At 40.3% G+C, this 57,671-nt stretch carries 52 protein-coding genes, 1 tRNA gene and 7 pseudogenes (1 of these 60 running past the window's edge); 15 read left to right on the top strand and 45 right to left on the bottom strand.

What is annotated here, in order from left to right:
* From AXW61_RS16440 to madL, 12 genes are all read right to left on the bottom strand, one after another.
* On the bottom strand, positions 1 to 5 hold the start of the coding sequence (locus tag AXW61_RS16440) for a fimbria/pilus outer membrane usher protein (RefSeq protein WP_062035332.1). Its footprint begins 2,344 nt before the window's first position; only the first 5 of its 2,349 coding nucleotides appear in the window; its start codon is at positions 3 to 5; the stop codon falls past the left edge of the window.
* Between the two features lie 27 nt (positions 6 to 32).
* On the bottom strand, positions 33 to 782 hold the full coding sequence (locus tag AXW61_RS16435) for a fimbria/pilus periplasmic chaperone (RefSeq protein ID WP_062035331.1): 750 nt from the start codon (positions 780 to 782) through the stop codon (positions 33 to 35).
* 43 nt (positions 783 to 825) lie between these two features.
* A complete protein-coding gene (locus AXW61_RS16430) occupies positions 826 to 1,353 on the bottom strand; it encodes a spore coat U domain-containing protein (RefSeq protein ID WP_171254098.1) in 528 nt (175 codons plus the stop codon).
* A 704-nt stretch (positions 1,354 to 2,057) separates the two neighbouring features.
* Positions 2,058 to 2,975, bottom strand: a complete 918-nt coding sequence (locus AXW61_RS16425) for an acyltransferase domain-containing protein (RefSeq protein WP_062035327.1) — start codon at positions 2,973 to 2,975, stop codon at positions 2,058 to 2,060.
* A complete protein-coding gene (gene mdcB / locus AXW61_RS16420) occupies positions 2,953 to 3,831 on the bottom strand; it encodes a triphosphoribosyl-dephospho-CoA synthase MdcB (protein ID WP_062035325.1) in 879 nt (292 codons plus the stop codon). Before mdcB ends, AXW61_RS16425 begins: the two co-directional genes overlap by 23 nt.
* Entirely contained in the window at positions 3,809 to 4,489 is a 681-nt protein-coding gene (gene mdcG / locus AXW61_RS16415) for a malonate decarboxylase holo-[acyl-carrier-protein] synthase (RefSeq protein WP_062035323.1), read from the bottom strand. Before mdcG ends, mdcB begins: the two co-directional genes overlap by 23 nt.
* A gap of 10 nt (positions 4,490 to 4,499) precedes the next feature.
* Positions 4,500 to 5,216, bottom strand: a complete 717-nt coding sequence (locus AXW61_RS16410; RefSeq protein WP_062035321.1) for a biotin-independent malonate decarboxylase subunit gamma — start codon at positions 5,214 to 5,216, stop codon at positions 4,500 to 4,502.
* A gap of 4 nt (positions 5,217 to 5,220) precedes the next feature.
* Positions 5,221 to 6,108 carry a biotin-independent malonate decarboxylase subunit beta gene (locus AXW61_RS16405; RefSeq protein WP_062035319.1) on the bottom strand — a complete coding sequence of 296 codons (888 nt, stop codon included), beginning with the start codon at positions 6,106 to 6,108 and terminating at the stop codon, positions 5,221 to 5,223.
* Positions 6,109 to 6,111: 3 nt separating this feature from the next.
* A complete protein-coding gene (mdcC, locus tag AXW61_RS16400) occupies positions 6,112 to 6,420 on the bottom strand; it encodes a malonate decarboxylase acyl carrier protein (RefSeq protein ID WP_062035317.1) in 309 nt (102 codons plus the stop codon).
* A 5-nt stretch (positions 6,421 to 6,425) separates the two neighbouring features.
* Complete coding sequence (gene mdcA, locus AXW61_RS16395) at positions 6,426 to 8,081, bottom strand: malonate decarboxylase subunit alpha (RefSeq protein ID WP_062035315.1); 1,656 nt, start codon at positions 8,079 to 8,081, stop codon at positions 6,426 to 6,428.
* A 21-nt stretch (positions 8,082 to 8,102) separates the two neighbouring features.
* On the bottom strand, positions 8,103 to 8,864 hold the full coding sequence (gene madM / locus AXW61_RS16390) for a malonate transporter subunit MadM (protein WP_062035313.1): 762 nt from the start codon (positions 8,862 to 8,864) through the stop codon (positions 8,103 to 8,105).
* Between the two features lie 63 nt (positions 8,865 to 8,927).
* A complete protein-coding gene (gene madL / locus AXW61_RS16385; protein ID WP_062035311.1) occupies positions 8,928 to 9,329 on the bottom strand; it encodes a malonate transporter subunit MadL in 402 nt (133 codons plus the stop codon).
* A 136-nt stretch (positions 9,330 to 9,465) separates the two neighbouring features.
* On the opposite strand from madL, the gene AXW61_RS16380 reads away from it, so the two are divergent.
* Together AXW61_RS16380 and AXW61_RS16375 are read left to right on the top strand one after the other, a co-directional pair.
* Entirely contained in the window at positions 9,466 to 10,134 is a 669-nt protein-coding gene (locus tag AXW61_RS16380; RefSeq protein WP_062035309.1) for a GntR family transcriptional regulator, read from the top strand.
* Between the two features lie 308 nt (positions 10,135 to 10,442).
* Complete coding sequence (locus AXW61_RS16375; RefSeq protein WP_062035307.1) at positions 10,443 to 11,399, top strand: NAD(P)-dependent oxidoreductase; 957 nt, start codon at positions 10,443 to 10,445, stop codon at positions 11,397 to 11,399.
* A gap of 107 nt (positions 11,400 to 11,506) precedes the next feature.
* On the opposite strand, the gene AXW61_RS16370 is transcribed toward AXW61_RS16375, so the two are convergent.
* From AXW61_RS16370 to kdgD, 4 genes are all read right to left on the bottom strand, one after another.
* The gene (locus tag AXW61_RS16370; protein ID WP_062035305.1) at positions 11,507 to 12,220 is read right to left on the bottom strand and encodes a FadR/GntR family transcriptional regulator; all 714 of its coding nucleotides are present in this window, start codon (positions 12,218 to 12,220) and stop codon (positions 11,507 to 11,509) included.
* A 216-nt stretch (positions 12,221 to 12,436) separates the two neighbouring features.
* Positions 12,437 to 12,628, bottom strand: a complete 192-nt coding sequence (locus AXW61_RS16365; RefSeq protein WP_062035303.1) for a type II toxin-antitoxin system prevent-host-death family antitoxin — start codon at positions 12,626 to 12,628, stop codon at positions 12,437 to 12,439.
* Between the two features lie 67 nt (positions 12,629 to 12,695).
* Positions 12,696 to 14,282, bottom strand: coding sequence for an aldehyde dehydrogenase (NADP(+)) (locus AXW61_RS16360; RefSeq protein WP_062035301.1), 1,587 nt, complete (start codon positions 14,280 to 14,282; stop codon positions 12,696 to 12,698).
* A gap of 30 nt (positions 14,283 to 14,312) precedes the next feature.
* Positions 14,313 to 15,224: a 5-dehydro-4-deoxyglucarate dehydratase gene (kdgD, locus tag AXW61_RS16355; protein ID WP_004981518.1), complete on the bottom strand. Its 912-nt coding sequence runs from the start codon at positions 15,222 to 15,224 to the stop codon at positions 14,313 to 14,315.
* A gap of 480 nt (positions 15,225 to 15,704) precedes the next feature.
* On the opposite strand from kdgD, the gene AXW61_RS16350 reads away from it, so the two are divergent.
* From AXW61_RS16350 to AXW61_RS16340, 3 genes are all read left to right on the top strand, one after another.
* Entirely contained in the window at positions 15,705 to 17,066 is a 1,362-nt protein-coding gene (locus tag AXW61_RS16350) for an MFS transporter (protein WP_062035299.1), read from the top strand.
* 76 nt (positions 17,067 to 17,142) lie between these two features.
* Positions 17,143 to 18,693: a galactarate dehydratase gene (gene garD / locus AXW61_RS16345; protein ID WP_062035297.1), complete on the top strand. Its 1,551-nt coding sequence runs from the start codon at positions 17,143 to 17,145 to the stop codon at positions 18,691 to 18,693.
* A 72-nt stretch (positions 18,694 to 18,765) separates the two neighbouring features.
* Entirely contained in the window at positions 18,766 to 19,659 is an 894-nt protein-coding gene (locus AXW61_RS16340) for a DMT family transporter (RefSeq protein ID WP_062035295.1), read from the top strand.
* 175 nt (positions 19,660 to 19,834) lie between these two features.
* On the opposite strand, the gene AXW61_RS16335 is transcribed toward AXW61_RS16340, so the two are convergent.
* Positions 19,835 to 21,676 (bottom strand): monovalent cation:proton antiporter-2 (CPA2) family protein, encoded by a 1,842-nt coding sequence (locus AXW61_RS16335; RefSeq protein WP_062035377.1) that lies wholly within the window; start codon positions 21,674 to 21,676, stop codon positions 19,835 to 19,837.
* Between the two features lie 413 nt (positions 21,677 to 22,089).
* Entirely contained in the window at positions 22,090 to 22,950 is an 861-nt protein-coding gene (locus AXW61_RS16330; RefSeq protein ID WP_062035294.1) for a DMT family transporter, read from the bottom strand.
* Positions 22,951 to 23,076: 126 nt separating this feature from the next.
* On the opposite strand from AXW61_RS16330, the gene AXW61_RS16325 reads away from it, so the two are divergent.
* Positions 23,077 to 24,471 carry a PLP-dependent aminotransferase family protein gene (locus tag AXW61_RS16325; protein ID WP_062035292.1) on the top strand — a complete coding sequence of 465 codons (1,395 nt, stop codon included), beginning with the start codon at positions 23,077 to 23,079 and terminating at the stop codon, positions 24,469 to 24,471.
* Positions 24,472 to 24,522: 51 nt separating this feature from the next.
* On the opposite strand, the gene AXW61_RS16320 is transcribed toward AXW61_RS16325, so the two are convergent.
* On the bottom strand, positions 24,523 to 25,299 hold the full coding sequence (locus AXW61_RS16320; RefSeq protein WP_081408321.1) for a class II aldolase/adducin family protein: 777 nt from the start codon (positions 25,297 to 25,299) through the stop codon (positions 24,523 to 24,525).
* A 166-nt stretch (positions 25,300 to 25,465) separates the two neighbouring features.
* Positions 25,466 to 26,290 carry an AraC family transcriptional regulator gene (locus AXW61_RS16315; RefSeq protein ID WP_062035290.1) on the bottom strand — a complete coding sequence of 275 codons (825 nt, stop codon included), beginning with the start codon at positions 26,288 to 26,290 and terminating at the stop codon, positions 25,466 to 25,468.
* Positions 26,291 to 26,357: 67 nt separating this feature from the next.
* Here AXW61_RS16315 and AXW61_RS16310 point away from each other — a divergent pair, with 67 nt between their 5' ends.
* Complete coding sequence (locus AXW61_RS16310) at positions 26,358 to 26,771, top strand: DUF962 domain-containing protein (RefSeq protein ID WP_062035288.1); 414 nt, start codon at positions 26,358 to 26,360, stop codon at positions 26,769 to 26,771.
* Positions 26,772 to 27,226: 455 nt separating this feature from the next.
* Positions 27,227 to 28,468: an outer membrane protein transport protein gene (locus AXW61_RS16305; RefSeq protein ID WP_062035286.1), complete on the top strand. Its 1,242-nt coding sequence runs from the start codon at positions 27,227 to 27,229 to the stop codon at positions 28,466 to 28,468.
* A 43-nt stretch (positions 28,469 to 28,511) separates the two neighbouring features.
* Here AXW61_RS16305 and AXW61_RS16300 read toward each other — a convergent pair whose 3' ends face one another.
* Complete coding sequence (locus AXW61_RS16300; protein ID WP_062035285.1) at positions 28,512 to 29,675, bottom strand: alanine racemase; 1,164 nt, start codon at positions 29,673 to 29,675, stop codon at positions 28,512 to 28,514.
* Positions 29,676 to 29,859: 184 nt separating this feature from the next.
* A complete protein-coding gene (locus tag AXW61_RS16295) occupies positions 29,860 to 31,140 on the bottom strand; it encodes a D-arabinono-1,4-lactone oxidase (protein ID WP_062035283.1) in 1,281 nt (426 codons plus the stop codon).
* A gap of 156 nt (positions 31,141 to 31,296) precedes the next feature.
* On the opposite strand from AXW61_RS16295, the gene AXW61_RS16290 reads away from it, so the two are divergent.
* Positions 31,297 to 32,385 carry an AraC family transcriptional regulator gene (locus tag AXW61_RS16290; RefSeq protein ID WP_062035281.1) on the top strand — a complete coding sequence of 363 codons (1,089 nt, stop codon included), beginning with the start codon at positions 31,297 to 31,299 and terminating at the stop codon, positions 32,383 to 32,385.
* Positions 32,386 to 32,461: 76 nt separating this feature from the next.
* Here AXW61_RS16290 and AXW61_RS16285 read toward each other — a convergent pair whose 3' ends face one another.
* From AXW61_RS16285 to AXW61_RS16260, 6 genes are all read right to left on the bottom strand, one after another.
* A complete protein-coding gene (locus tag AXW61_RS16285) occupies positions 32,462 to 33,079 on the bottom strand; it encodes an ATP-binding cassette domain-containing protein (RefSeq protein WP_062035279.1) in 618 nt (205 codons plus the stop codon).
* Between the two features lie 4 nt (positions 33,080 to 33,083).
* Positions 33,084 to 33,776 (bottom strand): molybdate ABC transporter permease subunit, encoded by a 693-nt coding sequence (gene modB, locus AXW61_RS16280; protein WP_062035277.1) that lies wholly within the window; start codon positions 33,774 to 33,776, stop codon positions 33,084 to 33,086.
* Complete coding sequence (modA, locus tag AXW61_RS16275; protein WP_240487480.1) at positions 33,776 to 34,528, bottom strand: molybdate ABC transporter substrate-binding protein; 753 nt, start codon at positions 34,526 to 34,528, stop codon at positions 33,776 to 33,778. The genes modB and modA overlap by 1 nt, the downstream gene beginning before the upstream one ends.
* A 266-nt stretch (positions 34,529 to 34,794) precedes the next feature.
* A complete protein-coding gene (locus tag AXW61_RS16270; RefSeq protein WP_062035273.1) occupies positions 34,795 to 35,145 on the bottom strand; it encodes a winged helix-turn-helix domain-containing protein in 351 nt (116 codons plus the stop codon).
* Between the two features lie 84 nt (positions 35,146 to 35,229).
* Positions 35,230 to 36,030 carry a formate dehydrogenase accessory sulfurtransferase FdhD gene (gene fdhD, locus AXW61_RS16265; RefSeq protein WP_062035271.1) on the bottom strand — a complete coding sequence of 267 codons (801 nt, stop codon included), beginning with the start codon at positions 36,028 to 36,030 and terminating at the stop codon, positions 35,230 to 35,232.
* A 91-nt stretch (positions 36,031 to 36,121) separates the two neighbouring features.
* Positions 36,122 to 38,533 (bottom strand): FdhF/YdeP family oxidoreductase, encoded by a 2,412-nt coding sequence (locus AXW61_RS16260; RefSeq protein ID WP_062035269.1) that lies wholly within the window; start codon positions 38,531 to 38,533, stop codon positions 36,122 to 36,124.
* A gap of 377 nt (positions 38,534 to 38,910) precedes the next feature.
* On the opposite strand from AXW61_RS16260, the gene moaA reads away from it, so the two are divergent.
* From moaA to AXW61_RS16230, 6 genes and pseudogenes are all read left to right on the top strand, one after another.
* A complete protein-coding gene (gene moaA / locus AXW61_RS16255) occupies positions 38,911 to 39,906 on the top strand; it encodes a GTP 3',8-cyclase MoaA (RefSeq protein WP_062035268.1) in 996 nt (331 codons plus the stop codon).
* Between the two features lie 139 nt (positions 39,907 to 40,045).
* The gene (moaCB, locus tag AXW61_RS16250; RefSeq protein WP_062035266.1) at positions 40,046 to 40,969 is read left to right on the top strand and encodes a bifunctional molybdenum cofactor biosynthesis protein MoaC/MoaB; all 924 of its coding nucleotides are present in this window, start codon (positions 40,046 to 40,048) and stop codon (positions 40,967 to 40,969) included.
* Positions 40,966 to 42,183, top strand: coding sequence for a molybdopterin molybdotransferase MoeA (locus AXW61_RS16245; protein WP_062035264.1), 1,218 nt, complete (start codon positions 40,966 to 40,968; stop codon positions 42,181 to 42,183). Before moaCB ends, AXW61_RS16245 begins: the two co-directional genes overlap by 4 nt.
* A 141-nt stretch (positions 42,184 to 42,324) precedes the next feature.
* Positions 42,325 to 42,930 (top strand): molybdenum cofactor guanylyltransferase, encoded by a 606-nt coding sequence (locus tag AXW61_RS16240; protein WP_062035263.1) that lies wholly within the window; start codon positions 42,325 to 42,327, stop codon positions 42,928 to 42,930.
* Positions 42,931 to 43,125: 195 nt separating this feature from the next.
* Positions 43,126 to 43,377 carry a MoaD/ThiS family protein gene (locus AXW61_RS16235; protein WP_062035261.1) on the top strand — a complete coding sequence of 84 codons (252 nt, stop codon included), beginning with the start codon at positions 43,126 to 43,128 and terminating at the stop codon, positions 43,375 to 43,377.
* A 1-nt stretch (position 43,378) separates the two neighbouring features.
* Positions 43,379 to 43,845: pseudogene (locus AXW61_RS16230) on the top strand (molybdenum cofactor biosynthesis protein MoaE).
* Between the two features lie 159 nt (positions 43,846 to 44,004).
* Here the strand turns inward: AXW61_RS16230 and AXW61_RS16225 are convergent.
* From AXW61_RS16225 to AXW61_RS17395, 17 genes and pseudogenes are all read right to left on the bottom strand, one after another.
* Positions 44,005 to 44,862 (bottom strand): tyrosine-protein phosphatase, encoded by an 858-nt coding sequence (locus AXW61_RS16225; protein WP_171254097.1) that lies wholly within the window; start codon positions 44,860 to 44,862, stop codon positions 44,005 to 44,007.
* Positions 44,863 to 45,729: 867 nt separating this feature from the next.
* A complete protein-coding gene (locus AXW61_RS16220; RefSeq protein WP_171254096.1) occupies positions 45,730 to 46,839 on the bottom strand; it encodes an acyltransferase in 1,110 nt (369 codons plus the stop codon).
* An 807-nt stretch (positions 46,840 to 47,646) separates the two neighbouring features.
* A pseudogene (locus AXW61_RS17860) lies at positions 47,647 to 47,792 on the bottom strand (Fic family protein); the annotation flags it as partial.
* A 149-nt stretch (positions 47,793 to 47,941) separates the two neighbouring features.
* Complete coding sequence (locus tag AXW61_RS17665; protein WP_171254095.1) at positions 47,942 to 48,115, bottom strand: hypothetical protein; 174 nt, start codon at positions 48,113 to 48,115, stop codon at positions 47,942 to 47,944.
* Positions 48,115 to 48,261 (bottom strand): annotated as a pseudogene (locus tag AXW61_RS17575) (HNH endonuclease); the annotation flags it as partial. The pseudogene AXW61_RS17575 and the gene AXW61_RS17665, both read right to left, overlap by 1 nt.
* Positions 48,262 to 48,328: 67 nt before the next feature.
* The gene (locus AXW61_RS16215) at positions 48,329 to 48,538 is read right to left on the bottom strand and encodes a hypothetical protein (RefSeq protein WP_062035256.1); all 210 of its coding nucleotides are present in this window, start codon (positions 48,536 to 48,538) and stop codon (positions 48,329 to 48,331) included.
* 13 nt (positions 48,539 to 48,551) lie between these two features.
* Positions 48,552 to 48,713 carry a hypothetical protein gene (locus AXW61_RS17570; RefSeq protein WP_155858686.1) on the bottom strand — a complete coding sequence of 54 codons (162 nt, stop codon included), beginning with the start codon at positions 48,711 to 48,713 and terminating at the stop codon, positions 48,552 to 48,554.
* Positions 48,714 to 49,126: 413 nt separating this feature from the next.
* On the bottom strand, positions 49,127 to 49,261 hold the full coding sequence (locus tag AXW61_RS17905) for a hypothetical protein (RefSeq protein WP_266095383.1): 135 nt from the start codon (positions 49,259 to 49,261) through the stop codon (positions 49,127 to 49,129).
* A gap of 136 nt (positions 49,262 to 49,397) precedes the next feature.
* Positions 49,398 to 49,463, bottom strand: a tRNA-OTHER gene (locus AXW61_RS16210).
* A gap of 598 nt (positions 49,464 to 50,061) precedes the next feature.
* A pseudogene (locus AXW61_RS17940) lies at positions 50,062 to 50,269 on the bottom strand (acyl-CoA thioesterase).
* Positions 50,270 to 50,324: 55 nt separating this feature from the next.
* Positions 50,325 to 50,594 (bottom strand): hypothetical protein, encoded by a 270-nt coding sequence (locus tag AXW61_RS16200; protein WP_062035254.1) that lies wholly within the window; start codon positions 50,592 to 50,594, stop codon positions 50,325 to 50,327.
* Between the two features lie 107 nt (positions 50,595 to 50,701).
* Positions 50,702 to 50,917 carry a hypothetical protein gene (locus tag AXW61_RS16195; RefSeq protein ID WP_062035252.1) on the bottom strand — a complete coding sequence of 72 codons (216 nt, stop codon included), beginning with the start codon at positions 50,915 to 50,917 and terminating at the stop codon, positions 50,702 to 50,704.
* A 358-nt stretch (positions 50,918 to 51,275) separates the two neighbouring features.
* A pseudogene (locus AXW61_RS17405) lies at positions 51,276 to 52,193 on the bottom strand (IS5 family transposase).
* A gap of 129 nt (positions 52,194 to 52,322) precedes the next feature.
* A complete protein-coding gene (locus AXW61_RS16190; protein WP_058952250.1) occupies positions 52,323 to 52,565 on the bottom strand; it encodes a hypothetical protein in 243 nt (80 codons plus the stop codon).
* Between the two features lie 335 nt (positions 52,566 to 52,900).
* A pseudogene (locus AXW61_RS16185) lies at positions 52,901 to 54,464 on the bottom strand (sensor domain-containing diguanylate cyclase).
* Positions 54,465 to 54,564: 100 nt separating this feature from the next.
* On the bottom strand, positions 54,565 to 57,114 hold the full coding sequence (locus tag AXW61_RS16180; RefSeq protein ID WP_062035250.1) for an EAL domain-containing protein: 2,550 nt from the start codon (positions 57,112 to 57,114) through the stop codon (positions 54,565 to 54,567).
* 192 nt (positions 57,115 to 57,306) lie between these two features.
* Positions 57,307 to 57,578, bottom strand: a pseudogene (locus tag AXW61_RS17395) (integrase core domain-containing protein); the annotation flags it as partial.
* Positions 57,579 to 57,671: the final 93 nt, after the last annotated feature.

The raw sequence follows: 57,671 nt of genomic DNA, 5'->3' as shown, positions 1-57,671 counted from the left end.
CTCAATGATAGAACTCCCAGAAATATTCTATATCAAGGAGATATAGGAAGTTCTTGTTCACGAATATCCATATTCACTACGGCAACAAATTTTCCATTGGGTTTGACATTTATTGGAGTAGGAATAGACCACTGCATCGTTTGACCACTCAACACATAACCCATCAGTCCCATTTGTATCGGTGTTTTATGCCCTTGCGCATCCACGTAAGCAAACTGGCTAAAACGTTTATAGTGCTGTGACTGGTTGCTCACTGTTAAGGTGTTTGTGCTGTATTTAAAAGTCATCCCTTTTAATGAAGTCAAACCTTGTTGAACGGGTTCAGAGGATGAAGCTTTAAAGAAAACAGGAATCGAATATTTAAGTAAAAGTTGAAGTCCACTCTGCTTTTCTAGTTGCGGATTCGGTAATTCATCCACGATTAAACGATAAGCCTGTTCAGATGAATTATTGCCGGCATTGGCACGAATGAGTCTGACAAGTTGTCTCTGACCTGCGGGAATCGTAAGCACCATTGGGCTTGCTATCAGGTCTTTGGATGGTATCAAAATATCTTGATGATTACTTTGCGTCCACGTATTAACTCGAACTTGACCTCGGATAGCTCCATCTCCAGTGTTGGTTAACCAGAGTTCTTTAACTTTTTCTTGAGGCGAAAATTCCAATAAAATAGGCGCAACCTGCAAGCTTGCAGCATACGCCTGTGTCATAAAAATACTCGTTGCCAATACACCCAAGCTACACTTGCGTAGTACACTCGACAAACGTGGTGTATTTTTCATGCCGATACCCTTTTCGTGAAGAATATCTGTACGATAGCAAAAATTAATACGTTACTGTAGCAATAACCGTATCGCTATATTTACCCGCACGAACGTTGGTCGAACCTGATACTTTAGCAATTACGGGAATCGCTTCTACGCTACCAGAACCCAAACCTGAAAAGAGGTTATTGTTGTTGTTCCATTCCTGCGTATCACCAGTTTTTTTGAATAGTTCGTAAGCAATACTAGATGACTTATCTGTTTCATGGGTCATTTTCCCACTACCCGCTAAACCAATGTCGTATGGCGTTGATTTCGTACAAGTCACATTTAAATTACCAGTTTTATCACCTGCCGTTGCCCCACTGTTTACCTGAGCAAAGTCAATATCAGTGGCATTAATGGTACATGTAGAAAGAATTTCAATTTTTACATTAAACTGAGTATCTGTAGTTTTTTTTGCTACAGCAGGAGCTGCAAAAGCTTGACCTACAAAAAGAAGCCCAGAAGTAGTCAATAATGCAGTAGTGATAAAGTTTTTCATAAACGCCCCAAGTATTAAATCAGATAGCCAAAAAGCAATCGTCATGAACAACATTGCTTTTAATCTTTACCCTTTTAATTTGATGAAATTTCATACACATAAAAAAGCAAATGTGAAAATTATCACATTTTTTCTATTTTTCAAGAGATTTTTATTCTTTTTAGTATTTTTTGTCATAAATATCATTATTTCGTAAAATAAGAAGTCGCAAGTAGGCTAATCTGTCTTAAGCTTAGAAATCCAATTTTTACATTTCCAACAAAAGCGATATCAAAACAAATACATTTATAAATTTATGTTAACTGCACACATTTGTGTTTTAGTATATAAATATTATGATCTGTTATATCAGAAAGTTATCGTAAATTGCTGCCAAATACTGATTACGATAATCTTTAAATATTTTTAAAATCAACTATACAAATCAAAAAAAACTTATTCTTTTATAAAAAGGCTTTCTCTTAATTCTTACTAAGATGTAAGCAAAGACCCTTCATCTTTGCTAAAACAAGAATCAATACTAGGATTAGGCTTTGATCATTTAAAAATCATACTGTTCAATTAAACATTTAGGCTTTGGATAATTTCCATATTAATAACCAGCTAATATCACATCATCTCTTTATAGAGTGAACTTTACTCTTAAATAAAAATGTTACTTAAATGCTCTCGATCTAAAATATTGTATTGCATCTATCTTCAAAAATTATTGAATACCTATTCGTCTATTATTTTTTATAATACCATCATTATTCTACATGCAATTTTTCTAACCATACCTGCAATCCAGACCAACTTTTAAAATCATCCACCGCACGTACGATACAATTTGGATTGCGTTCTAATAGCATTTTACTTAAGACGCTGCCTGGCCCAATTTCTAACACGACATCAGGCTGATTTTCTTGTATTGCACTTAAACAGGCATCCCAATTAATCGCATGATTCATTTGGTGAATTAGCGCGTTCACTGCGTCTGTGGTCTTAAAAAATTTATGTCCACCCGAACCACTAATCATGGCCGTGCATAAACGAGCAAAATCTTGCTGCTGTAAAACTTGCCGATACGGCTGAACCACAGCATCCATACATACGGTATGCGATGCAATAGTAACATTCAAGCGTTTAACAAAACGTGTTCCTCGCAATTCGAGTTGCTGAGCAAGCTGCTGTAAATTAGCATCAGCCCCACCCACGACAAAACTACTATCACTCATTTTGATGGAAAGTGCAGTTGAGGTTTCAGTCAACAACGCTTCAAGCGTATTGAGATTGATACCCTGAATAGCCATTAAGCCACTTGCGTGCTGAGTGGTTGAAGACATCAACGAGGCACGCTGCTGGGCTAAATACAGGCCTTGCTCCAAACCAGTTTGTGTTGCACAAATGAGTGCACTTAACTCTCCGAGTGAATAACCTGAGAAGCTCATAAGGTCTTCAATCTCAGGTTTTAACTTTTGCCAACGACACCATTGCAAAGCAAAAATAAAAGGCTGCGCGAACTCATTCTGATACAGATCTGCTTCGGTTAAATCGGAACAAAATAGCTTCGGCAAATGCTGCTTTAAAATATCTGATACATGAAGCTCACCAGCTAAAGTCAGCAGCTCTTGCACATGCGCTAAGCTTTGGAGCCCTTGCCCACTAAATATGATTGCAAAATTCATGTTCCACCTTCAGCATGAATAAAGTCACTCCCAATAAATCGGCACTGCCTCCCGGGCTTAAGCGATGCTGAACGAAATAATCTTCCACTTTAGCCACATCTTGCATCCAATTGTGTTGTAACACACCACCACGGGCCAAAAACTGCTTGGCTAGATCCTGCACAATATACAAGGCAGATAAACCACCGCGCCAAACAATATTAGTATCTTGTACATAGGCCATAAGACTGAATAAAGTCTGAATTGCAGCCTGTTGTGCATTGGCTGTTTTGGCATAAGTATCAATATACGTTGGTATGGCAACATCCATCACCGTTTTAAAACCTGAAGCCACTTCTTCAATCGCCCCTGTGATGCCATATTGACTCCGCATGCGTTGCCCATGACTGTTGGGATTTCGCTCTAAATGATGTAACAGTTCATCCTGCCAAATGCTTTGAATTTTTTGACTGATTGAGCCTGCATTCAACGAACTATCAGTTGCTAGACATTGCCCGACTGCTGCACTGGCAAAACCCAAATTAAAAACTGCCCCTTTATGGGTATTGATCTGCTGAGTTGCAGCCATCATTTTTTGTTCAGCTAAAATGCCACACTGTCGAATCTCTTCAAAATTGACATCACGATAGCCATTCAAACATTGCGCCTGAAAATAGCCCTGTAAAGCATCCACACTACACTGGAACAAGCTAAAGTCCATATCACGATGACTGCCCTGCGAACTTGGACAAACCAAACCGGGCTTATGTTCTAAACTGGCTTCATCCAATAACGCCATACATGCCAAACGGTCTAATGTTTCAGCAGTATTGACAATGTTCGGACATAAAACTTCATGCGGTTGTAGCATTTGCATATTCAAGCTTCCCTTCGAATAATTGTTCTAATCTCAGCATCTCGACACGCTGAATTCCTTTGACAATCACTTGCTGGTTCATTTCAGGAAAAACCGCAATTAACTCATTAAATGATACATGCCAGTCCGGATGGATATGAATCTCGCCATCTAAACGGATAGAACTCTGGGTTTGGACTTGTTGAATGAACTGTAAAATTTCTGGTACATCATGTTGATGCTGTGGATACAACAACAGATCTAAATCTGAAGTCGGCCTGACATAAGTCTCCTGCGTGAGAGACTGGTAGGCATAGGAGCCATAAACATACACTTTGCAACCCAATTGTTCTAAGTTGTCTGCAAAATCACTCAGCACTTTAGCTTGTAGGAGCTGCGAGTCAGCTTCTAACAAAGCCTGTAGAGAAAGCGGTCGAGTAATCTGCTCGATCTCGTGTTTCTCTACTAAGCACGCCACACGATATTTATAACCCTCAAGCAAGCAGTTGATCGCCAGCTTCACTTGTCCCACATCCACATCTTCCTGCCGACAAACGGTCATTGGAATATATTGGCTCAGCAGCTGATACACCTTTTGTTTCACTGTTTCTGGTAAAGAAACATCTAAAAAATGTAGGGTTGCTGAATCACGAAGATAAGCTAAGTCATGACGATCCATATCTGCTTCCTTAACTGTGGACAACTTTCTCAATAATGGTATTACATAGCACACGCCCTTGACGCTGCTGCCCCACCACACGGCGTTGATCTGTCAGATAAACCTCAAGATGTTGTTGTTGATTTAACAATGCTTGGCTGACCCAGTCGGTCTCCAAATCTGGCCAAATGGCATTGATTGTGCCCATTTTGTAAAAGTTTTCTGCCCCTGGTGCAAAGATGGCTGAGCTTTGCGACAGTTCTTTCAGTTTTTCTACAGGAATTTTGGTTACACGTGCCATCGCGTTCAGATCCATGACTTTGACCTGAGAATCACTGAGTGCATAGACTTCGTTTGCCATTAGGCCATAAGAGAGAAAGCCGCCACTGACCGCTTGACCAAAAATAATCGCGAGGTTGGCATGCCCACTTCTACGCAATAGATCAACACAAGATGCCAAATGCGCGAAGGTACGGTTTAAGCAGAGTAACTCATCGGCACGGGAAAGATCTTGGCCTTGCGTATCCACAATAAAGACCACGGGAGTTTGATTGCCTTGTTGTACCAAATTCAAAATTTCTGAGGATAATTGAATAGCAATGTCTTGATTAATAGGTGCTGCATTAACTGTACCCAAAATCCGTACTGGACCTGCGTCCGTCTGAGCATTGCCCTTAATCACATAACCTTCGATCTGATAATCCAGTTGACGCGGAAACAACTGTTGTAAAAGTAATTCTGTATTCATGAGCTCATCCTTGCTTTAACAACACAACTTCATGGGCAGACAACATCGGAATTTTTTCTGGCTGTGAAATTCCCATGTCATGCCAAATCTGTAAACCATCATTTTTACCAAACCAGCGTTGGTACTGCTGCTCAAGCTGTTGCTGCTGTTGCAATAATTGTTCTAAATCTAAAGAAGCAGCCTTGGCGTCTAGTTGCGTTAAAATCGCATCACGAATATCTGCAATATCATCCTCAACCAAAGCCTGTACATGGTTCAGTAAATAACGATGTTTACCACCTGTAACGCGCCACACTAAAGCACGGTCTTTCGAGTCAAACTCTTCGACGCCTTTAACTGTTTCAATCACTTCTGGCCCAGACAATGCCAAACGCCCTTCTTCCGTCATGATGATGGCACTACTCAAACACGCACTGATGCCCATCCCGCCGAAAGCACCACAGGTGCCGCCAATCACGGTAATAATGGGAATCCCCGCATTTCGTACTTGCAACATGGCACGCATAATTTCGGAAATGGCAATGAGACCAGCATTGGCTTCATGCAAACGCACGCCGCCTGAGTCGACAAAAAACAGTACCGCTTGCGCTTGATCTTGAATGGCTTTATGTAAGAGACCGACAATTTTTGCCCCGTGGATTTCACCCACAGCGCCCCCCATAAACTGGCCTTCTTGCGCCATGATATGCACTGGTGTTCCGTTTACACGCGCTGTACCAACAATCACGCCATCATCAAAACTACCCGGAATATCCAAAGCAGACAGGTGTGGGCTGACTTCAACTTCAGTCGGCTTTAAAATTTCATTAAAACTCTGAGCATCAACGACTGCTTGAATACGCGCACGTGCGGTTTTTTCATAAAAACTGTTTTTGAGCATCACTTGATCCATGTTCTATACTCCCTTAAACATAGATATTGCTTGGCTTAAGCGTAGGTTCACCACTGCTGGGGTTGCACCCATATCATTTAACTGAAATTTAAGCCCTGCTACTGCATGACGTTGTGCAAACTCATTCAGCACAGACTGCCAAACATGTTGAAAACCGACGGCTGATGTCGTGACTTCAATCTGACAAATATCCGCCTGATCATGCTGTGAAACTAAGACTTCTAAATTTCCAGAACCAACCACACCACAAATAACAGCCGCTTGTTCAGCGCTCAGCGGTGTTGATTGCAATTCAAATTTTAATTTTTCCATGTCGATCACCAATTTCTGAAACGGCTTGGCGGGTTGTATAAACCACCTGACCATTTAACTAAATCTTTTACTGATTTTGCTGCCAACAAATCACGGCTGACTTGGGTGGGATCAATGCCTAAATCTTCTGGGCGTTGAATAATCCCACGCTTGCGTAACTCATCCACTTTGGCCGTATCGCGTTTCATGCCAACAGGGGTATAACCTGCAACACCACGGATGGCTTGCTCGCGTTCTTCTGGTGTACGACACAACAACAGGTTGGCAATCCCTTCCTCCGTCACAATGTGTGTGACATCTTCACCATAAATCATGATAGGTGGCAGTTCGCTGTCCATTTTTTCTTGCAATTGCCACGCATCAAGTTCTTCGACAAAAACGGGATGCATATGCTCACGATAGGTTTCAACGGTTTGCACCACCAGTTTGCGACCTTTAATGAGTTTGCCATCCACTGCTTCACGGCCTGCTTTGGTATAGGCATAACTGGCATGACGACGCCCGTGCGGATCAGAACCCATATTCGGTGCACCACCAAAACCAGAAATACGGTCTACAGTTGCCGTAGAACTGTTGCCTTGTAAATCAATCTGTAAAGTCGAACCAATGAAGAGATCGCAGGCATATAAACCCGCAGTTTGACTAAAAGCACGATTGGAACGCATGCTGCCGTCACTGCCTGTAAAAAAGACATCTGGACGTTCTTTAATATAGTCTTCCATCCCCACTTCAGAACCGAAGCTATGGATCGAATCGACAAATCCACTTTCAATCGCTGGAATTAAAGTCGGGTGCGGATTCAAAGCCCAATTGGTACAGATCTGTCCCTTTAGTCCTAAGGATGCCCCATAGGTAGGCAGTAACAATTCAATTGCCGCGGTATCAAAACCAATACCATGGTTTAAACGTTGAATTTGATAAGGCGCATAGATGCCTTTAATGACCATCATCGCCATTAAAATTTGCACTTCAGTAATTTGTGCAGGATCACGGGTAAACAACGGTTCTATATAGTTATGCTTGGGACTTTCGATATAAAAATCGACCCAATCCGCAGGTACATCGACACGCGGTAACTTATCGACAATTTCATTAACCTGCACAATCACAATACCGCTTTTAAATGCTGTCGCTTCAATAATCGCGGGCGTATCTTCCGTATTCGCACCTGTATAAAGGTTGCCCTCACGGTCAGCCGCATGTGCCGTAATCAGGCAGACATTTGGCGTCAGATCGATAAAGTAACGCCCATACAGCTCGAGGTAAGTATGGATCGAACCAATACTGATTTTTTGCTGCTGAACCAATTGTGCTAGACGTAAACTTTGTGGGCCTGCAAAGGAAAAATCGACCTTAGAAGCAATGCCTTTTTCAAAGACATCAATATGACTGGGTAAAGCCAATACTGACTGCACGATATGTAAGTCATGAACCACCTCTGGATTACACTGACTTAAACTCTTTGACAAAAAGTCGGCCTGCTTTTGGTTATTACCTTCTAAACAAACGCGATCACCACTGGAAATTACCGTTTCCAAAAGTTCAATCACCCGAGCATGCTCAACTTGTTTTGCAAAGCCTTTTTCTTTGGCAAGATTCAACTTTTCTTGTCTACGGGTGCGCTGCTTATCCCATAAGCGCGTCTTAACCATTTGGTTCATGGGGTCACCTTTATGCTGTGCTTAGCCGAAGATGGCATTAATTGTGAGAAAAAATACAGAGGGTCCAAGTAAACAACCAAGACCGGTATAGAAGGTTGCGACCAATGCACCATAGGGTACTAAACGCACATCAGTTCCCGCCAAACCTGCTGCTGTACCACTAGTCGTTCCCGCCATTCCACCAAAAACCATGGCAGAACGTGGACTTTTGAGATACATAAATTTTGCGAACAACGGCGTACCCACCATGAAAAACACCGCCTTGATCAAACCAATTGCAATCGATAATGCAATCACTTCTGAGCTTGCACCAATGGCTGAACCTGTTACTGGTCCAACGATATAGGTCATCGCACCTGCGCCAATCGTGGTCATCGAAACGGGATCTTTATAGCCCATCAACCACGCCACCATTGCACCAATCAAAAATGGAATCACGCAGCCAAGTGCAAGCGCGATCAAGCCCACCTTTCCTGCTTTTTTCACTTCTTTGACGTCGACTTCAAACGCCGTTGATGCGATGGCCAAATCACGAATCATGGCACCACCGAGTAAAGCAAAACCTGAGAAAATGGCGATATCTGAAATGCCCTTTTCACCTTGAGTATAAATCCCTGCAAAATAAGCCAAGACTAGCCCCATAGTGATGGCGATGGCTGAGCTTTGTAACTTCCCTTTGGTAAGATATTTCGACAAAAGATGCGACACATACATCATCAACCCAGTCACTGCGAGCGCCGCGACGAGGGAATTTTTGGTAAAAACCGTAATTATTTCTTCCATTGCGTTTCTTCCTTGTAACCGTACAACTGATTGTTATTTCGTGTTATGACAACACCCTTGTCCTTAAGCGGCTTTTTCAGTCTGCTCTACAGCCCATTCATAGCTGTCATAATCGCCACTGGATTTATTCAACCAACGAATCACCAAGACGGTACCAATCAAAGATGCAAGCGAAACAATCAGACCTAACATCCCGCCCGACATAGCAGCAACTACGTTTTGACCTGCCGACATGGCAACCACAATCGGGATATACATACCTGACCAGTACAACACACCAAATTGAGTCACTTGTGGTAAGTGCCCACGTTTAGCTAACAGTTCCTTCGATAGAATTAATAAAATCATGGCGATGGCCACACCACCTACATTGGCTTGGACACCAAGGGCAATCCCGAGGGCATTGCCTAGATAAACACCAAGTAAATGGCAGACTGCCAATATGGCTGTTCCGTAAATAATCATTGCTGAATCCTCCCTGGATCATGCAGCGCTTCTAATAATCTGACTTATAATTTGCTATAGTTATAGCTTATCTGTATCCAGTGTACAATGCTTTGTACTCAAATAAACATAAATTGTATACAATTTTTGGTGATGTATGACTTCAATTGCGGAACTTCCTCTTTCTATTCAAATTAGTAAAAAGTTAGAGGATGATATTATTTATGGCTTTTTCCTACCTGGGACTAAGCTAGATGAACAAGAGCTTTGCGACCGCTATGGTGCTTCACGCACCCCGATTCGTGAGGCATTAAAGCTATTGGCCGCTGAAGGTTTAGTTGAAATTCGCCCACGTCGTGGTGCAATTATTCCAGCCATTAATTCACTTACCCTTTGTGAAATGTTCGAGGTGATGGCTGAATTAGAAGCCATGTGTGGACGTTTAGCAGCACGGCGCATTCAACCTGAAGAAAAGCAAGAATTACAGCGCTTACATCAGTTATGCCAAGACTATTTAAATCAGAACGACTCAGAAAATTATTATGAGGCCAACCGTTTATTTCACTTTGCCATTTATCAAGCCAGTCATAATGCCTTTTTAATTGAACAAGCATGTACCTTGCACAAACGTTTGCACCCCTACCGTCGCCTACAACTCCGCGTTAACCATCGAATGAATCATTCATTTTCAGAGCATAGCGCAATCTTAGAGGCCATTTTTTCAGGTCATGAACAAGAAGCTGAGGCCTTGCTGAAAGCGCATGTGGTGATTCAAGGTGAGAAATTTACGGACTTTATTTCAACCTTAGAGCATTTAAATACTTAACTAAAAACTGGACTTGTTTGAGCTGAGTTGTTCATGCTTTTTGATGTTTAGCTTCATGTTTAAGACCATTCATGTAGCGAAGATAAATACCAAGAAATACGTATCGATTTCTTGGTATTTTTTCTTGATGAATGCCTTGATTAGAGCAGTATAAGATGCATCTCCTTCCTAGAAACTCACCGATTTAAAATCAAGAAATGGCTTGAACGATGCGCAACTACCCTGCGTATAATGATGTGATATAGAAATCAGCACTCAGATGACATATGATGTCTTATATCTTCTAATTTTATGTTGAATACTTTCTTATGTCGACTCTCAAAGTAACCTGTGCCGAAAAATATGTCTTAATTGATCAAGCATTTCAATTCGATTTTCCTGTGCACTACAGTGAATTTCAGCAACTCGATCAAGAACAGTTTCAAACACAAGTCCATGATCAAGATGTCATTATCATTAGTGATTTAAATGTTAACGAACAAGTTTTAGCCAATAACCCTAATCTAAAGTTCCTCGCACTCTGCTCGACTGGGTTTAATCACGTGAATTTGTCTCTGCTCAAACAACATGGCGTTCAAGTCTGTAATATCCGTGGCTATGCAGGCGATGCCGTTGCCGAACATGCGTTCACCTTAATGATTAATTTAATTAAAAACTTTCCTCAACAGGTTGAAGGCGTGAAACAAGGTCTCTGGTCAACGGGCAACAGCTCATTCTTTTTAGCTGCTCCAATGGGTGAACTCAAAAATAAAACACTGACCATTATTGGCAAAGGTGAAATTGGTTTATCACTTGCACAAAAAGCCGAAGCGTTTGGCATGAAAGTCATTTTTAGTGAGCGTAAAAATGCTGCGCAATGCCGTGATGGATATGTGCCATTTGAGCAAGCTGTACAACAAGCAGATATTTTGTCTTTACACTGTGAGTTAAATGCTGAAACTCAACATATGATTGATGCGGCTGTACTCAATCTCATGAAAGACAAAAGTATTTTAATTAATGTCGGACGTGGTGGATTAGTGCATGATGCCGACCTGATTGCAGCAATTGAAAGCAAAAAAATTGCAGGTTTTGGTGCTGATGTATTGAATCAGGAACCGCCTGCCGATGACCATCCGCTACTCCAACTGCAACGCCAGCATGCCAATGTCATGATTACTGGACATATTGCTTGGGGTACAGACGAAGCACAGCAACGTTTGTTTGACATTTTACAAAGTAATATCAATCAAAATATGCAAGGTGTAGACCAAAATCTTGTTTAAATACATCATGCTTCAATAGACTTTGCATTAATAAAAAAGCAGCAGGCTCAAATTGAGTCATGCTGCTTTTTTTATATCAGAACTTTAATCGTCGTTAAATCCGAAAACTATTGCTTAAACTTTTTAATGCTTTTTGAGAGATGAGCACGCATCATTTGACGTGCCAAAAGTCCATCTTGATCTACAATCGCATTGAAAATATTGACATGATCATGGTGTACTGTTTTTAAATAATCTTCACGATTCACAGGGCTGTGTTCAATGGATTTTACTCGCGCGCGCGGAATAATTTTTTCACCTAAGTATTTCAGAAAATCAACAAAATATTGATTTTCAGATGCCTCGGCAATTGCAATATGAAAGTCATAATCAGCTTTCACTGTACCGTCATTCACATCAGATGAAATATGCTTTTCAAAGTCATCCAATGCTACTTTCATTTTATCGATATGCACTTGTTTACGGCGTTCCGAAGCAAGAAATACTGCCTCTGACTCCAAACTAATCCGCAATTCCAGTAAGGCCACAATATCATTGATGGTTTCTAAGCTGGCATTTGAAAGTAAAAAATTTTGTTCGATGGAATGTTCTTTGACAAAAGTACCAATGCCATGACGGGTCTCGACATAACCGAGAGAACGTAATTCGGTAATAGCCTCTCGAATAACTGAACGACTCACTTCAAACTGTTCAATCAGTTCAAGTTCTGTCGGAATTTTTTCTCCAACCGTAAAGTCTCCTGATTGAATTTTTTTAATCAATTGCGCGACGATGATTTGGCTTAATTTTTTTGTTGATCTAGATTTAATCGCACTAGACATAATGAAAGAGACTCACCAAATATTGGAAAATTAGAGACTTAGTTTACTATAACCCGACCCAATAGTCCTATAGTAAGTTGTTTGGACTTCAGTTGTTATCGGGAGTGAGGATACATCATATCAGTCTGATCCTGTCATTCAAACTAACACTGTTTATTCAAAAAAGGAAATACACGCCTGACATGCTCGGGCACTATATTTTGAAGCCCAAAGCCTTCAGTAAGATTCGGCCTGTTTTGGAAATTTCGCCTCAAATTCTGCTTTTTTATAAGCCTCATAGGAAGCCTTGCTGATCATGACCGCAGACTCTCGGCCTTTACGGGTAATTTCGACGGGATCACCCGCGACTGCTTTATCCATAATCATGGACAACAGCGCTTTGGCATTACTGCAATTAAAACTTTCCATAGAATACTGTCCTAAATAAAGCCACGCCATGATCAATCATAGCGTGGCTTTGGTTTAATCCATTGAATTAAAGTGCTGCTTTAGTCAATTCACCATTAATCAAACGATTAATTTGTAATGGATTTTCATCTTTAAGCGCTGCTGGCAATAATACTTGTGGTGTGTTTTGATAACACACTGGACGCATAAAGCGTTCAATTGCACCCGTACCTACCGATGTACCACGCGCATCACTTGTTGCAGGGAATGGACCGCCATGCACCATCGCATCAGACACTTCTACCCCTGTCGGGAAGCCGTTAAACAACACACGACCTGCTTTACGCGTGAACAGTGTTAATAATGCTTGTGCCGTCGCCAATTCAGCATCTTCACCAATAATGGTTGCAGTCAATTGACCTGCCAATTGTTCAAGACCTTGTAATAAGGTTGCTTCGTCGTCTACTGCAACAACAATCGACATTGGACCAAACACTTCATGTTGTAGCTTGGCATTACCCGACAACAAGAGGCTTTGGTCGGCTTGGAACAAATACGCCGATGCTTGAGAAACCAGCGTCGCTGCTTGACCCTGAGCAATCTGCTCAAAACCTGTCTCTGCATTGAGTGCAGCCACACCCTGTTGATAGCTTTTCAACGTCCCTGGATTTAACATCACTTGTGGAGCGGCTTGCTCGGTATGAGAAACCAAACCTTCAACAAAACGATCAAATTCAGGACTTTTCACGCCTAAAATCAGACCTGGTTTGGTACAGAACTGACCACAACCCATATTAAATGAAGCCACGGTATCTTGTGCGATTTGCGCACCACGAACTGCCAACGCTTGCGGCATCACCACCAATGGATTCACACTCGACATTTCTGCAAATACAGGAATGGGTTGTGGACGGTTTTGCGCAATATTGTACAGTGCCATCCCGCCTTCAAGAGAGCCAGTAAAACCCACAGCTTGAATCAATGGGTGTGCCACTAAATCTGCACCAATACGTCCACCAAAGATCATATTGAAAGTACCAGCGGGCATGCCACATTTTACGACGGCTTTTTCAATGGCTTCAGCCACCAATTCAGCCGTTGCCATATGCCCTGAGTGTGCTTTAAATACCACCGAACAGCCTGCTGCCAAAGCAGCAACGGTGTCGCCACCCGCGGTTGAAAATGCCAGTGGAAAATTACTCGCACCAAACACGGCAACAGGACCTAAACCAACTTTATACTGACGTAGGTCAACACGAGGCATCGGCTTACGATCTGGCAATGCAGGATCAATACGTGCAGCATAAAAATCACCACGACGTAACAACTGAGCAAATAAACGCAACTGACCTGTAATACGCCCTGTTTCACCTTGCAAACGCGCCAAAGGGAGACCCGTTTCTAAAGAAGCAACCTCTTGTAGCGATGCACCTAAAGCTTCAATTTCAACGGCAATTTCATCTAAGAAACCTGCACGTTGTTCTTGCGAAGTTTGGCTGTACAACACAAAAGCGGCTTCTGCGGCTTGAGCTGCAGCATCAACTTCTTCAATACTCGCTTGACTAAAAAGGTAGCCCGTAGGTTGATAGTCTGTTGCATTAATACTTTCAAGTGCAGGTGCATGTACTGCTACACGCTGACCCTTGATAAATTGCTTACCTATATTCAATGCCATGAATAAACTCCAATGCCTAAATTTCTAAACTTATTGCGGACCTAAAGTTGCAATTAATGCAGCCAAATCTTCGAAGTCTTTTGGCGTTAAGTCACTTAATGGTGGACGAACAGGACCCGCATCATAACCGACAATCTTCGCACCCGCTTTAATCATACTTACGCCATAACCCGCTTTACGGTCACGGATTTGGATTAACGGCAAGAAGAAATCCTTGATTAAACGATCAGTCGTTGCTGTATCATTGGCACGAATTGCGTGGTAGAACTCCATGGCAGTTTTTGGAATGAAGTTAAACACTGCAGATGAATAGACTGGGCAGCCGAGTGCTTTGTATGGTGCTGCAAATACTTCTGCAGTTGGTAAACCACCTAAGTAAGATAAACGGTCACCTACAGTTTGCGTAATGCCTGTCATCATGTCGATTTGACCAGAGCTATCTTTAAAGCCGATCAAGTTCGGGCAAGCAGCGGTTAGCTGTTGTAATGAATCAAGAGTCAGAAGAGATACACTACGGTTATAGAAAATGACACCGAAGTCTACAGAGTTACATACTTGTTTAACGTGTTCGATCAAACCTTCTTGGCTCGCTTCCGTTAAATAGTGTGGCATTAAAAGAATACCTTGAGCACCTAGACGTTCTGCTTCTTGAGCTTGTGCAATCGCTTGACGTGTTGGACCACCTGCACCCGCAATAATTGGCACGCTACCTTTACAGGTATCAACTGCAGTCTTAATCACTTCAGAGTATTCGTTACCCGTTAATGAGAAAAACTCACCTGTACCACCCGCAGCAAAGAGTGCACTTGCACCATATGGCGCTAACCATTCTAAGCGCTTTTGATAAGTCGCTTTATTAAAATCACCATTCTGATCAAAGTCAGTTACTGGAAAAGAAAGTAAACCATCAGAAATAATGCTCTTTAACTCAACTGCTTCCATTGTAACTCTCCATAGTTATCTATAAGTTGTCTGACATCTTATAACATAAATTTTCAATATCCAATCTTTTTTCTCAAAAAGCCCAAAAAATTGCTCGAGAGTTAAATAATAGGCAGAAAATCCTATACTTTTTCAACTAATTGCTGATTTAGTTCCGCTTTTAAAAAGAATAAAATATGATGTTTTATGCGTATAAATAAGTCGCCCTTAGGAAAATGAGCTAGTCATCATATCTCTTAAATTATTTAAACCTTTAATATTCAATATTTTAAATAAAAATTCGCTAAGACTTCAAAAAAACAAATTGCAAACAATTCAGAAATAATCATAAGATGTCATACATCTTTAAAGACTGCTTTGAGCATTTTGGAAGAAATAGGTATTTACTCATGATGAAAAAATACCTATTTCGTTAAATAGACATGAAGTCACTCTAATTTGATTGCGCACAAATTAGGTTACGGATAGAAGAGTTTGTGTATGGAAAACTTACAAACGCAAAGCGCCGCTACAGTTGCAACGGCCAAACATACCAAGACCCGCTACTTAATTTTAGCGATGATCTTTATTGTCACCTCATTAAACTACGGTGATCGTGCCACCCTTTCTATGGCTGCTTCACCAATGACACAAGAGTTGGGAATTGACTCTGTGACCATGGGCTATATTTTTTCTGCATTCGCATGGGCCTATGTGATTGGTCAAATTCCTGGAGGCTGGCTACTCGATAAATACGGTGCGCGAAAAGTTTATTTTGCCAGTATTTTTTTATGGTCGTTCTTCACGATTTTAATTGGTTTTTCGGATATTTTCGGCAGTACTGGCGCTGTTATTAGTGTCCTGTTTTTATTGCGTTTCCTTGTTGGCTTATCTGAAAGCCCTGCTTTTCCAGGCAATAGCCAAATTGTGGCGGCATGGTTCCCCACCAAAGAACGCGGTACAGCAGCAGCCATTTTTAACTCTGCACAGTATTTTGCAACCGTGATCTTTGCACCATTTATGGGTTGGCTGGTTGCTCAAGTGCACTGGCAATCTATTTTCTGGATTATGGGTGGTCTTGGTATTGTTGTATCGTTTATTTGGTTAAAAGTAATTTATAGCCCAGTGAATCACCCAAGTATCAACCCTTCAGAACTTGACTACATCAAACAAGGTGGTGGTTTAGTCCTTATGGGGGAAGATAAAAATAATACTCAGCAAAAGAAAAAGACCTCTTTTGCCGATATTAAACAGCTTCTTTCTTCGCGTATGTTACTGGGGATTTTCATCGCGCAGTATTGTATTAACTGCTTAACCTATTTCTTCTTAACTTGGTTCCCTGTCTACCTTGTAAAAGAACGTCATATGACTATTTTGCAGGCTGGTTTCGCTGCGGTTGCACCTGCACTCTGTGGTTTTATTGGCGGCATTTTAGGTGGTTTGGTTTCAGATCGTCTCATCAAAATGAATCACTCAGTGACTTTCGCACGTAAGCTGCCAATTATTTTGGGTCTGTTCTTATCGACCAGTATTGTGATTTGCAACTATGTGGAATCGCATACTGCCATCATCTTCTTTATGTCATTGGCTTTCTTCGGCAAAGGATTTGGTTCTTTAGGTTGGGCGGTGATGTCAGATGTCGCACCAAAAGAAATGATTGGTCTATCGGGCGGTCTATTCAATACCTTTGGTAATACTGCGGGTATCGTGATTCCAATCGTGATTGGCTACATCATTAGTTCAACAGGTTCATTCAATAATGCTTTAGTCTTTGTGGGTATCCATGCCGTGATTGCACTGCTGTGTTATCTATTCATGGTTGGCAAAATCGAACGCTTCCAACTAAAAACCACTGCACCTTAATTCATCCGCTTCATGCTTTACCAGAGCTGGCTATCTTCTAGCTAGCTCTGTTTGCCACTAAATACAAGGAACGATCATGCAACAAAGACCACTACTCATCAAAATTAATCCGCAAGACAACGTCGCGATCGTGGTGAACGATGGTGGTCTTGCACAAGGAACTTATGTTGAAGCACAAGACATCACTTTGGTTGAAGCTGTCCCTCAAGGGCATAAAGTCTTATTAACAACATTGAAAGAAAATGATCCAATTGTGCGCTACGGTGAAATTATTGGATATGCAAATAAAGCGTTAAACGCAGGCTCATGGGTCAATGAAGCCGTTACACTGATGCCTGAAGCACCGACCTTAGACTCTTTAGAACTCGCAACTCGTCCTGCACCAGTACTTGAACCGCTCACTGGTTACACTTTTAAAGGTTATAAAAACAAAGATGGCTCTGTTGGAACCAAAAACTTATTGGCAATTACCACCAGCGTGAACTGCGTTGAAGGGATTGTCGATCATGTGGTGAAAATCGTAGAGCGTGAATTACTGCATAAATACCCAAATGTTGATGGTATTGTCGGACTCAATCACCTGTATGGCTGTGGTGTCGCGATTGATGCACCTGCTGCGATTGTGCCGATTCGTACCATTCATAACTTAGCGCTGAATCCAAACTTTGGTGGCGAAGTGATGGTGGTCAGCTTAGGCTGCGAAAAAATGCAACCTGAACGCTTGCTGAATATTCCTGCTGAAAACAAACGCATTCCTGTTGAAGATCAAGATATTATTCAGCTGCAAGATGAACGTCATAATGGCTTTCAGAGTATGGTTGACCACATTTTGGCGGTGGCTGAACACCATTTAGAAAAACTCAATCAACGTCAACGTGAAGAAGTGTCTGCATCACATTTGGTGGTGGGCATGCAATGTGGTGGCAGTGATGCCTTTTCAGGTGTGACCTCTAACCCTGCTGTAGGCTTTGCTTCTGACCTCATTGTCCGTTGCGGCGGTACAGTGATGTTCTCAGAAGTAACTGAAGTACGTGACGGCATTCATTTACTGACGCCTCGTGCTGAAAATGAGCAAGTTGCAAAAGACCTCATTCGTGAAATGCAATGGTATGATGACTACCTCGCCGCAGGTAAAGTAGACCGCAGTGCCAATACCACCCCAGGCAACAAAAAAGGTGGTTTAAACAATATTGTGGAAAAAGCCATGGGCTCGATTGCCAAGTCTGGCAGTTCCGCAATTGTTGAAGTCTTGGCACCGGGGCAAAAACCAACCAAGAAAGGGCTGATTTTTGCTGCAACGCCATCTAGCGACTTTATTTGTGGTACACAACAAATGGCGTCTGGTATTACTGTACAAGTCTTTACCACAGGTCGTGGCACACCTTACGGTTTAGCCGCAGTTCCTGTCATTAAAATGGCGAGCCGTAACACCATTGCCAACCGTTGGTATGACCTGATTGATATTAGCGCGGGTGATATCGCGATTGGTAAACGCAGCATTGAACAAGTGGGTTGGGAATTATTTGAACTCATTTTACAAGTTGCAAGCGGTGAAAAGAAAACTTGGTCAGATCACTGGGGAATTCATAATTCACTTGCAGTCTTTAACCCTGCCCCTGTGACCTAAACTTTATAAGGTAGGTAGAGGAATCGGCTGACTTTTCTATTTACCTGTTTATGTACTCGGAAACACAATCTTATGATGCACAACACATCATCGCCCTCAACGGCTGTGAGTAAAGCACTGCTCTGTTTAATGACTTCAGCCTTGCTGTTTTCGATTATGGGCGTGTGCATTCGTTTTGCATCTGAAACGGTAGATAATCCGACAGTGGTCTTTTTTAGGAATGCTGTCGGATTATTTATTTTTATTCCTATGCTGTTTAAGCAGGGTTTAAGTTTTATCAAAACCGATAAATTGTGGATGCATACTTGGCGCAGTGTCGTCGGTTTAGCTGCAATGTATGGTTTTTTCTATGCCATTGCGCATCTAAAACTGTCCAATGCAATGGTGTTTAGCTACTCCTCCCCGATTTTTATTCCACTGATTGCCTACTTCTTTCTCAAAGAAAAAATAAGTCTCGGCATGATTATCGCGGCGATTGTTGGTTTAATCGGGGTGCTATTGGTGGCCAAACCCGATCAAGGGATGTTTAATGCGTTGTCTGTGATTGGTCTAGGTGCTTGTTTCTTATCTGCAATGGCCTTTGTCACTGTCCGTGCACTGACCAGTACTGAGCCACCCGAACGGATCGTTTTCTATTTTTGTATTTTTGGCACGCTCATTTCATCTATTCCAATGTTTTGGCACTGGCGTGCTTTCACGCTCAAAGAATTGGCCTTACTCATTACCGCAGGTCTCTTAGCCAACATCAGCCAGTTGTTTATGTCTTATGCCTACAGTTTAGCCCCTGCTGGGCAAATTGGCCCGATGAATTACATTGCGATTGTATTTGCAGGGATTTGGGGCTTTATTTTTTGGCATGAGATTCCCGACATGTTCAGTATTCTCGGTATCTCTATCATCTTAATTGCAATTTTGGCATGTAATCCTATGATTACGAATAAAGTTAGGCATCTTTTGAAGTTTTAAGTTAGCCAATTAACCAAGATAGTTCATTGATCAATTAAGTTTTATATACGCGTATATGATCATTCAAGGATAAATTTACTGACTTCATTGCGACCTTAGGGCATTTAAATACTTAAACAGAGAAAGAGGCCTGTAGCAGACCTCTTTCTATTCAAAACGATGCAACTCATATTTTTTAAGTTCTATCATCCACCTTACTCGGTTTTTCTAGTTCTGCATCATTTAACAACTGCCCCGTATGTTGCGGCTTAATCAAGGGTGCAGTAGGTCGTGGGTTGCGCTGCGTATATTGTATACCTATGCCCGCCTTGACATCATCAGCTGCAACTTCCGTTTCAAAACGTTGCTGATCTAAAGCTCGAATATCCTCACTTACCTGCTGAATTTCATCCTGACTTGCACCCAGTTGCTGCAAGGCCAGTTGACCTAAAGCCAATGCAGACTCAAAGGTTTCTCGAACCATCAAACTGACATTTTTCTTGGACAAATACAGCGCGTGTTCACGGTCATAGGAACGAACAATCAGCTTAGCCAAAGGAAATTCAGCATTCACCAACTCTACAATTTTATTAATCGTTTCTTTGTGGTCGACACAGACTAAAATTGCTTCTGCGGTATCAGCCCCTGAGGCATGTAAAATATCTAAACGACATCCATCGCCATAATAGACATCAAAACCAAATTTTTCCGCATTTTGGATCATGTTGACATCATTATCAATAATAGTCACATCCACACTACGCGCCAATAACAGCTGACTCGCCACTTGACCAAAGCGACCAAAACCAATCATCAATACTTTACCCGTTAAGCCATCGGCAACCCTGACCTGATCGAGTGAACTTTCATTCTGTTCAAGGGTAAAGCGTTTAAACAACACCCCAATGATTGGCGTCAACACCATAGACAATACGACAATCGCGGTTAAATTCGACTTGATGGTATTGTCAATAATTTGAGCTGTCGTCGCAGCACTAAACAATACAAAGGCAAACTCGCCCCCTTGTGCCATCAGTAAAGCACGATCTAAAGCCTCGGGATGATTACTCTTGGTCAAACGCGCGACCACATAAATCATCAGTGCTTTGGTCAACATCAATGCAATTACACCACTGACAATTAGCGGCCAATTTTGCCTGACCACAGCCAAGTCCAAAGACATCCCGACACCCAAGAAGAATAAGCCGAGTAATAAGCTGCGGAATGGTTCAATATCCGCTTCAATTTGGTGACGGAAAGTCGACTCGGACAGTAACACTCCTGCTAAAAATGCACCCAGTGCCATGGATAAACCACTGAGTTGCATCAGTAATGCCGCACCCAATACCACCAACAATGCAGCAGCAGTCATCACTTCACGTGCTTTAGCAGCAGCTAAAATTTTAAATAATGGATTGAGTAACCAATGCCCTGCAACAATTAATCCAGCGATGGCCAACAGTCCAATACCAATCCCTTGTAAATCGATAGATGAGCTTTCCGCTGCTTGATTGGGTGCCATAAAGGCAACCAATGCCAATAAAGGAACGATCAATAAGTCTTCAAACAATAAGATCGCAACGATCTTTTGACCACGTCGTTGATGCAGCTCTCCGCGATCATTTAACAGTTGCATCACTATCGCAGTCGACGTCAGAACAAAGCCCGCAGCACCAATAAACGCAATTTTCCAGCTAAAGCCAAACAGCATGCCCATACCCGTTAAGGCAATGACTGAAATAAGGATTTGCAAACTGCCCAAGCCAAAAATCTCTTTCCTCAAACTCCATAAATGCGAAGGCTGCATCTCCAATCCGATGATAAAGAGGTACATCACGATGCCGAGTTCAGCAATATGTAAGATAGCTGTGGGATTGTTAAAAAAGGCAAAACCAAACGGCCCAATAATCAATCCAGCAATTAAGTAGCCTAATATCGAACCTAGACCAATACGTTTAAAAATAGGGACGGCAATGACCGCTGCACTCAACAGTACAACAGGCCCAACCAGTCCTAGTGAATCTACTTCTGCACTCATTTTGTTCTCATCTTGGTTGTTGGCAATCCATGCCATTTTCACGCTATTTTAATTTTATTCATTAAGGTCTATGTCAGTACGGATAAAACTTCTCATCGGTGATCTTTTCGTTCTCGATTTCCGAAGACTTATCATCAACACTCAACATGCTGCGAATTTAAGCATCGCTTGACCTGTCTATGTTTAAAACTATATACAGCATTGTTGCTATACAGCAAGATTTTATTCGAGGAATAAAAAACACATCACTACTTATAAACAGAAAACACTCAAGACCAGATTCTTATAAAAGATAGATACTTAACTATAGTGTTTAGTAAGATTCTATCCTCAAAGATGAATTGTATCTATGACGATATAGAGATGACATTCGGAATTTTTACTCCATCAAAATAAAATTGGACGTCATATGTTCAAGCATATTTTCTCGCCCCAGCCACACAGATAATGGCTGCCAAAGTGACGACCAACATCATCCAACTCACGCTTTCATGTACTAATAGAGCGGCAAGTGCAAGACCTATAAAGGGTTGGAATAATTGCAGTTGACCAACAGAGGCAATACCGCCTTGCGCTAATCCTCGATACCAAAATACAAAACCCAACAACATGCTAAAGACAGAAACATAAGCCAAACCCATCCATGCGGCTGTACTGACATGCTGAAATGAAACAGGCATGCTCAATAATGCAATCGGCAACATCACAGGTAATGAGAGTAGTAAAGCCCAACTAATGACTTGCCAACCGCCCAGTGTTCGTGAAAGTTTTGCTCCTTCTGCATAGCCCAGACCACATAGAATAATTGCTGCCAGCATGTATAGGTCGCCTTTCCATGCAGTACTCGTCTCTCCAAGTGCAGCATAGCCTGCTACAAAGATGGCTCCCAGCACTGAAAACAACCAAAAAAGTGGCTTGGGCCGTTCACCCCCGCGTAGAACTGCAAAAATCGCAGTACTGATAGGTAATAATCCTAAGAAAACGATGGAGTGTGCAGAACTTACATGCTGTAGGGCCAAAGCAGTTAAGAGTGGAAATCCAATGACCACGCCCAATGCACTGACCGCAAGTGCAGGTATGTTTGAAGCGGTCGGGCGTGCTTGGCGAAGTAAAATCAGAAAAAATAATCCTAATAGCGCTGCAATTGTGGCCCGTGCACTGGTTAAAAAGATGGGGCTAAAATCGGCAACGGCGACCCGTGTTGCAGGTAAAGAGCCCGCAAAAATAGCGACACCGATTAATCCGTTTACCCAGCCGCTGCTTGCCTGCTTCATTGAATAATTCTCTTATCTTTAATCGCTCAAGTTGAACATAGACCGCATGATAGAATCGAGATACAATCCAGTACAATAAATAAAAACTGTTATGTATAAAAAATCATACAGTTGAGGAGAAATAGAATGCGTAGCCAAACTCGAATTGATGCAGTCATGGATGAAATTAAACTCAAAATTAGCTCACGCACCTATCTCCCCAGTCATCGCCTTCCCTCTGTACGCCAACAAGCACGTACATTGCAGGTCTCTGTTTCAACCGTTGTCGAAGCCTATGAACGCTTAATGGCCGAAGGCATCATTCTGTCTAAACCTGGATCAGGCTTTTATGTGTCTGGCCCCGTCGCGCCACTGGCTTTAGCTCAAATGGGGCCTAAGCTAGATAGAGAGGTCGATCCTTTATGGGTCTCTAGACAAGCCTTAGATACAGATCACAGCACACTTAAACCGGGTTGCGGCTGGTTACCACCCGAATGGTTATATGAGACCGGTGTTCGACGTGCTCTGCGGAGCATGGCAAAAGCAGATAGCTTAGAACTGGTGGAATATGCAACACCGGCAGGACATCCTGAACTACGACAATTAATTTCTCGTCGTTTAACCCACATTGGCGTTGAAGCTTCACCTGAACACATCATGCTCACCGAATCTGGCACGCAAGCAATTGATTTGATCTGTCGTTTTTTATTGGAAGCTGGGGATACTGTTATTGTCGATGACCCCTGCTATTTTAATTTTCATGCGCTGCTCAAAGCCCATCGCATCAATATTGTGAGTGTACCGTATACTCCCCATGGCCCAGATTTGGAGATCTTTCAGTCAGTTTTAGCTGAATACTCACCACGGCTGTATATCACCAACTCAGGCATACACAATCCAACGGGTGCAGTGCTTTCCCCCGTCACGGCGCATCGCTTACTTAAATTGGTCGATCAAACCAATTTAGTGATTGTGGAAGATGATATTTTTGCCGACTTTGAACATACCCCTGCCCCACGACTGGCTGCTTTTGATGGACTCAATCGTGTCATTCAAGTTAGTAGTTTTTCAAAAACGGTTTCAGCCTCTTTGCGCTGTGGTTATATCGTGGCCAAAAATGAATGGATTGAAAATTTAATCGATTTAAAGATCGCCACGTCTTTTGGTGGCGGCCGACTTGCAGCCGATATGGTGCTGATTGCCTTAAAAGACAGTGGCTATCGTAAGCATATGGAAACAGTGCGCTTACGCCTTGCCCATGAAATGCAAAAAGTCATCACTCAGCTCGAAGCTTTAAATATTCACCCGTGGCTAGTCCCACAAGCGGGCATATTCTTGTGGTGTAAACTTCCCGACGGTTTCGATGCTTCGGTCATTGCGCGAGAATGTTTAAAACACGGCGTGGTTTTAGCGCCGGGAAATGCGTTTAGCCAATCCTTAAATGCACAGAATTTCTTACGCTTCAATGTCGCACAGTCGGCAGATCCGCGTATTTTCGAAACGCTCAAAAATGTGTTAGCTCAACAGCAAAACTTAACATAATAAAAGCCTCTACTTAGAAATAGAGGCTTTTATTAACAACTGTTGAATGGCTTATGAACAATATTCGTCGCGTTGATGCTCAATTAAAGACAGCGCGGCATTCCATGCTTTCAGCATCACCATTTCAATCAATTCACTTTCAAACTGTTGAGCCGTATGTTGACGTACAGCTTCAGACGGAAGATGAAGCTCTGCTCCTCCCGCCATCGCTTTAATCTGCGCTTGGCATGCACGTTCAAGGAAATAGATCTCGTGAAAAGCACGTTGAATCGAATCTCCTGTCGATAGCAAACCATGATTACGTAAAATCATGACTCGGTTGCGCCCCAAGTCTTTCACGAGACGCTCACGTTCTTCGGTTAATAACGCCACCCCTTCATACTCGTGATAGCTGACTTTGTTATAAAACTTCAAAGCATGCTGAGACAAAGGCAATAAACCCTGTTTTTGTGCAGACACTGCAATGCCATCTGCGGTATGCGTATGAATCACGCAGTGCACATCTTTACGTGCATCATGGATCGCGGAGTGAATCACAAAACCTGCGGTATTGACCAGTTTGCCCTGATCATAATCCGCAATAATATTGCCTGCATAATCAATTTTAACCAAATGCGAAGCCGTCATTTTTTCAAAGGGAATGCCGTATTGATTAATCAGAAAATGACCGTCTTCGTCGGGGACACGTAGACTAATATGCGTATCAATTAAATCGGTCATGCGGAAATGCGCAATTAGACGGTACAACCCCGCAAGCTGACAACGCGCATCCCATTCTTTTTCTGACACGACATCTTTTAGACTTTTCATCGCATGTAAACTGGTCATTTGTTATCCCTATTATCTCTATCCATTAAAGTTAACATTGAGCTTGAAGGAAAAAGCCAAACCCTGCTTAAGTCCTTCTCTCAACATAAACTGATTCTTCGTAAAATAGCAAAACCTGTCTTGAATGATTCTGCTATTTCCGTGTGCTATCAAACAACTTAACACGCTATGACGTCGATGGTGTTTTAATGCAGTCATTCACGAAGATGGTTTTGCCTTTCAGCATCGAGGGTGCAAAATCCACCATGCTACGTAAAGTTCGGGTGAAATGTGCCTGATCAGCAAAACCCGCTTCCAAGGCAATATCAATCAAACTCCGACCTGCTGCCCAGAGTTTGATGGCATAGCGAATGCACAACCAAAGAATGTAGCGCCGCATGGAAATCTCTAGTTGTTGGCTAAACAAGTGCATCAGCCTCGACTCAGACAGTCCCGTGTGTGCCGCGACTTGAGCTACCGTGGGGATCTGCTGAGGTACAAGTTGTTGAATATAACGACAGGCCTGTAAAACGCGGGCATCCGACGGCAATACCTGCAATGGATTTGGGTTTAACGTCGATAGTAGTGCTAAGACCAATTGTTTAGCCTCATCAGGAGTGAGTTGCCCAGCGATCAACTTTTGAAACTGCGAATGAAACGAAGCGAGGCAAGAGGCAGGTAAAGAACGAATCTGTTCGCCATTCAGCAATGGATACAAGTATCCATAAAGTGCATGATCAGGATCAATCATGAGTGCCAGATAAGGCTGATGTTCTGAATCGGTACTGTGCATCACATTGGGTGCCATCACCACAATATCGTGATAACGACGTACTTGGTCGTCTAAAGTGATTGCAAAAGGTGTGCCCAAGCCAATTTGTAAAAGTGCTGGAAAATGGGCATGGGCATTATTCAACTGCTCATGAGTCACATACAAAATGACGCCATCCCAAGTGTAAATTTTACTTTGGTGCGCCAACCCTAAACTCGCGTCCTTGCTTTGCGATAGCATATTCGTTCAAGACCATCTTTGGTTTGCTGTTTAAAACTACGCCTTGTAAACACTAAAGGAGTAGGACATGTTACAGAATACCCAAACCCAAATTAAAAACAATATGCAAGATTTAGTGAATAACGCCAATCATTCTTCTGCATTGGTTACAAGCCCTGCTGTGCAAATGAAGGGAAGTGATGGCCGTTATAAAACCTTAAAAGAATTCTATCCCTTCTATCTTTCTCAACATGAAGACCCCACTTGCCGACGTTTACAATTTGTAGGAACCACCTGTGTGATCGGGATTACTGCGGCGGCTGCGATGACCAAAAATGCAAAACTACTCTGGGCTTTGCCTGTGGTGGGTTATGGATTTGCTTGGGTCGGTCATTTCTTTTTTGAACATAACAAACCAGCCACATTTACATATCCTTTTTACAGTTTCGTTTGTGACTTTAAAATGTATAAAGACATTTTATTAAAACGCGTCGATTGGTAAATAAAAATGCGACTGTCCTATCTATTTCTAGGACAGTCGTTTGATAAAAATCTGACGATTAGTGCTAAGGTTATGCACCACAAACTCTCTATAAGAGCGACTCTCCTTAAAATATCCAACCTAGCCATCAACTTAGGCTGCATCAACGTCCACTATATACGGCGCCATCATCTGCTCTAATGAAAAGAGATCAACACTCGCCAACAGCTCAATCAAGTCACTCATTTCTCACAGGCTCAATTTATAAAATAAGTCCTTTCTTTTGACCGAAAATCCCCCCTTGAATGCTCATTTACAACCCTACTCTCTAATTCTTTTCAGTGATTAACTTGAGCTTGGACACCATTTTTTTAAATGGCTGAGTGACTTTTATCAAGTTACTCCACACTAAAACATAGTGCCAAGAAGACAAACTATAGCGATTACAAGTCAAAAAACTCTCAAGGACGATTTACATGAAACTCAGCCCATTGGTGATTGGCATATTTGGAATATCCTCTTGCAGCTTGCTCCATGCATCCGCTCTGGATCAATCAGGTCAGTCGATTCTGCCCTTTTTAGAAACAGGACATTATGCTGAAGTCAGCATTGCCAGCATAGATCCAGATATTTCGGGAAAAATTCGCAACCGACCAGATTTAGTCAGTGATGTGACGAATCTCAATACCGGTAATATGGGAAATAGCTTTCAATATTACAACGCCGCCTTAAAACTACAGCTAACCGAACATGTCAGTTTTGGCCTTTTGTATGATCAACCATTCGGTGCCGACATTCACTATCCGCTGCAATCCAATAATACATTTTCAGATAATGAGTTCAGCCAACAAGGCACTTCGGTAAACGTAAATACCCACAATATCAGTATGCTTCTCGGTATCAGTCCATTCACAAACTTTCAACTCTATGGCGGTGCAGTTTATCAATCGGTAGAAGGTGATGTCTCACTCCGAGGCAATGCCTATGGCCCTCTTTTTAATGGATATGATGCGAAATTTAAAGAAGACCATGCAGTGGGTTGGTTAACAGGTTTAAGTTATCAACAGCCGGAGATTGCCTTAAAAGCAGCCATCACCTATCGTTCTAAAATCGATCATAAACTGCAAGTCACGGAAACGGTCTTTGGTGAACCTTTAGAAGCTACACTTCCACAGAAAACAAAAATTTCTACGCCTCAATCCGTCAATCTCGATATTCAATCAGGGATCGCTTCGAATACCCTCGCCTATGCCAATCTGCGCTGGGTTAACTGGAAAGAGTTTAAAATTCGCCCGACCCAGTTTGGTGCTTTGACCGAATACATCTCTTCGATCATCAGTGACGGTACTTATGTCGATGGCTTTGATTTAGACAGCTACCAGCACGATCAGTGGACAACAACACTAGGGATTGGACATCAATTCACCCCAAAATGGAGTGCATCAACAGAAATCAGCTGGGACTCTGGCACAGGTGATCCTGCATCTAATTTAAACCCAACAAAGGGTTCATGGGGACTTGGTTTCGGTGCGCAATTTAACCCTACTCCCCATTACTTTATTGCGGGTGGAATCAAATATTTTTGGCTCGGTGATGTTGTTGCAGAAGATGGAACTTACCACCTACCTATATCTGGTATTCAATCCACAGCAGAGCAAGCAGATTTTAAGAATAACAGCGCCATCGCTTATGGTTTAAAAATGGGTTATCGCTTCTAAATTAAGTCCATAAAATAAAAGCCATTCGATTGAGTGGCTTTTATTATTCCCGAAAAGTTTGCCATGTTTTAAAAGCATGCTGTTTATACAGTTTTAATTCTGAAAACTGAGGAAGAATCGCTTCACTCTGTGTAGGCCTTAAAAAGACAAAATCATCCACTTGAATATCGCAATTTCTAGGAATATTGACCAACTCTTGATTACTGCTCCGTCCATATAATAGATGCGGACGACACTGATTAGGATAAACATAATCCGCCAACCAATAACCACCATAAATAAACAGTGCTTTGGATTTATGCGGTAATTTATTCAATAAAGACATTGCTGGTAATTGCGCAAAAGGCAGAACTTTCAGCACCGGAGCCGCAATCCATAACGCAGGCTGTAAAGGCTTCAATGACTCACTTTCAAAGTCGCTGGGTTTGAGCAGCATCGAACCAAAAGACAGATCATTACAAACGCTCTCTGAGACATGAAAAGTAAAAGTCAGACTACCCCCACCATTAAAACAAAGATCACTGTTCCAAAGGGCTGGAAACTGCATTTGAATGACCTTTTGATAATTTAAATAAATCTGCTGCGACTCTTGATAGGCCTGATCTGGTTTTTTGATGATCGATGGTATTTTTGTGACATGTGCATCGTAGCCCATCAAGCCAGACAGTTTTAAATATTGTGGATATTGCTGGATCACACTTAACATTTCAGCGAGTTGCGTTTCAGACTGCACCCCACCCCGATGTAGGCCCACATCAATTTCAATATTCACTTGCAGACTTATGGCATAGTCTTTGGCTATCTCTAAATATTGCAACAACCGTTCTTTAGTATCGACTAACCATTGGATATTTGCCTTTGTCCAAGCTGAGTTTTGTGCATAAAAAGTGCGAGCTGCTTGGGCAGGCATGGGCTTACCCAACAACAGATCAGCTGCGGTGAAATTTTCTAATATCAACTGGATATGTTGCAGATGAAAGACCATAAAACGCTGTGTGTTCAATTTCTCAGACAGCAGCTGGAGTAAATCGAGGCTGGCCAACGATTTGACCACTAAACGCGGTTTTAACTGTTCCGACTGAACGAGCTTCGTTTGAATATATTGGAGGTTTTGTTGTAATGCAGCCTCATCTACAATCAGTTGGGGTGTCGCAATCCCTTGTGTTTTCAAATCTGAATTGAGTGTTTTAAAATAATGATCCAACATTCTTTTTGTCCTGTTCTGAATAAAAGCGGCCAACTTAAACCAGCTTACTAAGCATATGACGTATCGGCTAAAAGCCAAAGCCATCAACCTGAGCTTTAGTTTAGAGCTCATCGTCAGGCTTATGCTTAGCGAACCATCCATCCCATACAGCCCTACACTTTAGCCATATCCTGCTCACTACCAATCATCCCAAAAACAACTGCTCTAAATAAGGATTCAAAAACTTGCGCTCAGGGTCCAGCTGCTGACGCAACCTAAGAAAATCATCCCACTTTGGATATAAACTTCGAAGCCGCATTGCCGTCATACTGTGCATTTTGCCCCAATGGGGCCGTCCCTTATATTTCTGAAAAATAGGCTCCACAATATCAAAAATTAACCGTGGGTCTTGCTTATGATATTGATGCACCGATATCGAAATAGAGTCTTGCTGATAAAACGGACTGATCCAAATATCATTCCCTTTGACAAAACGGAACTCGAGCGGAAAAAAGGTCGCAACCTTATGGTGTCGCAATGCCGCTAATACCTCTTCTAAGCAATCCAAACCGCCATCAACAGGAATCTGATACTCCATTTCATTAAATTTGGTATTACGTACTGTCGGAAAGATCTTACTCGACCAATCTACCGCTGTTGTTGGTTTAACAAAAGTGCCTAACAGTTTTTGCACATAAGGATTCAAGAATGGAACGTTTTTAATTAATTCCGAGCAGATCGTTAACAACGTATCCTCCGATGGATAGCTTTCTTTACGAGGCTGTAGCTCTTCATCTGTCTCATCTAAGGTTTTTAGCATCAGTTTTTCAGCATGGGAAAAAACAAAACATTCAATATGTCGATGCTGATGTTTCCATTGCTGAATAAACTGCATCATGTCTGCTACTGTACAGAGCTGAATATGTTCCTTCAGTTTAAAGCGCGGACGATTTTGCATGGTAATTTTGGTCAAGATACCCAAACTACCTAATGAAACACGTCCAGCCGCAAAGATTTCTGGATTTTCGGTGCGACTACAGTTGAGAATTTCACCTGCAGCAGTTAATAACTCAAAATCTTCCACATAAGCTGAAATACAATGCAAGTCTGCACCTGTACCATGCGTTCCAGTTGAAACGGCCCCCGCAAGGCTCTGCTGGTCGATATCGCCTTGGTTCATTAAAGCTTGATTGATGGGTTCTAGATACTGATCCAAATTGTACAATCGAGTCCCTGCATAAAGACTGCACCGACTGTGCGCTGTATCAGATGAGGACACACCAGAAATTTGGTTCAATGACACCAAAGTCGCATCGGTACATACTAGGGGGGTAAAGGAATGCCCTGCCCCCACAACCCGTATTTTCGGATGACTTTGTACAATATGCTGTAACTCCAATACATTGTCAGGGTGCAAAATGTGTTGTGGATGAGCCTGTTGAAACCCTGACCAGTTCGACCACGTATATGTATCTTGAGTTTTCATGAACGACTCACTCCGCATTCGCCCAGTAAATACTCATTACTAAACCGACTCATTTGATTTTCTTGCTTTGTCCAATCCTTTGGCTTCATTTGATTTCCCTTTCATCACTCTGTTGAATTGATCTGCGCTTTGGCATATTGAAAGTTAAACAAAATTATGAGATACCAAAAAGGGTTGAATGATCGTTATTCAGGGGGGCAAAACGGACTTATGCCTAAACAGTCGAATTACACCATTCATACACGGCAATATATCCCACCTACAATATTGGCAGGACTGCTGCATTATGCAGAACAGCAGCATTGGGATTACAGCACGTGGTTTCAGCATTCAGGCGTGAATATCAATCAAATCCAGCAAGCCCATGGCTATGTGAATTTTACTCAGTTATGTCATGTGATTCAGAATGCCTTGGCTTCGAGCCAACAACCCAACTTAGGCTTAAAAATTGGCAGTAGTGAAGGCCTGATTTCCATGGGTATTTTAGGTTTTGCCATGCAGTCTTGTAAAACTGTAGCGGATGCCTTAGAGATTGCTCTACGTTACCATCAAGTTTCGGGTAGTGTTTTAAACTTGAACTTTACAATTGCTGGGGAGAGTGTTGAATTAGAGTTCATCGAAAATATTACACCGACAAGCCTCAAAATATTTTTCTGTGATGAACTGCTAAGTAGCATCATGGCCTGCCTCAATGCCATGCTAGGCGATCATCAAGATATTATTCAGTTAGAGCTGAGTTATTCTCCAATCACTCATCTTGCCGAATACCAAAAAATTATCCCCTGTCCGATTCGGTTTAATGCAGACAGAAATGTCATTCGATTTAAACGACGTATGCTAGAGCGTCCACTCAAAACTTATAGCCCTGCCAACTATGCAACTGCTATCCAGATTTGTGAACGTGCACAGCAAGAAATTGATCAGCTCAATAATGCACAATATGCATATTTATTAGAACAGCTTATCGAGCAGTACCTTCCCGTGCGCTTTGATATGCAACTCGCATCAGACTATTTACAAATGAGTGAGCGTCATCTTCGACGCTCCTTATTGCTAGAAGGCATTAGTTTTCAGCAAATTCGACAAACCGTGTTAGAACGAAAAGCGAAACAGATGCTTGAAAATAATCTCTCCATTGGGGACATTAGCCAAGCTTTGGGTTTTAGTGAGGTACGTGAATTTCGTCGGGCATTTAAACGCTGGACAGGCCAAGCGCCGTCTGTTTATAAAAATGGCACCGAATGATCCTAAGCTGATACGAAGGCCCATTTTCTGTTTTTATTCGTTCCCTCTTTAAAAGTTGAAGCTGAAATGTGTTCAATTAAAGCAACCAAACTGCTTCGGTCAGCTGCTTAATTTCATCCATATCATGGCTGACATACAACATCGGGATATGGGTTTCATGTTGGACGGTTTGAAAAAAAGGAAGGATTTCCTGTTTATGTGCAGCGTCTAACGCAGACAATGGTTCATCTAATAATAATAAATTTGGCGAATACAACAGTGCCCGACCCAATGCAACTCGCTGCTTTTCACCACCTGAAAGCTTCGTCGGCATACGACTGAGTAAATGATTAAGTTTAAGCAGTTCAATAATATAATCGGGATCAAAACGTCGGCTTTCAGGCGGAATGCGCTTATAGCCAAACAATAAATTTTGCATCACCGTCATATGTGGAAACAGTTGCGCATCCTGAAAAACCAAACCCACATGACGTTGCTGTACATTTAAATTAATCTTATTTTTCGCATCGAACCATGTCTGATGATTGATTTTAATCCAGCCCTTGACTGGAGTATTAAGTCCTGCAATAGCATGCAAAATACTGGTTTTTCCTGAACCTGAAGCCCCAAATAAACCAACGACAGGATGTTCAGATGAAAATGTCTGATCGAGTTTAAATCTGCCTAAATTTAACTGAATATGACAGTCAATCATCGTCTTAATGCCCTCGTTTGTTTTTCTGATAGCGATGGAACCACTGGGCAAACCATAACGCCAAAAATGCCACAGTTAATGACAGAATAATCAGTCGCCAAACCGCTTGTTCTGTATCGGGTTGCTGCATCAAGCTATACATGGCCAAGGGCAAGGTTCTGGTCTCCCCTGCAATATTACCGACAAAGGTAATGGTTGCGCCAAACTCGCCCAGACTGCGACAAAAACATAAAATAGCCCCCACCAATATGCCACTGCTGGCTAAAGGCAAAGTGACATAAAAAAAAGTGCCCAAGGAGGAAGCACCGAGCGTTTTCGCCGCCATTTCTAGTCGTTGATCCACCAACTCTATGGCCAAACGAATCGATTGAACCAAGAGTGGAAAGCCCATCACGGCTGAAGCCAAAACTGCGCCTTTCCAGTTAAATGCAAAATTGAGTCCAAAGGGCTCAAGATACTTACCCAGTATCCCGTTTCCGCCAAAAATCTGTAACAGCAAATATCCTGGCACCACAGGCGGCAGCACCAGAGGTAGAAAAATAAACGTTTCAAATAAGGATTTGCCAAAAAACTCTTTACGTGCCAAAACCCAACCCACTGCCAACGCAGGGGTCAGACTCAATGCCAAACAGGTTGCAGCCACTTGGCAAGATAACTTGAGTACCTCTATCTCTTCAGCTGATAAAGAAAACATCATCACTTAGTAGCAGATAAAACGGTAAAGCCATATTTTTTAAAGACTGCATATGCTTGTTTACTTTGTACAAACTGATAAAACGCTAGCGCATCTGGATTATTTTTGACAAGACCTAAGGGATAAACAATCGGGGTATGGGTATTGATAGGGAAAACGCCAACGACGGTGACATCTTTACTGATAGCAGCGTCGGTTGCATAGACAATGCCAAGCTGACATTCACCACGTGCGACAAAGTTGAGCGCAGCTCTGACATCTTCAGTTTCAACCAATCTTGGTTCAAGTTTTGACCACCATCCCAATGCGGTCAGCGCCTGTTTCCCATATTTTCCGACTGGGACACTTTTGGTGTCGCCTGTACAAAGCTTGCCTTGAAAAGCGGTAGAAGGATCAAAACTTTTATCCATTTTTATTTTGACGGGCTTAGCTTTTGGCGAAATCAGAACAAGACGATTGCCCAATAAATTCACACGTTTATTCGGTACAATTAACTTTTTATTTTGCAGATAATTCATCCACTGTTCATCTGCCGAAATAAAAACATCCGCAGGTGCACCCGCTTCAATTTGCTTGGCCAAAGTCGACGAGCCTGCATAAGAGGTTTTCACGCGTACTCTTTTTTGTTGTTCAAACATTGCATCGACATCTGCTATAGCATTGGTCAAGCTGGCTGCTGCATAAACGGTAATGGCTTGCTCTGCATGTACCTGTGCCGCAAGAGCCAAACCACAACACAACATCGCATATTGCATGCACTTATTCTTAAAATTGAGCAGCACCATGTTCCCCTTAAGCATTATAAATTGACCGATATGTTTTCAAAAATATATGGATACATAAGCAACGTCAATTCCAGAAACAGATTATTTATCATTCAAGTTAAAGGATTTGTATCCTAATCACGTGACTGATACTGCTCTTGCTATCGAGTGGGTAGATAAGAGGTTTTATCAAATAGAGGAAGCTTATTCGTGTAAGCAATTACTGGGTACGAAAAGGATTAGCTGACCTGACTAGATTATTGTTTAAGGTGTTGAGCTATTTCTGCAAAATCCTGTTCAATCGCAATGCGTGCTTTTATTTCCATTTGTCTAAATTGACTTAAAATACTTTCGCCCAAGTCCGTGAGTTTTGCCCCACCACCATGCGTTCCACCTTTTTGAGTTTCGACCAATCCTGACTGAAAGCTATGATTCATAGTTTCAACCAACAGCCATGCACGGCGGTAGCTCATATTCATACTTTTTGCAGCTTGAGAAATTGAACCTGTACGTCGAATTTCTTCCAATAATTCTGCCTTACCCGGCCCAAATGCAATGTCTTGATTGAGAAGTATTCTAAGCTGTAATTTTAATTTGACGTCCTGCATACATTCACTCAAATAAAGACCTGTCATCGACACAGATGACCTAAAGAAAAACCTTTTACTTTTTATACAGCAAAATTTTGAATATCAAGTATATAAAACAAAACCATTACCGCGGCAAAAACTCGCTAAGGTCAAACCTGACTGCTTTGCCATATTAATCGCCATACTGGTTGGGGCTGAAATACACGCCAGCAAGGCAATATTCAGTTGAGCACACTTACGAATCAACTCATAACTGGCGCGGCTGGTCATCACGACAAAACCTTGATTTACATCACAATGATGTTCTGCAATATAACCCAATAGTTTATCTAAAGCATTGTGTCGGCCCACATCTTCAAACAAAGCCACTATTTCCCCCGCTTGAACCCATGCAGCCGCATGTGCACCGCCCGTCATTTGGGTGATTTTCTGTCGGGTATTGAGTTGAGCAATGGCTTGCGGAATTTGAGCCAACCATCCCTCACAAAGGGCTGTGGTAATTTGAGGTAAATCCAAATGAAGCTGCTGCAAACTTTCAATCCCACAGAGACCACAACCCGTGCGTCCAACCATCATCCGTCGATGTTGTTTGAGCGCCATAAAGGCCCGAGTAGAAATCGTCATTTCGACTTGAATCCCAAATTCAGTTTCATGTATGTCTAAAGAATAAAGCTCTTTCAAACTCGTCAAAATACCTTCAGACAAGCTAAAACCTTTCGCAAAGACTTCAATATCGGCTGGCGTTGCCATCATGACTGCATGGGAAATCCCATTATAAACCAAGGCAATAGGGTGTTCTTGCACTACAAAATCAGATTGTTCAACAGCTCTATTTTCACTTAAACGCTGAATATCAACCGTTTCATAGCCCAGAAAACTCAACTTAGACGCCCGAATATCCATAATAATTTTCCAATCTTCCCTAAACACTAAACCCTTCAATCATGAAAAAAATGACACCTGCAAATCAGGCGTCATTTCAGTATTGAATCAACTAGCCTGCTCGATTCACGATCTGATTGGCATCTTCAGGATCAACCGCTTGTGCCAAATTAAAATGTTCAGGTGCTTGACCTGCATGTAAAATCACAGGCACGCTTTTCGAAGCCGGTATTTTGGCGTATTTATCATGGCTACTGAGCGCAACCAATGGATTGGTCTCCGGATAATAGGCTGCGAGGCTACTCCGTGGAATGTTATACGGTACGATACGGAAGCTTTGAACCACACGTTTAACACCATCCGAATAAATACTTTCGATATCCACCCATTGATCTGCAACAAAACCAGCCGCAGCGATATCTTCTGCATTCATAAACAAAACACGGCGCTGACCAAATACCCCACGATAACGGTCATCGAGTCCATACAAGGTTGTGTTGTATTGGTCATGAGAGCGTGTGGTCATTAGGGTATAGACTTTGGCCCCTGTATATTGTTCAGCGTATTTATTCTCTTTATCTGCATACACTTCAGCCAACGGCGTAATTAAAAACTGTGCCTTGCCTGCAGGCGTATTCCATACGTGCTGATTGGCTGGATGCTCTAAGTGAAAGCCTCCCAGCTGATAGACACGTGCATTAAAATCATGGAATTCATCAAATACGTCTTCAATCGAATCTCGAATACGGTCATAGCTTTCTACATACCATTTCCACTTGATATTACTGTCTGGCAAGACGGCTGCTGCCATACGCGCCACAATGTCAGGCTCTGAAAGTAAATTCTTAGAAGCAGGCTCATTACGCCCTGCTGAAAGATGCACATTACTCATGGAATCTTCAACACTGACTGCCTGTGGCCCATGCTGTTGCATATCAATTTCGGTACGCCCCAAACAGGGTAAAAGTAATGCCTCTTTACCACAAACCAAATGGCTACGATTCAACTTCGTTGCAATCTGTACTGTTAAATCACAACGACGTAAGCCTTCTTGTGTATACGGTGTATCTGGAGTTGCAACAGCAAAGTTACCACCTAAACCAATAAAGACTTTTACATCACCTTCATACATCGCCTTAATGTTATCCACCACGCCAAAACCATGTTCACGTGGCGAGTTAATGCCAAATACTCGGTCCAGACTATCCAGCAATTTTGGGCTTGGTCGTTCATTGATCCCCATGGTTCGATCGCCCTGCACATTACTGTGCCCGCGAATCGGTGCTAAGCCTGCCCCTGGACGACCAATATGCCCTCTTGCCAACATTAAGTTCGCGAGCATATGTACATTCGCAGTCCCGTGTCGATGCTGTGTAATCCCCATACCCCAACAGAAAATGGCCGTTTTGGCATCCAAATACATCTTAGCTAATGACTCTAAATGCTCAGGTGAAAGCCCTGTATGTGCATGAATATCGGACCATGCAGTACAATCAATTTCTTCCATCATTGCATCGAAACCAACCGTGTTCATCTCAATAAATGAACGGTCAAAAACGCTCTTTTTCCCAGCTGCCAGTGCTTGAATGTCCCATTCACGTAAATGTTTCAGCATCCCAAACATGAGCGCATAGTCACCGCCTACGTTGGGTTGGAAATAATAACGACTAATAGGTGTACTGCCATTGGTCATCATCTCAACAGGTGCTTGCGGATCTTGGAAACGTTCTAAACCACGTTCTTTTAAGGGGTTAATGGCAACAATATTGCCTCCACGGCGCGACACTTCACGTAAAGTCCCCAACATCCGCGGATGGTTGGTGCCCGGATTATGCCCAAAACTGAAAATCGCATCGGCGATATCAAAATCTTCTAAAGTCACCGTTCCCTTACCCAAACCAATTGAGTCACGTAGGCCAACACTGGTGGTCTCATGGCACATATTGGAACAGTCTGGGAAGTTATTGGTACCAAAAGCACGGACAAAGAGTTGATATAGAAATGCCGCTTCATTACTTGCACGACCCGAAGTATAAAATGCTGCTTGATCTGGATGATCCAAGGCATGTAAATGTTTTGCGATTAAGGCAAAAGCATCATCCCATGAGATAGGCACATATTTATCGGTCGCGCTGTCATAGCGCATTGGGTCGGTTAAACGACCTGAATCTTCAAGCAAGAAATCACTTTGCTCAGACAGCCAACTGACTGTATGGGTCGCAAAAAATGCAGGCGTAACACGTTTTGAAGTGGCTTCAAAGGCAACGGCTTTCGCACCGTTTTCACAAAAGTTAAAGGCATGTGCATCTTTTTTTTTAGGCCATGCACAGCCCGGACAGTCAAAGCCTGTAGGTTGGTTAATATTGAGGAGCGTAATCGCACCTTTTTTGAAAACTTCCTGTCTCTTTAAATTTCGTGCAACACTTAATAATGCGCCCCAACCACCCGCAGGATTGGTATAAGGCTCTATTCGTGCATAGCTGGTTTCTTCATCGTTATGCTTTTTATCTTCAGTGTTTTCCATCTCACCGCCCTCAATAATTGTCTTCGGTAAAAATTTCTGCAATGATCAATTCACTGTTCGCTTTGCTCATACTTGCAAGCGATTTGGATTTCTCATCCCTTTTTTGTTGTCTATTTCTTATTCATCATGCCCGCGTTTCTTGGCACAACTCCAAAAACACTTTTGATAAAAAATATCACCCTTTTGGCATGTAATTTCAATAGATGAATTATTACAAAAGGCAAAGACTTGATGGATCGTGTTCAGGGAACACTCACTCATTTTTTGAAAATGAACGAACTAAACAGCTTCAAGACTCCGTTTGATCTTTGAAATAAAACATTTCATACTCTCGTTTATAAAAACTAGATCGTATGTAAATACGAAGTGGAGCGACTATGGACGGTTCGACTACTACACCCTTAGAACATACGTCAGCGCAACTGATCGATCAATTTGGCCGGCATAAACATAAACTCCGAATCTCTCTGACAGATCGTTGTAGTTATTGCATGCCCGATACACCTGAATGGTTAGCCAAAAAAGACATATTAAGCTTTGAAGAGCTTTTAACCTTTTGTGAAATGATGGTCAGTTTAGGCATTCGGCACATCCGCTTAACAGGTGGCGAGCCTTTGATGCGTCAAGGCGTGGTCAATTTTATTTATGCTTTGAATCGACTCAAGGCACAGGGCTTAGAACGTATTTCCATGACCAGCAATGCTTCCTATTTAAACAAGTATGCACGAGCGCTAAAAGAAGCAGGACTAGATGATCTCAATATCAGCCTCGATAGCATTCATGCAGACACGTTTATGAACATGACCAAACGTCCGATAGCACCTGTTCTCGAAGGCATTGCGGCAGCACAGCAAGCCAATCTCCCGATAAAATTAAACTGTGTTTTAGTCGCAGGACAAAATGATCATGAAGTGCTTGAACTGACCCAATGGGCTTATCAGCAGAAGATCGCATTACGTTTTATTGAATATATGCCTCTAGATCAACCTGAACACTGGCAGGCAGAAAAAGTTATCACTGAAGATGACATTATCCAAACTCTTAAGCCTCATTTTCAGATTAAGAAACAACCCAGACAACATGATCCTGCAACTATTTATCTGCTTAATGATCAGTACACATTAGGCATTATTTCCACCATTAGCAAACCGTTCTGTCAAAGCTGTGACCGTTTACGTATCACTGCAACGGGAGAGCTTTTTACCTGTTTATTTGCCAATAGGGGAACACCGCTGCGTCATTTACTTCAACAAAAAGATTCCGCTTTATTACAAGCCCAGATTCTGAATGCGGTATGGCATAAAAAAGCAGGGTTTATTGAATATCAACACGCCCCAACACGCAAAATCAGTATGCATGCCATAGGGGGTTAATTAGCGGGTTAATTTTGAGTTTGTCAGTCATTCGACTGTATCCGCATTTATTTTTGTGTTATCTAAATACGTCATAAACTTTTTCTCTTGATCGAACAGTTTCACTTTAGATCAACACTTCAATGTTTCGGAATACTTTATGAAAAACGTTGGCATGAAGCCAGAAAGCTATCGCGTTGCAACTGCAAGCTCCGAACTGCTTGCCCCTGCACATTGTTTACAACTTCTTGCCGACGGCAATACCGAAAAAGGTGATGCTCTCAAAACAGCTCGCATTGCTGGGATTTTAGCCGCAAAACGTACCGATGAACTGATTCCGCTGTGCCACCCACTGCCTATTTACCGCGCCGATGTCGATTTTGAACTGCTTGTCGACCGTGTGGTTATTCATGCAACCGTGGAAACGATTGGGCCGACAGGTGTAGAAATGGAAGCTTTGACTGCTGCCAGTATTGCGGCTCTCACCATTTACGACATGCTCAAACCACATTGCGAACCGCATGAGCTGATCATTCAGCAATGTAAACTCGATCTGAAAAAAGGCGGGAAATCACACTTTAAACGTCATTTGCGTCAGTCTGTTTCTGCGGCAGTATTGGTTCTGTCGGACACCGTTGCCGCAGGTCGTAAACCCGATACTGCTGGCCGCTCCGTCGTCGAGACCTTAACCGAAGCTGGTTTTGATCCGATTCACTATCAAATTTTACCTGACGAAGCCGATCAGTTAAAAACATTGGTCTTAGAGCTCACTCAATCTTATGCCTGCATTATTACTGTGGGTGGAACAGGTATCGGCAAGCGTGACATTACTGTAGATACACTTGAGCCTTTACTTGAACGTGAGCTCAATGGACTGATGGAAGCTGCACGTGCTTTCGGACAAAAACGTACCCCCTATGCTGCGATGTCACGTGGCGTTGCAGGTTTTATCGACCGTTCATTGGTGATTACCCTTCCGGGCAGCCGTGGTGGTGCAAGTGAATCTATGGCAGCCATTTTACCTGCTTTGGTTCATATTTTTGATGTCTGCCGTGATCTACCACATCCGGGAGGTTATGAATGAGTTGCTCTGGCGTTGGTTTAATTACACTCGATCAAGCTCTTAGACACTATAGCGCCGTCCAAACATTGCCTGTCGTTACTTTGCCTTTAGTACAGGCGCATAGACATGTTTTAGCGGCAGATGTTGCATCAACAGTTGCCTTGCCTCTATTTACCCAAAGTGCAGTTGATGGCTATGCGCTGCGCTCTGAAGACTTGCAAGCTGGAATTACCAGCTTTGAATTGGTTGGTGAAATTCGTGCAGGTATTGAAGAACATATTGAGATTCAAGCAGGTCAAACCGTTCGTATTTTTACTGGGGGCAAGCTGCCAAACTCAGCAGATACTGTGGCTCGACAGGAAATTATCACGCGTGGCCATAAACAAGCGACTCTAACTCAAGCTTTGGACAAAGGCGCAGACATTCGTTATCAAGGTGAGGAGTTATCCATCGGGACAATACTTGCGCAACAAGGCCAGCGTTTAGGCAGCGGTTTAATTGCGGCACTCAGTATGGCGGGGGTTCAGCATGTCGAGGTTTATCGCCAACCTAAAATTGCAGTGCTTATTACCGGTGATGAAGTCAGTACGCAACTGGACAATCAATCTAAAGTGTTCGATGCCAATGCGCCAATGATCCGTACTTGGCTCAAAGAACAGGGTTTTGCTGAAGTGTATTTAGAGCATGTGATTGATGATGAGAAGATACTCACACAAGCGCTCTCGAATGCCATGAATCATTATGACGTGGTCATTACTACAGGCGGTGTTTCGGTAGGAGATTATGACTTGATTCGACCTGTTTCAATGGCTTTAGGTGCAACAGAGATTTTTTGGCAAGTTGCGCAAAAACCGGGTAAACCATTGTATTTTGCTGAATATCAGACAGACCATCATCATTCTTATTTGATTGGCTTGCCTGGGAACCCTGCTGCTGTGCTCACCTGTCTTGCTGTACATGTATCGACACTATTGGCAGCTTTACAGGGAGTTACGTCTCCTGCACCCGCTTGGAAAAAAGCTCGTTTCAACGACAGTATTAAACAAGACAGCCGTGAGCAACTGGTTCGCATGGTATTAGATGTCAACGAGTTTGGACAATTAACCGTTTCCAAACTCGGCAAACAACAATCCCACATGCTCAGTAATTTAAATCGAGCCAATAGTATAGTTCGAATCCCTGCTCGATCTGATGCCCCTGTAACATTGGACTATGTCGATTTCATCTCGATCTAAGAACATAGATTGGATAGTGATACAAACCAAGTGCTTTTTTTGCACACGGTCTAAGGCTTGGACAGCTTTGTCTTAGACCGTACATCTCAATATTGAACGATCATTATTGATACCCCTATACACGGATGTTAGGTCAAAATCATGCAAAACTACCCAGCAACAGCACTGGTGATTTTAGCGGGTGGGAAAGCCACACGAATGAATGGGGTCAATAAGCTTTTGCAAAGATTTGACCATGAAATCCAGTTGTTAAAAATATATTCAGCTTTTGATGGAAAAGTTCAGGACATATGGATCAATAGTCATCGCGATTATGCGCAATATAGTAAGCTGATTCCTGATATTCACTGTTTCAAAGATAATAGTGCTGGTTTTTTAGGGCCTTTAATCGGTATGCAAACGGCATGGTCATATGTGCAAGCTGATTATATTTTATTTATCCCGTGTGATATTACCAACATTCCACAAGATATATTGCCGCGCCTCCATCACACATTAGAACAACATCCGCACTCTTCTGTTGTCTACCTGAATATCAATGGACAAGCGCTCTACCCTTTTTGTTTGTTAAAACGCAGTAGCCTAGAAACCTTAAATAAGCATTTACACCAACAACAATTCAGCTTAAAACACTGTTTCAACGATCTGTCGCCACAAACTTTAGATATTCAAAATGCGCATTTGGCTTACCACAGCCTCAATTCATTTGAAGAAGTGCACGCTTACCAAAAGTCATTAGAATCTTAGTCGAGTCATATTATTCGAACCGTACTGTCATATATAGATATAGCCACATCTATAAGAAAAATAGTGTTTTATTTGTCTGTACAAACTGACTTTTCCATTTTGATGATCAAATTAAATAGTGCTAAAGTGAATTAATAAGTATTCAATAAACTGAAGTCAGCAAACTTTTTTTAAACTCGTTTTGACCGAGGCGACATGCAGGACATTCATATCAAAATCGAGGCTTATGGTGCAATTGAAAGGCATCTTCCTGCTGAACTTAGCCTGAGCTGTGTGCCGAACAGTTTAATTGCTGATGTACTCGATCAAATAAAAATACGTTATCCATCTGCTTCTGACCTGCTGGAACGCTGTGCTTGTGCGATTGGTGAAGATATTGTGGTGCGTCAAAGTCGATTAGCACAAGATAGTACCTTGGTGTTACTTTCACCCGTTGCTGGAGGCTAAGATGTTAGAGTTTGCTCGTATTCAAGATGCTGCTCTCAATTTAGAGAATTTTGACAGCATTCAAGCATTTCCTGACTGCGGCGGAACAAGTGTTTTATTGGTACGGTTCGAAACCATCATGAAGGACGCGCGTTTCAGGCACTGAAATATACATCTTATGCACCTGTTGCCGAAAAGATGATAAAAACGATTGAACAAGAGATACAAGAAAAATATGCGCTTCGCTATGTTCGGGTTGTACATCGGATTGGTACATTAGATATTGGTGATAAAGCTATTATTGCCATTGCGTATGCTCCACATCGCCGAGAAGCATTTCAGGCCTGTGAAGAAGCGGTTGAGCGTGTTAAACATGAAGTTCCCGTTTGGAAAGAAGAGTTTTATACCGATAGAAGCAGCCAATATGTTGTAGGCTGCTGTATTCGCCAAGACTATGATGAAAAGCATGAACAACACCATCATCACTAGAAATACTTGCATCCATTGATGCTAAACACCAATGAAACTCTTTAAACGAAAATAACGGGAAGTCATTTACGACCATATTCAAGTTTAGTTTTTCCAATCAGTCCAAAGCCCTCTTCTACTTTGAGCTTTGGACTCGAATGGCGTTATTACGGCTTGATGTTATGAAGCACTTTTTGACTTATAACCGACGAGCATCTTTTCTTTCAACTTTTCAATATCTTCATTCGATAAGCCCAAACCTTCTGTCGCATACTTATCAATACTGCCATACACTTTGATGACTTCATCAAATTGTGCTTTAAAAAATTCTTCACGTACATCAAGAACTGGTCGATATATATTTGCGGCTGCTTCACCTTGGGTACTGACCATATATTGATACGTTGCATTGACACGGTCTGCGGTATACGCATTTGTTAAAAGATAGTCTTGTAAGACATCGTCATACTTCATGCCGACCAATAACTGAATCACCGCGGTAACCCATCCAGTACGATCCTTGCCTGCTGTGCAATGATAAAGCTGAACACCATCAGTATAAATTAAACTATTAATCACTACTCCGAAACGTAATTGAGTGCCTTTATCATGTGCAGCCATATTCGCCATTGAACTATTAAAAAAATTGATCATATCTTCAGCTGTAGCAATCCCTTTCGGTAGATCACTTTCTTTTGAACCAGCAATATTCACCATCATAATATTGGTATCGGGACTCAAAATGTCTGGGCTTTTTTCTCTTTCGGAATTGGTTCGCAGATCATAGACAGTCTTAATTTCCAGTGTTTTAAAGGTTTCTAAGTCTGTTTCATTTAATGGTAAATAGTTCGATCGATAAATCACGCCCCGTCTTAATTTCAAACCATCAACGTTAGCATAGTTCGTTGACATGCTATTTCCTGCAATATCACGAAAGTTGTCTGCTGTTTCAATTTTAGGTGTATCTGCCAAATATAAACTCGGATCATCCGTAGTATTTGCCGGATCATCAACGACGGTGTTATTAGAGTTATTCACATTGCTTGATGAGTTCGAATAACTACTTTCCTCACCACATCCTGTAAGGATAAGCGTTCCTAAGAGTAATGGGACGAATAAACTTTTTTTAAGACAAGAAACTAAAAGGCTTTGTTTGGTACTGACGTCCATGGTCTTTTACACATCTGATTTACGGAAGTCGTATTATTGTTAGAGCACATTACATTTACATGAATAATCAAGAATAAAACATAAGCTAATATATTAATTTTTATAGTATTTATCTCAAAATAAAATCACATTAGTGACATAAATCACAATTTAAAACACATTAACCCGCGTAAGTGACCGGATGGAATACTTTAATCATTTTGTCATTTTTTCATGATAACAAAATTTACTTTCCTTCAATCTAATATAAAAGCATCCATTTTTTCCCAGTAGGGAAAACCTCTATAGAAGGCTCCTTCCTATCAGGCATTGAATATAGTTTTTCTTTTGGTTTAAAACTTTTAACTTGAATGTCTTTAAAGCCAAAAATGAAAAGTGGCTACCACTGAAAAGGCAAAATTAAGCACACACAAAAGGGATATTTTCCAACAAAGCGGAACGTGCCAGTACTGCAAAGATGGTTGAAATTATGCGCCAAACAGCGAAATTCAGCATCTATTTAGTTATTATGGACTACCTACCTGAAATCACTACTGAGTTTCCAATCAAATTACAGGGCTTCTAGCTAAGGTGGATAAGTTGAAATGGGTCGTTGAAAAAGCCACTCATAGCTAGGCTAAAAGTGGCTTCTTAACCAGTCAGCTAGACTTAAAATCCAACATAGGAAAGTGAATAGTTTCATTTAGACATGAGCTTTTATATAAGTCGCTACAATTAAAACCACTTGAACCTAAATTATCTATTTTTTAAAAATGGCTTTTCAACATACTTATATGATGCGAATGACAATAAAACAACCGTTAAAAAAACCAATGGGAAGATCATAAAGTATCCCATCAACCCATTTGTAAAGTCATAAAAATCAAATACTGAAAAGAATAAATAAAGAACTAATCCATGTAAAAGATAAGTACTATAGCTAATGTCTCCCAACACTCTTAAACCTTTATTGTGTAGTATTTTTCCAAAGCTATAACCATTACAAACAAATGCAAAAATTAAAGTAATAAGTAGTTTTTGTGCGTTCGAAAAATGTGTAGTAAAGACAAATGCTAGGACAATAGTTACAACTAAGGTGATATCAACCAATCTACGTTTATTTTCAATAAGGTATTTAATTTTTTCTTCAAAAAAAATTGGAAAAATAGCGAGTAAAAATAGTAGATATAAGCTTCTTTTTGTCTCTAAAAAAATCACAACAAAAACTATAAAGGCTGTGATGAAATAGCGCTTATCAATAATTTTTTTATGATAAATTGCATGAAGAATTGGCAATGAAAAATAGAAGCCCCACTCGTAAAGAAGTGTCCAATTCACACCAGCAATAATAATAGTAGATTGAAACTCACCCAATGCCTTTCCATCGAATAGTATCCATCCTTTTAACCATTTAAAAATTTGTTTAGAACTATATTCATCCAGATTTACAGTCACTAAGGTTAAAAGTACAACAATGCTCACAACTAGTGCATAAAGTGGAACAATTCTTTTGACACGAGATTTAAAAACTTTCAACCAGTTAATTTCATTTGACTTAATTTTGTTTATAAACAAGTAGCCCGTTATCAAGAAGAAGAGCGAGACTGGTATTGCACCAAAATTATCTAAAATCTTATTCTCAGGATGATCCCAAACACCTGTGGTTTTCCACATATACGTAATGAAGAAATGATGTACAAGAACGGCCAGTGCTAGCACCCCTCGCAAGCCATCTAGCGCTGAGTTCCTATCTAAGGAATCAAAAGTTGTGTGGCTTAATGGAAGTTTAGTAATAACGAAACAGCTTAAAATTAAGCAAAAAACAAATATTACAATGATGTAATTTGATGGATCAAAATTAAACATAAGAAGCAAAAGAAATATTTTTCTGTATGATAGTAACATTAAATAAATACACAACTTATTTATATTTTTATCAAAAAATATTGAGACTAATCAATTATCAAGAACTAAAGATTCAAATCTGTAAACTTAAAATAACTCTTATAAAAAACCATTTATAACTATACTTAAAGTGACAGACTTGCTATTTGGTTGAGGAGACAATCATGTTGATGAGTTTAGAACAATTCATTTTAAGACCAGTACATTGACCTTTCAAGAAATCTGCCACCAACGTTCATGAAGCAATACTGAAAGTGCCGTAGCTAATAAGCGTGCGAAAAAGCAAGTCACTGGTGCAAGTTCAGCCACCATCACATTGTTTGGTCTCATCTATGTGGAATATGGCTTCGGCAACCTAGTCTTTGTGGCTGATCAATTTGGCCACAGTCTTCAGATGCTCATTAAGCAATATGCAAAATGGATACATGCAGATAAGAACAGGATAGAAATGGCAAAACTAAACACTACAAATGGCACTTAAAGTGGCTTTTTTATATAGGAAATTTTGGGGTGGCGTCAATTGAACTCAAAACCCAAAACATTAATTCTTAAGACATTTCATTGAATAAAAAAATTCATTGACCCAATTTTGACCCACATCAGATTTAGTGTATTGAATCACTTATAAATCTTGTTCACATCCCAATGCATGGATTTGAAATGGAGTACGGCATTATAGCAGAACTCTATATTTCAAAATAATTACAATTTTATATCATTTTAATTATTTTCTTATAGTACAAATAATCACCTCAACCCCATTATAACTCAATTTTTTACTTTGTATTTTTGCTTAGGACTCTTAGGCTTATCAGAAAGAATGCGTTCAACCACACCTGCTTCTACTACCGGAGTTAAATAATTTTTTTTTGGAAAGTTGCTCGGTGGGACAAATCTAAAAGAGCCATCAGTTCTAGCTTGGGCAAATGCCTTCTTTTTTTGCTGTTAAAGCCATATGCACTCCTTTAACATATTTGCGAAATGGAAAATTTTTTATACGTGAGGTGGGGTGTCCGAAGGCAAAAGTTTTTGAACTTTTGACCGCCCTCTGCCTGCTGGTTTTTTATGCACCATTTTGATGCATTTTATTAGAATAATTATCCACAAAATCATCTAGTTTCATCGCACGTTCTCGTAAAGCTTCTCGAGCATCGTTTAGCAAGCGTTGATCAAACTGTATACCTCGCACAAAGTTAGCCGCTGATTCAATTTGCTCTAGTAGTTCTTCATGACTCACTACCGACTCTCCTTTAAGGTTTTATCTTTGTGGCACGGCGGACACAACGATTGTAGGTTAGATTCATGATCGGTAACACTCTAAGCAACATTAACAATATGCTCTAGTTCTAGTTGTGTGGTAACAAGGCGGCAATGCTGGCAAGTCTAGTAATATGGCATCAAGTCTGCTCTGCAATCGTTGTAGCTTTGGCATGATTACTGATCCATATACTCATGGCTGTTTGGCTCTTCCTGCTCTTCGAGTGTTAACAATAATTCGTTGTTCAGTTTCATCTGCACTTGCAGGTGATTGATCAGCTGATTGTTCTGTTTTACCACCTTTGTTAGTAAGGTAAGTAATTACTTTTGTGATGGATTCTATCGACTGCTCATACATTGCCTTTAGTTTCTGTCGACGTTCTTCACATGATTTACATGACATGATTAATCACCATTTAAATTGGTTTCGATGTTGTGAATCTTACGGCGCTGGTCACGAATGAAATAAGCCCTCCATCAACCAAGTGTTGTGGCATACCCTTTAGATGAATCATTGATGCGCCCTTTATGTTTTGCTTATAATGCTCTTTGTTTCGTTTTGCTTCAACTTGATCCATGGCGGATACCCACTTTTTGTATCTACTTTGGATGCAATATACACATCCTTGTTTAGCTTAATTAGATTGCCTTTAATAATATCTTCACCAAGCCACTTAAAGCATAGAGCTTACCCAAGCAAAAACGATACAAGAGCAACTACGATATAACCCATACTCACCACCTAATAAGAAAAGAAAAACCCGCCAATAACGCATATTGAGCGGGGTTTTACGTGCCAAAATCCGTTCGGTAAATCACTAATGAAACTTAGCCAAAGGTATTATATTTCCTTCAAACAATCACGGTATTCTTTGACTTCACTATCAATCTCAGTCGCGCCATGAACACTAAATAAACACATTAACAATTTAAGCATTTCGTTCTCCTACAATCGTATATTTATTACAAAAACCAACACTAATTACGTTGTTTAGAAGCCTTGTAGAGCAGCTTTTTGAACAATTTTATCGAAGTTTGAGGGTGAAGCGTGTTCGCTAGTAATGCGCTTTGATCTATAGCAGCAACTTGCCATAACACCAATACCCAATAAGGTTAGTAGCTTCATCTTTAATTCCATCCATGTAGAATATTTAATTAAAAATATCACCCAAAAATGTATCTATCAAATCTCCTTTTGATTAATTATTGTTCACCATGTAACTAAATACCTAGCAACATAATAGATACCCTTGAATTAAATATGGTGCGCCATGCAGGGCTTGAACCTGCAACCAGCGCGATGCTCTATCCAATTGAGCTAATGGCGCTTAAATAAGGATGGGTGATCTACTACATCCTTGCCTATATCTCTTAAGAGAAAATTCTACTTTTAAATCCTATTCTTTTTAGGGGGGATTACCATCTACCGCTACTCACTTACCTTAAAAACCACTGGATAGGCACATTATTTTTAGTCTTCAGCTTTTGTATTCAATTTTCGTGCGGGGCATGACTCCAAATTCTGATTTTACTTTCTTGCATATCCTATCCAAACTCGATGAACTGCATGGGTTGTACCTTCTTTAGTGAGATCTATATGTGCTTACTCAAACAATCTTTAGCTAATTAGCAAGCTTAGGTGTATGGGCATGGCCTTTCTCCAGACAATAAAAACCACCCGAAGGTGGTTCGTTTAAAACAACATCGACATTTGCCCAAACTCATAAATCGTTAATGTAAGGACAAAGGCCGAAACCGAGATTACAAGCACATCTTGTGAAGCCATACTTTTCTCCCTTTATTGTTCTTTTTTTATACTCTCACATTTAAAATAATTATCAACACCGAAAGAATACATTTCTCACAATTTAGAATGATAGACATGTAAGAAATTATATAAAAGTAGCTTATTTACTAATTAAGCTTCTAAGTGCTTAAAAAATTTACCAGTTGCTTTTGTCTTTTATTAAGCCCTAGGAGCTCTTTTCGATTAATAATTTCATCTTCAGTAAAAGGGAATTGGTTGATAAGGCCTTCTATAGGCATAGAACTATTTTCAATTAAGAAACTGTCCTGTTTGTTCGATCATCCAATTTGAGTTTATGTACTCAGATTTTTTACGATGTCTTTTCATAAGATGAAATGATACCAAGTCATTAGAATATAAATTAGACTGGTTTTTTCAAAAATCATAGATTTAAAGCTTTATGGGCCCATTTCAGAAATTTATCTTTATCGTTGAAATGCGGAACATTCAATAAATTGATGTAGGAAACTTCACCAAAGTTTCCTGAGATTTTATTTGATTCAAGAACTGTAAAATCTTCTTCTTGCCCTACATGTACTTCTCGAAAAAACTCTGTAACCTTCCGATCAAGGTTTAGTGAGGTAAACCCTTCTCTCTCAATTAAAAAGTCATAGATTTGGCTAATCACATGTAACTCAAATTTTCTATTCATTGTCTTCCGTTCTCATAATTATTTTAACAATGGGTTTAATTTAAACTAATTTCTTTTACGGATAAAGGCAATAAAAAAACTACTCTCAGGCACATTTAAATAGATTTTCACTTAGTCTTTGCCAGTAATATCTCTATTCGTTGAGTAACTTCCCATAATTTAAGCTCAGCATCACGCCAAAAATAGTAGACGTCACCATCTATGCCATACATTTGCTTAATGTAGTTTGTTGATTTTGTCTTGTTTATTTCTTTAGCATTAAAAGATGGTTTATCAAACACTATTACCCTGCCATCTAAATCACCACCGATACAAATATTCATTTCTATTCTTTTTTGTAAGCAATGATTAAACTATATCACAAACAAAAAAAGCGCAATTACCTGAACGCACTTTATATACTAAGCATCTAATAAAATATTAAAATTTAAACCATACGATTAAAGTTAAGCCGCCATAAAAAAAGCCCTACATCTCTGTAAGGCTTTCCCCTTGGTCATGTGCGCTGATACAAGGAATCGTTGTTTTTATTGACAACATAATAATTAAATCATTAATCTCACAAAAAATAAAGTAAAAAAATCCGCAACTTGCGGAAGGTTCAGGATAAAACTGATGTTAACCAACATAGGCTTTGTTGTACAAAGGCTTGAAAGGCAGAGTTCTGCTAAGTGAGTAAATTTAAGATACAACTTGGGTATGAGGGATACCTAATTCAGTGAATTTATTCAAGACCGCTACACGAGCATGAATCTCATTCACCTGAATAGGAAAGCTTCTTGCCGTTAATTTATCTCCCAATAATTTGATGCAATATATCTTGGTTTCGACCAAACTTCGACGATGATAGTCAGACCACTTTTTCCAAAGGGATCTTCCAAGCCGTTTAACTGTTTTCAATAACTCATTTCTATCTAAAGATCCCAATTTCTTATCTTACCATGGCCTCGCATTTTTTCTTGGAGGAATTAAGGTATATGCATGACGATCTGAAATCACTTGTCTGCACAATTTCGTGTCATATGCTCCATCCGTATAGACAGAATCAATAGATGGGATTTGATTCAGCAGAACACCAAGACTTGTGAATCACTGACATTATTTGTTGTGAGCTGTACAGCTCATTTGCAAGGTTTTAGCATCTATACAAATATGCAGTTTACGTCATTGCCGACGATATTCAGGCTGATGTTTTTTGCATTTCCATTCAACTTCACCTGAAAACTTCAAACTGGTACTATCAGTGGGCAGAGGGAGACACCCATACTTTTTGATAGAGAATCGCAATATCGATATGCTCTTGTCTACTACAGAGGATTGAATAATCTGGTGCGTTTCAATCCAAACTACAGAGTTTAATGAGACTTTGCATAAAGCCAGTGACCATATGCAAAGAGAGTCGAAATAAGGATTTAATCATGAGACAACATTGAATGGCTGCAATCGAATAAGTTTGATTTCGTCCCTGTTTGGCTTTTTTTGAGCATACCATTGGGTAGTAGGATCAAATAAAATCGAGATGTTTCCTCGATTCATTAAAGCGTGATTGTAGGTCGACCAATTGCTGATTTGATATTTTTTAGATACAGGCTTAGTCAGCTAAGTATTATATTGCTGAATGGGCCTTTAACAGTAGATTTGTATGACAAAGCCACATGGAATTAAAAAAGTACTCAGATAACTTTCATTATCTGAGTACTTTTTTAATCGTTCAACTTATTAAATACGTTAATTTATTTTGGAAACATAAATCTCATAATGAGAATGCATACCTTTATTTAATATCACTTCTTCTATTTTATATTTTTCAACAATTCCATCGGACAAGAAATTATGCAGACAATCTCCCTCATTAAGTGGTGTACATATATCTTTACTAGTAATCATTGTCGATTGAACAATACAATTTTTTAAAATTAGATCATCTCCACCATCAATCCTGCTTAATTTTAAATCTATTTTATTCATCATATTGGATTTCCTTTAATAAAGTTTTTCGGATATCTCTTAATGATTATTAGCATTTAGATTATACTTCTGTAAAGTACAACTTATTGTAATTTGGTAATCTGTTCGGGAAAAAATCTAAAACTGCCGAAACAATAATCTTTTCCATGCCCCCGTGTAATATGAAATACGACGCACTAAATTAAAATATAGGCGGACTATAGGCTTTTTTATCTTGTAAAAAATACAGTATAAAATTCATCCAACTATTAGTAAACCTTATACCCAAGTTACTACTAAATCTGAGCAACTTAGAGTAGATTTAACGGTGAAATACTTTCGAAATAAAACCATATAAATTATAATCTTATACAGTTTCGTCCACTGTTTTTAGCCTCATAAAGATTCTTATCAGCCAGAATAAATACTTCTGAAATATCTTCAGAAGCTTCAGGCCAAGAAGCGATACCTATCGAGACTGTAATCGATCCAACCTTTTCTATCGATTGCGCTTCCACTTCTCTTCTAAATCTTTCAGCACTTTCATAAACGTCTTGCTGGCTAACATCAGGTACAATAACAATAAATTCTTCACCACCATAGCGACAACAAACATCATCTTTCCGAAAATTCTTTTGCATCATTTCTGCAATATTTTTCAGTACTAAATCACCTTCAGCATGTCCATATGTATCATTTACTCTCTTGAAGAAATCTATATCTATTAATAATATTGAAAAGGGGATTTTCAAAGCTATTTTCTGATCTATAGACAAATGCATCCCTCTACGATTCATCAAACCAGTAAGAGGATCCGTATTAATGAAATAATCCATCTCAGTCATTTTTTTTGAAAAGTGATGAACACTCAATAAAAGAGCACGTTTAAATTTAACGATTTCATAATACCATGGGTTAATATTTTTAATTTCCCTACTTGCTTCAGGCTGATGTAAAGAGCTTGCCATATTTGCAAGCTTATGCAGAGGAGATGCTATAAAAAAAGAACACTTCCAAACAACATAAAAAATTAGTAAATAAAATATAAAGATTCCCGCTGATACTTTATAAATAATCGAATTCGCTTGTTTTAATAACTGCTTTGTGGGTTGCTGGGAGACAATTATCCAATTCGTCGTTTTTACATGTGAGAATCCAGCAAGATTATCAATACCTCTACTGTTGATAAGACGAATTTTCCCTGAATTTTTTTTTTTATATAATCTAAACCAGTGTTATTTTTGATTATCTCACCGATTCTTTCATGATCAGGGTGAAATATAATTTTATCATTTTTATCAATTACATACATGTAACTTTTTCGATATGTTTCATTCGTTGATAAAAGTTGATTAATTACATTTTTTTCTTTTAAATATATCGCAGATCCAACAAAACCTCTGTAGCGCTTTTTTTCATCGAATATCGGATATGACATAAAAACAATCATATTCTTTTTAACAGAAAGATATGGCGATGATATATATGGTTTTTTTTCCTTTATTGAATTACTAATTCCTAACGTAGTTTGTACTTTATTTTTATCAATATTCAATATATTTGGTGAATAATTAATCAATCTACCCTCTGAATCACTGACAACCACGCTATTGTAGTAATCAGATTGCATTTTTAATCTCTGTACTTCTGTTTCTCGGATCTCATTATCATCAAATTTTTTCCCTAAAAACTTTGCGCTGTATCCAAGTTCGGTTCGATCAGTATATTCTTAAAGTGATTATCTATAATTATTGCAATCTTGTTTGCGTGTTCGGAATTAAGTGCTAATGAATTATTTATAAGCTGATTTCTTACTATATAATAGCTAATTACTGAGCTAATAATAAAAAGACTTAATACCGAAAAAATCGCTAAAAAAAGTATTAATTTTCTTAAATTTAAATTAATTTTAAATATTTCCATTTTTAATTAATTAACCATAATTTTTTAATTTTATTACACTTTTAACATATAATTAAAGTTACAATTAGATTTTTATTACAATTTACAAAGATTAATTACGTTAACTTAAACTTTCCAACGGCAAAAATTTCGAATTCAAGTCAGTTATTGGGGCAGGCCGTGCATAAAAATAGCCTTGAAATAAATCACAATCGTGTTGATAGAGCAGAATTGCTTGTTCTAGTGTTTCAACACCTTCCGCTACGACCTCTAAATTCAGCTGATGGGCTAGAAAAATTATCGACCGAACAATTGCAGCATCTTGAACACTAATTGTCAGATTCACAATAAAACTTCGATCCAGTTTGATTTGAGTAATCGGTAGTAGTCGTAGATAGCTAAGGCTCGAATAACCAGTGCCGAAGTCATCAATGACCACATGCACTCCTAAAGCACGAATTGATTTTAGAATTTCAATTGCCCTGTCGGCACCACTAATAATAACGCCTTCAGTAATTTCAATTTTAAGCAGCTCAGCTGGTAATTGACTTATTTTTAGCGCTTTTTGAAGTTCCTCAAGAAACCCAGCACGTCCAAACTGCAAAGGAGAAATATTAACTGAAACCGTGAGCTGACTATCATGCGCCTTATTCCATTTAGCGATATCTAAACATGCTGTTTCTAAAACCCACTGTCCAATATTTACAATTTGTCCTGTTCTTTCAGCTAAAGGAATAAAAACATCTGGAAAAATATAACCCCGTTCGGAATGATACCAACGAATCAGCGCTTCTACTCCCTGAACCACGCCTGTTAATGGTTTGATTAACGGTTGATAGAATAGTGTAAACTGCTTCTTCTTTACTGCTTCCATAAGTTCTAAACGCAGATAAGCATAATCTAAATTGGGTGAAATTTTATTGCTTTCTTCATAACAATGCCAAGTATTACGGCCTTGTCTCTTTGCTTCTCTCATAGCCAAAGTAGACCGATATAAAAGTTCTGAAGCACATTGTATAAAACTGTTATTTATGACGATACCCATACTTGCGCTTAGATGGAGTGTATGGTCATCGACTTGAAACGGCTCTGAAATCAAATCAAGAATCTTTTCAGCTCTTGTGGTTATTTTTTTATGATCATGTTGGCCTTTGATTAATAATACAAATTCATCTTCGGCATACCGACTCAAAACCTCATCAGGTTTTAAAAAACCTTTTAGTCGGCTCGCTATATTTTTAATAACTTTATTACCAACGTAGTAACCTAAACTATCATTCATCGAACTAAAGTCATCAAGATCAATATAAAGTAAAGTTAGAAGCTTTTGTTTTTCGAAAGTTTGCTCTAAGACTTTTTCAAAAGTTATTTGATTTAGTAAGCCTGTTAATTGATCATGAGTATTTTGATATTCAATATATTCTTCATGGATACGTTGCTGAGTAATGTCTTCCTGAATTCCAAGAAAATGAGTACATTTGCCATCTTGATCCAAAATTGGCCCCAACATTAGTCTATTCCAGAACCAACTCCCATCCCTACAATAATTTTTTAACGTTATCTGAACATCTTTCTGTTCCTTTACCGCTTGCTTAAACAAAGCAAGTTGCTCTAGATTAGTATCTCGGCCCTGTAAAAAATTATAATTACGGCCTATGACTTCCTCTTCTGTATAACCAACTTGTTTAAGAAAAGCAGGATTAACAAAGCTGATCACCATGTTTTCAGAGGCATCCGTGATAAACATCCCACTCGGACTTGCATCAACTCCGCGCTTTAAAAGACGTAAGCTCTCTTTATTTTTCCGATTTACACTAATGTCACGTGCTATCGTAAATACACCTGTAACCTTTTGATTTTGAATTATTGGTAAATTGATAATATCAAGCCATATAATTTTTTCTAACGCATTGTAAACGGGAATTTCGTAATGTTGAGACTTCCCCAGTAGGGCAGATTTAAATGCAGCATCAACTAATTCATGATATTCATCAGGTATTAATGTCCAATAGTGTTTCCCCTGTATTTGCTCTTGTGAAAAACCCGTAATTTCACGACAAGCAATATTGGTATTAAGAACGTATCCTTGCAGATCAAGTTCAAGAATTACATCTGGATGATAATTGTAAAAAGAACTATATTTTTCATTTATGGCTATTTTTTGTTGGCGTTCATCATCAAGCTCAATCGCTAATGCAACTAAAGAGGCGGCCTGTTCTAAAAGACGAATATTATGTTTCGTCGGTTTTTTGGGAGTTCGGTAATAAGTCCCAAAAGTTCCATATAAAATATTTCTTGCATTAATAATAGGCATAGACCAGCAACTTGACAGCTGCTCTGCCTTAACTAATGCACGATAAGCTGCCCAATTCGGATCTTCCATCAGATCCTGACTAATCACTAACTTACGTAAAAATGCAGCTGTTCCACAAGCTCCGCGCTGAGGACCAATTTTTAAATTATTGACGGCTTTACAGTATTGATTTGAGAAATGTTGTTTACCACTGATAAGCTTTAAAGTTTGATCATGTTCAGAATAAAGCATGATCGTAACTAAGGCATCTGGAATATGGGATTCAAGCCACCCAGAAATTGCATTTAGAATGGGTTCTAATTCAGCGTGCTGCCCTATAAGACTAAAAATATGATACGTATCATAACTCTCTCTCATTTGCTCCTACCCTCGCTTAACCTCTATTCAATCCTTGGTCTATTTTTGACTTCATTATTATAACAGTTTGTATATTTTTCATTTATGACTGGCTATATTAACAAGTAACATTAGCCTTTCCTTATGACTATAGAGGTGGTCCCACTTGTTTGAACAACTAAAAGCGTATTTATAAGTGATATTCCGCTCTAGTTAAGCCACCTTGTTTTGTTGGGGTAGTTGATCATAGTAAAACTCATTTGGTGTCATTTTGTCTAGACTCGAATGAGGTCGTTTCAAATTATAAAACTCAAAATATGCACTCAATTGTTTTTTCGCATCTGTGACACTGCTATAAGCTTTGAGATACACCTCTTCATATTTAACGCTCCGCCATAATCGTTCAATCATCACATTATCAACCTATGAGCAGTATACTGCGCAAGTTTACCATCCATACTGATTTGAATGCCATTTGATTTCAGGTGGTGTTTCAAAAAGTATGCTGGCGTTAAACAAATCCGTTATTAAGGTAAAAGAAAGTCAAATCAAAGGCTTTAAAATGATTTTCGAGCTTT

Origin of the sequence: Acinetobacter sp. BMW17 (genome assembly GCF_001592855.1) — a bacterium.
Taxonomy (GTDB): Bacteria; Pseudomonadota; Gammaproteobacteria; order Pseudomonadales; family Moraxellaceae; genus Acinetobacter; species Acinetobacter johnsonii.
Note: the sequence above shows the minus strand (reverse complement) of the source record. Positions and strands in the feature narration are given on the sequence as shown.

Coding starts and splice junctions, on each gene's coding strand:
- AXW61_RS16425 (WP_062035327.1), bottom strand. CDS start 2,975: ATGAATTTTGCAATCATATTTAGTGGGCAAGGGCTCCAAAGCTTAGCG.
- AXW61_RS17570 (WP_155858686.1), bottom strand. CDS start 48,713: ATGGATCAAGTTGAAGCAAAACGAAACAAAGAGCATTATAAGCAAAAC.
- moaCB (WP_062035266.1), top strand. CDS start 40,046: ATGAAAAACGTTGGCATGAAGCCAGAAAGCTATCGCGTTGCAACTGCA.
- AXW61_RS16410 (WP_062035321.1), bottom strand. CDS start 5,216: ATGAATACAGAATTACTTTTACAACAGTTGTTTCCGCGTCAACTGGAT.
- AXW61_RS16240 (WP_062035263.1), top strand. CDS start 42,325: ATGCAAAACTACCCAGCAACAGCACTGGTGATTTTAGCGGGTGGGAAA.
- modA (WP_240487480.1), bottom strand. CDS start 34,528: ATGCAATATGCGATGTTGTGTTGTGGTTTGGCTCTTGCGGCACAGGTA.
- mdcB (WP_062035325.1), bottom strand. CDS start 3,831: ATGCAAATGCTACAACCGCATGAAGTTTTATGTCCGAACATTGTCAAT.
- AXW61_RS16330 (WP_062035294.1), bottom strand. CDS start 22,950: ATGAAGCAGGCAAGCAGCGGCTGGGTAAACGGATTAATCGGTGTCGCT.
- AXW61_RS16365 (WP_062035303.1), bottom strand. CDS start 12,628: ATGGAAAGTTTTAATTGCAGTAATGCCAAAGCGCTGTTGTCCATGATT.
- AXW61_RS16310 (WP_062035288.1), top strand. CDS start 26,358: ATGTTACAGAATACCCAAACCCAAATTAAAAACAATATGCAAGATTTA.
- AXW61_RS16405 (WP_062035319.1), bottom strand. CDS start 6,108: ATGGATCAAGTGATGCTCAAAAACAGTTTTTATGAAAAAACCGCACGT.
- AXW61_RS16220 (WP_171254096.1), bottom strand. CDS start 46,839: ATGTTTAATTTTGATCCATCAAATTACATCATTGTAATATTTGTTTTT.
- AXW61_RS16235 (WP_062035261.1), top strand. CDS start 43,126: ATGCAGGACATTCATATCAAAATCGAGGCTTATGGTGCAATTGAAAGG.
- AXW61_RS16325 (WP_062035292.1), top strand. CDS start 23,077: ATGCGTAGCCAAACTCGAATTGATGCAGTCATGGATGAAATTAAACTC.
- AXW61_RS16335 (WP_062035377.1), bottom strand. CDS start 21,676: ATGAGTGCAGAAGTAGATTCACTAGGACTGGTTGGGCCTGTTGTACTG.
- AXW61_RS17905 (WP_266095383.1), bottom strand. CDS start 49,261: ATGAAGCTACTAACCTTATTGGGTATTGGTGTTATGGCAAGTTGCTGC.
- AXW61_RS16340 (WP_062035295.1), top strand. CDS start 18,766: ATGATGCACAACACATCATCGCCCTCAACGGCTGTGAGTAAAGCACTG.
- AXW61_RS16290 (WP_062035281.1), top strand. CDS start 31,297: ATGAGATACCAAAAAGGGTTGAATGATCGTTATTCAGGGGGGCAAAAC.
- AXW61_RS16295 (WP_062035283.1), bottom strand. CDS start 31,140: ATGAAAACTCAAGATACATATACGTGGTCGAACTGGTCAGGGTTTCAA.
- AXW61_RS16300 (WP_062035285.1), bottom strand. CDS start 29,675: ATGTTGGATCATTATTTTAAAACACTCAATTCAGATTTGAAAACACAA.
- AXW61_RS16180 (WP_062035250.1), bottom strand. CDS start 57,114: ATGAGAGAGAGTTATGATACGTATCATATTTTTAGTCTTATAGGGCAG.
- AXW61_RS16195 (WP_062035252.1), bottom strand. CDS start 50,917: ATGAATATTTGTATCGGTGGTGATTTAGATGGCAGGGTAATAGTGTTT.
- AXW61_RS16200 (WP_062035254.1), bottom strand. CDS start 50,594: ATGAATAGAAAATTTGAGTTACATGTGATTAGCCAAATCTATGACTTT.
- AXW61_RS16435 (WP_062035331.1), bottom strand. CDS start 782: ATGAAAAATACACCACGTTTGTCGAGTGTACTACGCAAGTGTAGCTTG.
- AXW61_RS16430 (WP_171254098.1), bottom strand. CDS start 1,353: ATGACGATTGCTTTTTGGCTATCTGATTTAATACTTGGGGCGTTTATG.
- AXW61_RS16315 (WP_062035290.1), bottom strand. CDS start 26,290: ATGCTATCGCAAAGCAAGGACGCGAGTTTAGGGTTGGCGCACCAAAGT.
- mdcC (WP_062035317.1), bottom strand. CDS start 6,420: ATGGAAAAATTAAAATTTGAATTGCAATCAACACCGCTGAGCGCTGAA.
- AXW61_RS16350 (WP_062035299.1), top strand. CDS start 15,705: ATGGAAAACTTACAAACGCAAAGCGCCGCTACAGTTGCAACGGCCAAA.
- AXW61_RS16370 (WP_062035305.1), bottom strand. CDS start 12,220: ATGTCTAGTGCGATTAAATCTAGATCAACAAAAAAATTAAGCCAAATC.
- AXW61_RS16360 (WP_062035301.1), bottom strand. CDS start 14,282: ATGGCATTGAATATAGGTAAGCAATTTATCAAGGGTCAGCGTGTAGCA.
- AXW61_RS16260 (WP_062035269.1), bottom strand. CDS start 38,533: ATGGAAAACACTGAAGATAAAAAGCATAACGATGAAGAAACCAGCTAT.
- AXW61_RS16270 (WP_062035273.1), bottom strand. CDS start 35,145: ATGCAGGACGTCAAATTAAAATTACAGCTTAGAATACTTCTCAATCAA.
- modB (WP_062035277.1), bottom strand. CDS start 33,776: ATGATGTTTTCTTTATCAGCTGAAGAGATAGAGGTACTCAAGTTATCT.
- madM (WP_062035313.1), bottom strand. CDS start 8,864: ATGGAAGAAATAATTACGGTTTTTACCAAAAATTCCCTCGTCGCGGCG.
- fdhD (WP_062035271.1), bottom strand. CDS start 36,030: ATGGATATTCGGGCGTCTAAGTTGAGTTTTCTGGGCTATGAAACGGTT.
- madL (WP_062035311.1), bottom strand. CDS start 9,329: ATGATTATTTACGGAACAGCCATATTGGCAGTCTGCCATTTACTTGGT.
- AXW61_RS16190 (WP_058952250.1), bottom strand. CDS start 52,565: ATGATGAATAAAATAGATTTAAAATTAAGCAGGATTGATGGTGGAGAT.
- AXW61_RS16320 (WP_081408321.1), bottom strand. CDS start 25,299: ATGACCAGTTTACATGCGATGAAAAGTCTAAAAGATGTCGTGTCAGAA.
- mdcA (WP_062035315.1), bottom strand. CDS start 8,081: ATGAACCAAATGGTTAAGACGCGCTTATGGGATAAGCAGCGCACCCGT.
- AXW61_RS16305 (WP_062035286.1), top strand. CDS start 27,227: ATGAAACTCAGCCCATTGGTGATTGGCATATTTGGAATATCCTCTTGC.
- kdgD (WP_004981518.1), bottom strand. CDS start 15,224: ATGGAAGCAGTTGAGTTAAAGAGCATTATTTCTGATGGTTTACTTTCT.
- AXW61_RS16245 (WP_062035264.1), top strand. CDS start 40,966: ATGAGTTGCTCTGGCGTTGGTTTAATTACACTCGATCAAGCTCTTAGA.
- moaA (WP_062035268.1), top strand. CDS start 38,911: ATGGACGGTTCGACTACTACACCCTTAGAACATACGTCAGCGCAACTG.
- AXW61_RS16285 (WP_062035279.1), bottom strand. CDS start 33,079: ATGATTGACTGTCATATTCAGTTAAATTTAGGCAGATTTAAACTCGAT.
- AXW61_RS16215 (WP_062035256.1), bottom strand. CDS start 48,538: ATGTCATGTAAATCATGTGAAGAACGTCGACAGAAACTAAAGGCAATG.
- AXW61_RS16375 (WP_062035307.1), top strand. CDS start 10,443: ATGTCGACTCTCAAAGTAACCTGTGCCGAAAAATATGTCTTAATTGAT.
- AXW61_RS16380 (WP_062035309.1), top strand. CDS start 9,466: ATGACTTCAATTGCGGAACTTCCTCTTTCTATTCAAATTAGTAAAAAG.
- mdcG (WP_062035323.1), bottom strand. CDS start 4,489: ATGGATCGTCATGACTTAGCTTATCTTCGTGATTCAGCAACCCTACAT.
- garD (WP_062035297.1), top strand. CDS start 17,143: ATGCAACAAAGACCACTACTCATCAAAATTAATCCGCAAGACAACGTC.